Origin of the sequence: Mycoplasmopsis alligatoris A21JP2 (genome assembly GCF_000178375.1) — a bacterium.
Classification (GTDB): domain Bacteria; phylum Bacillota_I; class Bacilli_A; order Mycoplasmatales; family Metamycoplasmataceae; genus Mycoplasmopsis; species Mycoplasmopsis alligatoris.
The window spans coordinates 115,344-173,014 of the sequence record NZ_ADNC01000027.1; the positions used below are offsets into that span (position 1 = coordinate 115,344).

51 protein-coding genes and 2 rRNA genes (2 of these 53 cut by a window edge) are annotated in these 57,671 nt (G+C 27.1%); 41 read left to right on the top strand and 12 right to left on the bottom strand.

Annotation, left to right across the window (positions count from 1 at the left end; all coding sequences use genetic code 4):
- Together MALL_RS03085 and MALL_RS03090 are read left to right on the top strand one after the other, a co-directional pair.
- Positions 1–156 carry the 3' end of a coiled-coil domain-containing protein gene (locus tag MALL_RS03085; protein WP_005683829.1) on the top strand. 4,956 nt of this gene lie to the left of the window's left edge, so 156 of the gene's 5,112 nt are visible here — the last part of the coding sequence; the start codon falls outside the window, past its left edge; its stop codon occupies positions 154–156.
- An 82-nt stretch (positions 157–238) separates the two neighbouring features.
- Positions 239–1,057, top strand: coding sequence for an MAGa3780 family membrane protein (locus MALL_RS03090; protein WP_005683779.1), 819 nt, complete (start codon positions 239–241; stop codon positions 1,055–1,057).
- Positions 1,058–1,086: 29 nt separating this feature from the next.
- Here the strand turns inward: MALL_RS03090 and MALL_RS03095 are convergent, their stop codons facing one another.
- Both MALL_RS03095 and serS read right to left on the bottom strand, forming a co-directional pair.
- The gene (locus tag MALL_RS03095) at positions 1,087–1,407 is read right to left on the bottom strand and encodes a hypothetical protein (RefSeq protein WP_005683991.1); all 321 of its coding nucleotides are present in this window, start codon (positions 1,405–1,407) and stop codon (positions 1,087–1,089) included.
- On the bottom strand, positions 1,408–2,676 hold the full coding sequence (serS, locus tag MALL_RS03100; RefSeq protein ID WP_005683847.1) for a serine--tRNA ligase: 1,269 nt from the start codon (positions 2,674–2,676) through the stop codon (positions 1,408–1,410).
- A 160-nt stretch (positions 2,677–2,836) separates the two neighbouring features.
- Here serS and rpmH point away from each other — a divergent pair, with 160 nt between their 5' ends.
- The 8 genes from rpmH (at position 2,837) to rrf (MALL_RS03140) (ending at position 11,398) form a co-directional block, all read left to right on the top strand.
- A complete protein-coding gene (gene rpmH, locus MALL_RS03105; RefSeq protein ID WP_005683732.1) occupies positions 2,837–2,983 on the top strand; it encodes a 50S ribosomal protein L34 in 147 nt (48 codons plus the stop codon).
- Positions 2,983–3,321 carry a ribonuclease P protein component gene (gene rnpA, locus MALL_RS03110; protein ID WP_005683961.1) on the top strand — a complete coding sequence of 113 codons (339 nt, stop codon included), beginning with the start codon at positions 2,983–2,985 and terminating at the stop codon, positions 3,319–3,321. The genes rpmH and rnpA overlap by 1 nt, the downstream gene beginning before the upstream one ends.
- Positions 3,299–5,131: a membrane protein insertase YidC gene (gene yidC, locus MALL_RS03115; protein WP_005683859.1), complete on the top strand. Its 1,833-nt coding sequence runs from the start codon at positions 3,299–3,301 to the stop codon at positions 5,129–5,131. Before rnpA ends, yidC begins: the two co-directional genes overlap by 23 nt.
- A gap of 96 nt (positions 5,132–5,227) precedes the next feature.
- Positions 5,228–8,224, top strand: coding sequence for a transglutaminase-like domain-containing protein (locus MALL_RS03120; protein WP_005683789.1), 2,997 nt, complete (start codon positions 5,228–5,230; stop codon positions 8,222–8,224).
- 73 nt (positions 8,225–8,297) lie between these two features.
- On the top strand, positions 8,298–8,789 hold the full coding sequence (locus MALL_RS03125; RefSeq protein ID WP_040545604.1) for a hypothetical protein: 492 nt from the start codon (positions 8,298–8,300) through the stop codon (positions 8,787–8,789).
- Positions 8,790–9,039: 250 nt separating this feature from the next.
- Positions 9,040–9,145 (top strand): 5S ribosomal RNA (rrf, locus tag MALL_RS03130).
- Between the two features lie 198 nt (positions 9,146–9,343).
- Complete coding sequence (locus tag MALL_RS03135) at positions 9,344–11,161, top strand: hypothetical protein (protein ID WP_005683929.1); 1,818 nt, start codon at positions 9,344–9,346, stop codon at positions 11,159–11,161.
- Between the two features lie 131 nt (positions 11,162–11,292).
- Positions 11,293–11,398, top strand: a 5S ribosomal RNA gene (gene rrf, locus MALL_RS03140).
- Between the two features lie 110 nt (positions 11,399–11,508).
- On the opposite strand, the gene MALL_RS03145 is transcribed toward rrf (MALL_RS03140), so the two are convergent.
- Positions 11,509–12,027: a hypothetical protein gene (locus tag MALL_RS03145; protein WP_040545606.1), complete on the bottom strand. Its 519-nt coding sequence runs from the start codon at positions 12,025–12,027 to the stop codon at positions 11,509–11,511.
- 210 nt (positions 12,028–12,237) lie between these two features.
- On the opposite strand from MALL_RS03145, the gene MALL_RS03150 reads away from it, so the two are divergent.
- The 3 genes from MALL_RS03150 (at position 12,238) to MALL_RS03160 (ending at position 14,864) form a co-directional block, all read left to right on the top strand.
- Positions 12,238–13,107, top strand: coding sequence for a thymidylate synthase (locus MALL_RS03150; RefSeq protein WP_005683998.1), 870 nt, complete (start codon positions 12,238–12,240; stop codon positions 13,105–13,107).
- Positions 13,107–13,580, top strand: a complete 474-nt coding sequence (locus tag MALL_RS03155) for a dihydrofolate reductase (RefSeq protein WP_005683778.1) — start codon at positions 13,107–13,109, stop codon at positions 13,578–13,580. Before MALL_RS03150 ends, MALL_RS03155 begins: the two co-directional genes overlap by 1 nt.
- Before the next feature lie 111 nt (positions 13,581–13,691).
- On the top strand, positions 13,692–14,864 hold the full coding sequence (locus MALL_RS03160; RefSeq protein WP_005683807.1) for a cyclically-permuted mutarotase family protein: 1,173 nt from the start codon (positions 13,692–13,694) through the stop codon (positions 14,862–14,864).
- A 115-nt stretch (positions 14,865–14,979) separates the two neighbouring features.
- On the opposite strand, the gene nrdE is transcribed toward MALL_RS03160, so the two are convergent.
- The 4 genes from nrdE to MALL_RS03180 all read right to left on the bottom strand — a co-directional run bounded on the left by nrdE (position 14,980) and on the right by MALL_RS03180 (position 19,637).
- Positions 14,980–17,160: a class 1b ribonucleoside-diphosphate reductase subunit alpha gene (nrdE, locus tag MALL_RS03165; protein ID WP_005683984.1), complete on the bottom strand. Its 2,181-nt coding sequence runs from the start codon at positions 17,158–17,160 to the stop codon at positions 14,980–14,982.
- A 7-nt stretch (positions 17,161–17,167) separates the two neighbouring features.
- Positions 17,168–17,623, bottom strand: a complete 456-nt coding sequence (gene nrdI, locus MALL_RS03170; RefSeq protein ID WP_005683938.1) for a class Ib ribonucleoside-diphosphate reductase assembly flavoprotein NrdI — start codon at positions 17,621–17,623, stop codon at positions 17,168–17,170.
- 20 nt (positions 17,624–17,643) lie between these two features.
- On the bottom strand, positions 17,644–18,666 hold the full coding sequence (nrdF, locus tag MALL_RS03175) for a class 1b ribonucleoside-diphosphate reductase subunit beta (RefSeq protein ID WP_005683729.1): 1,023 nt from the start codon (positions 18,664–18,666) through the stop codon (positions 17,644–17,646).
- 392 nt (positions 18,667–19,058) lie between these two features.
- The gene (locus MALL_RS03180) at positions 19,059–19,637 is read right to left on the bottom strand and encodes a hypothetical protein (protein WP_005683988.1); all 579 of its coding nucleotides are present in this window, start codon (positions 19,635–19,637) and stop codon (positions 19,059–19,061) included.
- A gap of 92 nt (positions 19,638–19,729) precedes the next feature.
- Here MALL_RS03180 and MALL_RS03185 point away from each other — a divergent pair, with 92 nt between their 5' ends.
- From MALL_RS03185 to hinT, 3 genes are read left to right on the top strand one after another with little or no spacing between them, the layout of a single operon-like run.
- On the top strand, positions 19,730–21,889 hold the full coding sequence (locus MALL_RS03185) for a HinT-interacting membrane complex protein P80 (protein WP_005683933.1): 2,160 nt from the start codon (positions 19,730–19,732) through the stop codon (positions 21,887–21,889).
- A gap of 8 nt (positions 21,890–21,897) precedes the next feature.
- Positions 21,898–23,139 (top strand): HinT-interacting membrane complex lipoprotein P60, encoded by a 1,242-nt coding sequence (locus tag MALL_RS03190; RefSeq protein ID WP_005683971.1) that lies wholly within the window; start codon positions 21,898–21,900, stop codon positions 23,137–23,139.
- Positions 23,139–23,459, top strand: coding sequence for a histidine triad protein HinT (gene hinT, locus MALL_RS03195; protein WP_005683750.1), 321 nt, complete (start codon positions 23,139–23,141; stop codon positions 23,457–23,459). Before MALL_RS03190 ends, hinT begins: the two co-directional genes overlap by 1 nt.
- 67 nt (positions 23,460–23,526) lie before the next feature.
- Here hinT and MALL_RS03200 read toward each other — a convergent pair whose 3' ends face one another.
- The 3 genes from MALL_RS03200 to MALL_RS03210 all read right to left on the bottom strand — a co-directional run bounded on the left by MALL_RS03200 (position 23,527) and on the right by MALL_RS03210 (position 25,487).
- The gene (locus MALL_RS03200) at positions 23,527–23,823 is read right to left on the bottom strand and encodes a thioredoxin family protein (protein ID WP_005683798.1); all 297 of its coding nucleotides are present in this window, start codon (positions 23,821–23,823) and stop codon (positions 23,527–23,529) included.
- A gap of 181 nt (positions 23,824–24,004) precedes the next feature.
- Positions 24,005–24,418, bottom strand: a complete 414-nt coding sequence (locus tag MALL_RS03205; RefSeq protein WP_040545608.1) for a hypothetical protein — start codon at positions 24,416–24,418, stop codon at positions 24,005–24,007.
- A complete protein-coding gene (locus MALL_RS03210) occupies positions 24,405–25,487 on the bottom strand; it encodes a hypothetical protein (RefSeq protein WP_040545610.1) in 1,083 nt (360 codons plus the stop codon). Before MALL_RS03210 ends, MALL_RS03205 begins: the two co-directional genes overlap by 14 nt.
- Positions 25,488–25,754: 267 nt before the next feature.
- Here MALL_RS03210 and MALL_RS03215 point away from each other — a divergent pair, with 267 nt between their 5' ends.
- The 3 genes from MALL_RS03215 to MALL_RS03225 are packed head-to-tail and all read left to right on the top strand — an operon-like array spanning position 25,755 to position 27,128.
- Complete coding sequence (locus MALL_RS03215) at positions 25,755–26,225, top strand: hypothetical protein (RefSeq protein ID WP_005683785.1); 471 nt, start codon at positions 25,755–25,757, stop codon at positions 26,223–26,225.
- Positions 26,225–26,734: a DUF4231 domain-containing protein gene (locus tag MALL_RS03220; protein ID WP_005683826.1), complete on the top strand. Its 510-nt coding sequence runs from the start codon at positions 26,225–26,227 to the stop codon at positions 26,732–26,734. Before MALL_RS03215 ends, MALL_RS03220 begins: the two co-directional genes overlap by 1 nt.
- A gap of 13 nt (positions 26,735–26,747) precedes the next feature.
- Complete coding sequence (locus MALL_RS03225) at positions 26,748–27,128, top strand: hypothetical protein (protein WP_005683901.1); 381 nt, start codon at positions 26,748–26,750, stop codon at positions 27,126–27,128.
- Between the two features lie 48 nt (positions 27,129–27,176).
- Here MALL_RS03225 and ffh read toward each other — a convergent pair whose 3' ends face one another.
- The gene (gene ffh, locus MALL_RS03230; RefSeq protein WP_005683786.1) at positions 27,177–28,523 is read right to left on the bottom strand and encodes a signal recognition particle protein; all 1,347 of its coding nucleotides are present in this window, start codon (positions 28,521–28,523) and stop codon (positions 27,177–27,179) included.
- A 62-nt stretch (positions 28,524–28,585) separates the two neighbouring features.
- The gene (locus MALL_RS03235) at positions 28,586–28,816 is read right to left on the bottom strand and encodes a YdbC family protein (RefSeq protein WP_005684000.1); all 231 of its coding nucleotides are present in this window, start codon (positions 28,814–28,816) and stop codon (positions 28,586–28,588) included.
- Between the two features lie 291 nt (positions 28,817–29,107).
- On the opposite strand from MALL_RS03235, the gene MALL_RS03245 reads away from it, so the two are divergent.
- The 22 genes from MALL_RS03245 to MALL_RS03350 form a co-directional block, all read left to right on the top strand.
- Entirely contained in the window at positions 29,108–30,121 is a 1,014-nt protein-coding gene (locus MALL_RS03245; protein ID WP_005683822.1) for a YwaF family protein, read from the top strand.
- Positions 30,122–30,242: 121 nt separating this feature from the next.
- Positions 30,243–31,622, top strand: a complete 1,380-nt coding sequence (locus tag MALL_RS03250; RefSeq protein WP_005683720.1) for an APC family permease — start codon at positions 30,243–30,245, stop codon at positions 31,620–31,622.
- Between the two features lie 126 nt (positions 31,623–31,748).
- Positions 31,749–34,232, top strand: coding sequence for a DNA polymerase III subunit gamma/tau (gene dnaX, locus MALL_RS04295; RefSeq protein WP_005683964.1), 2,484 nt, complete (start codon positions 31,749–31,751; stop codon positions 34,230–34,232).
- Positions 34,233–34,244: 12 nt separating this feature from the next.
- On the top strand, positions 34,245–34,535 hold the full coding sequence (locus MALL_RS03260; protein WP_005683915.1) for a YbaB/EbfC family nucleoid-associated protein: 291 nt from the start codon (positions 34,245–34,247) through the stop codon (positions 34,533–34,535).
- 2 nt (positions 34,536–34,537) lie between these two features.
- Positions 34,538–35,122, top strand: coding sequence for a toprim domain-containing protein (locus tag MALL_RS03265; RefSeq protein ID WP_005683911.1), 585 nt, complete (start codon positions 34,538–34,540; stop codon positions 35,120–35,122).
- 2 nt (positions 35,123–35,124) lie between these two features.
- Entirely contained in the window at positions 35,125–35,775 is a 651-nt protein-coding gene (gene tmk / locus MALL_RS03270; RefSeq protein ID WP_005683968.1) for a dTMP kinase, read from the top strand.
- Positions 35,768–36,697, top strand: a complete 930-nt coding sequence (locus MALL_RS03275) for a DNA polymerase III subunit delta (RefSeq protein WP_005683736.1) — start codon at positions 35,768–35,770, stop codon at positions 36,695–36,697. The genes tmk and MALL_RS03275 overlap by 8 nt, the downstream gene beginning before the upstream one ends.
- A complete protein-coding gene (gene rsmI / locus MALL_RS03280; RefSeq protein WP_005683820.1) occupies positions 36,690–37,406 on the top strand; it encodes a 16S rRNA (cytidine(1402)-2'-O)-methyltransferase in 717 nt (238 codons plus the stop codon). Before MALL_RS03275 ends, rsmI begins: the two co-directional genes overlap by 8 nt.
- A gap of 81 nt (positions 37,407–37,487) precedes the next feature.
- A complete protein-coding gene (locus MALL_RS03285; RefSeq protein WP_040545615.1) occupies positions 37,488–38,138 on the top strand; it encodes a winged helix-turn-helix domain-containing protein in 651 nt (216 codons plus the stop codon).
- A gap of 68 nt (positions 38,139–38,206) precedes the next feature.
- Entirely contained in the window at positions 38,207–40,087 is a 1,881-nt protein-coding gene (locus MALL_RS03290; protein ID WP_005683918.1) for an alpha-amylase family glycosyl hydrolase, read from the top strand.
- Positions 40,088–40,329: 242 nt separating this feature from the next.
- Positions 40,330–40,758 (top strand): hypothetical protein, encoded by a 429-nt coding sequence (locus tag MALL_RS03295; RefSeq protein ID WP_040545617.1) that lies wholly within the window; start codon positions 40,330–40,332, stop codon positions 40,756–40,758.
- Positions 40,759–40,780: 22 nt separating this feature from the next.
- Positions 40,781–43,225 carry a hypothetical protein gene (locus MALL_RS03300; protein ID WP_005683936.1) on the top strand — a complete coding sequence of 815 codons (2,445 nt, stop codon included), beginning with the start codon at positions 40,781–40,783 and terminating at the stop codon, positions 43,223–43,225.
- Between the two features lie 123 nt (positions 43,226–43,348).
- Entirely contained in the window at positions 43,349–43,750 is a 402-nt protein-coding gene (locus MALL_RS03305) for a hypothetical protein (RefSeq protein ID WP_005683738.1), read from the top strand.
- Entirely contained in the window at positions 43,737–46,844 is a 3,108-nt protein-coding gene (locus tag MALL_RS03310) for an ABC transporter permease subunit (protein ID WP_005683731.1), read from the top strand. The genes MALL_RS03305 and MALL_RS03310 overlap by 14 nt, the downstream gene beginning before the upstream one ends.
- Entirely contained in the window at positions 46,844–47,821 is a 978-nt protein-coding gene (locus MALL_RS03315; protein WP_005683877.1) for an ABC transporter permease subunit, read from the top strand. The genes MALL_RS03310 and MALL_RS03315 overlap by 1 nt, the downstream gene beginning before the upstream one ends.
- A gap of 1 nt (position 47,822) precedes the next feature.
- Positions 47,823–49,022 (top strand): ABC transporter ATP-binding protein, encoded by a 1,200-nt coding sequence (locus MALL_RS03320; protein ID WP_005683867.1) that lies wholly within the window; start codon positions 47,823–47,825, stop codon positions 49,020–49,022.
- A gap of 1 nt (position 49,023) precedes the next feature.
- Positions 49,024–49,674, top strand: coding sequence for a hypothetical protein (locus MALL_RS03325; protein WP_156785638.1), 651 nt, complete (start codon positions 49,024–49,026; stop codon positions 49,672–49,674).
- A 141-nt stretch (positions 49,675–49,815) separates the two neighbouring features.
- Complete coding sequence (locus MALL_RS03330; protein ID WP_005683723.1) at positions 49,816–50,235, top strand: Dps family protein; 420 nt, start codon at positions 49,816–49,818, stop codon at positions 50,233–50,235.
- A gap of 74 nt (positions 50,236–50,309) precedes the next feature.
- Positions 50,310–51,794 carry a hypothetical protein gene (locus MALL_RS03335; protein ID WP_005683954.1) on the top strand — a complete coding sequence of 495 codons (1,485 nt, stop codon included), beginning with the start codon at positions 50,310–50,312 and terminating at the stop codon, positions 51,792–51,794.
- Positions 51,795–51,921: 127 nt separating this feature from the next.
- Positions 51,922–53,955 (top strand): alpha-amylase family glycosyl hydrolase, encoded by a 2,034-nt coding sequence (locus MALL_RS03340; RefSeq protein ID WP_005683921.1) that lies wholly within the window; start codon positions 51,922–51,924, stop codon positions 53,953–53,955.
- A complete protein-coding gene (locus MALL_RS03345; RefSeq protein WP_005683717.1) occupies positions 53,942–55,582 on the top strand; it encodes an alpha-amylase family glycosyl hydrolase in 1,641 nt (546 codons plus the stop codon). The genes MALL_RS03340 and MALL_RS03345 overlap by 14 nt, the downstream gene beginning before the upstream one ends.
- Before the next feature lies 1 nt (position 55,583).
- Positions 55,584–57,671, top strand: the 5' portion of a protein-coding gene (locus MALL_RS03350; RefSeq protein WP_005683922.1) for a glycosyl hydrolase family 65 protein. 288 nt of this gene lie beyond the right edge of the window; only the first 2,088 of its 2,376 coding nucleotides appear in the window; it begins with the start codon at positions 55,584–55,586; its stop codon lies beyond the right edge, outside the window.

A 57,671-nucleotide genomic window follows, 5' to 3' on the forward strand; every position in this document is an offset into this window, starting at 1 on the left:
TTTACATTTTACTTTAACTTAACAACTTATAACAACAGTGGTTCAGAGAAAACAAGTATTATATTAATTACAAAAGGGTTTGATTATGCATATAAAATTATGGAAGGATATACAATCAATTACTCAGACCATCCATTGTTTATAGAAGCTAATTAATCCAAAAAATTCAATCAATTACAATTGTAATTGGTTGTTTTTTTAAATAGTTAAATAATAAAATTAGTTATATAATAAGCACATGAAAAATTTAAAAGAAACATTATTTGATTTTATGTCTTCATGAGAAAAGAAACAAAAAGTCTTTTTACTTGTAGGAATTGTTATGCTAGTCTTAACACTAACAGTTACAATATTGGACTTTTACGCTTTTTCAGAAAGACTCTATGCTAAAGTAGACAATTCAGAAGTAATAAGCTTTTTAAGAGAAAAAAACATTATACCTTCTGCATTAGCTACAATATGAAGAAGTACATTAACATTTACAAGTATAAGTAATTATTTATTGGCAATAAACTTTATTATTTATCCTTTTTATTGAAAAAACAAAAAAACACAATCGTTTTTATTTGTGTCAATGACATGAATATCAATTACATTTATTGTGTTTTGAGCATTAATTTCATGAAATGGAAATTCATGAAAGAGAGTAGATTCAAGTATTAAAAGTATTATTGTTCATGTAGTTAATCCTATGATTGCATATATTATGTTTATATTTGTTAGAAAAGATTTTAGCTTGTCTAAAAAAGCAATAATACTAAGTAGTTTACTTGTATTAGGATACTTTATATTTGCACTTATTGCTTTTAGTGCAACACATAAATATGCAAATTTACCTGATCCTCAAACTACTAAAGATGTATATGACGCTGCAGATATAACAATATACAAATTCCTAAATCCTATAAATCCTTTATTTTATAAAGGGCAAAACATATTTGTACAAATTATTTTAAACATCCTATTATTAATAGGAGCCAGTGTATTACCACCAGTTTTAGGACTTGGACTTAAACTTATTTATAGACTACCATGAAGAAAAAACAAAGAAAATTAATTTCTTTGTTTTTTATTACTTTTAATTTATTAAGCTATGACCAAGTCAAAATTGGTAATTTTAGTTTTTAAAAATTCTTGGAATTCTTTTAGATTAGATTCTGATAAATTTAGATTCTCTCAATTACTTAAAACTATTTTTTCTAGATCAAATCTTAATTGATATTTGTTTTTTTCTAGAAAAAATAATAAATCTTCCATAAATCATTCGTTGTATTGCTGAGTATATTTTATATCTCTAAGCATCTTACCTAATGAAATATAAAAGACTCTGTTTTCAAAATTAGTGATCATAAAAGTAAAAGATAAGTCTAGATCTTGTGAACTTTTTGTTTGAAACTGATTAATCATTTATTTAATTACCTCTAAACCGTTCATATAAGGAATTAGTACTTTAGGCACTGTAATTGAACCATCTTCATTTTGATAATTTTCTAAAATAGATGCAATGATTCTATCTATAGCTAAACCAGATCCATTCATAGTATGTGCATATTGAGTAGCGTTGTTTTGATCTCTATATCTAATCATTCCTCTACGCGCTTGAAAGTCTCCCATGTAACTTATACTTGATACTTCACGGTATTTTATTTCACTTGGTAATCATAATTCTAAATCGATAGTTTTACGAGCGCTAAAACCTAAATCCCCAGTGCATAATAATAATTCACGAAACGGTATTTCAAGTTTAACCAAAACATCTTTAGCATCTTCAACCATTTTTTCATATTCACTAATAGCGTCTTGTTCACTTGTTATTTTTACTAGTTCTACTTTTTTAAACTGATGATTTCGAATTATTCCTCTTGTATCTTTACCTGAGCTACCTGCTTCAGATCTAAAACATTCAGTAAACGCTGTAAATGCTAAAGGTTTTGATAAATCAACAATTTCATCGTTATAAATATTTGTCAAAGGAACTTCAGCAGTAGGAATTAAATATAAATTAGATGATTCTAAGAAGAATAAATCTTCTTTAAATTTAGGTAATTGACCAGTTCCAAAAAGCATTTTATCTTTTACTAAAACTGGAGGTAAAATTTCTTCATATCCTTTAGTTTCATGCAGATCTAACATAAAATTCATTAGCGCTCTAACTAATTTAGCACCTTTATTTTTATATAAAACAAATCTAGATCCTGACATTTTAACAGCACGTTCTAAATCAAACAAATCAAGCTCTTTAGCTATTTCATAATGAGGTTTTTTACCTGAAACTAAACCTCTTCCTAAATGATCATAAGTCTTAATTACTTTGTTCATTAATTCATCTTTACCAACAGGAATTTCATCTAATGGTAAGTTAGGTATATAACTTAATAATTCTGTAATTTGTGAATTTAATTCATTAGCTTCTGCATTTGCTTGATTTTGAATTTCTTTTACTTGCGCTATTTCCTTTTTTAACTTGTCTATAGCGCTTTTGTCATTTTTATAAATACCAAATTCTTTTGATAATTTTGCTAATTGTGCACTAAGTGATTGCGCATGTGACATGATTGCGCCACGCTTTTTTCCTAGCTCTAAAATCTTTTCAAACTTATCTAAATCATTGTTACGATTAATTAATGATTGTCTTATTTTTACTTCATTTTCTAATATAAATTTTATGTTAAGCATTTTGCCTCCAATAGTAATTAAAATTATATTACAAAAGGTATTTTTATACTAAATAATTAATTACAAAAAACCAAGAAATAATGTATTTTAAAATAAAAGCACTAAAAATTATTTTTTTTGTATAATTTAAAAGCACTTATTAATAAACAAGGAGGCAATAATGAGTAAAAGAACATTCCAACCAAACAAGCGTAAACATGCTAAAGTTCATGGATTTAGAGCAAGAATGAAAACCGCTAATGGAAGAAAAGTTTTAGCCGCTAGAAGAGCTAAAGGTAGAAAACAATTAACAGTATCTGATAAATAATGAAAAAACAATATCGTCTACAAAAAAATTGAGAATTTAATGACTTGATTAGAAGGAATAAACAATTTTCAAACAATTTTTTGGTTGCATATTATCAAAAAGCAGACTCTTTAAAAGTAGGAATTACTGTTCCTAAAAAGTTTGCTAATGCAGTATGGCGAAATTATTACAAAAGACAATTAAGAGCAATTATTCATCAAGCGAATATTTATGAACTTAATTATCATTTTGTTTTTATTGTTCGAAAAGAATTTTTAAATGCAGACTTTGCACTTAAAAAAGAATCTATACAAAAAATGTTAGAGAAGTTTAAGAATGAATCAAAAAAGATCAAATAAATTTGATTACTTCACAAACGACAAAGACCCAGTTGAAAAGAAAAAAAACACATTAAAAAGAATTTGATATTGACTCAAAATAACTTTATATGTTTTAGTTTTTGGACTTACAATGACAGGTTGTGTTCAGTCGTTTGCAATTAAGACAGCTGGTGAAACTGGTGCTGGACTAGAACTTTATGTTCGTGAAAGCGACATAGCTCCTAGAGTAAAAGGACTAGAAGTAACAGACTCACTATCTGTTAAAAAATCAAGCGCAAAAGACGCTGAAGTAATCAAACTACCTACCGTAACAAACATAAGCGATGAAAACATCTTGGTTTCAAACAAAGATGTTTTAGAAAAATTAAGAAAACAAACAGCTGATGACCAAGGTCAATATGGAGCATATAACTCTTTAAATTCAGCGATTAAATTAGAAGTAAACAAACAAGGATTAACAAATAGTGATATTCATTTAGTTAATGATCGTTATTTATTTAAAGTTGACAATGCAAAACTTTATAAACCGGTAACTACTTTTAAAGATATTTATACTTTTGCAATTGCAGAAGATGCAAATAAAAAAGTTTTGCCTAGCCCATTAAAAACTCCAAATGAAAATTCTGGAACAATTTCATGAGCTTCTGGTCTTGCAAAAATTGATATGACTTTTGATAAATTAACTGATGAAAATAAAGCTAATGCCTTATTTTCAAGAGATGTTATACAACTAGTTTATGATAATACCTTTGCAAATAAAAAATGAACAGATATTTTTGAAGGTAAAGACCCAAGTACATTTATTAAAGAAAATATTATTGATAAATTAAAGGCAAAACAAGAAGTTAATTTATCATTTTTACAAAAAGAAGCAATATTAACTTATCATCAAACTTTAGCAGCACAATTAAACGAATTTGGCTATAAACCAAGCGCTTTAGTTAGTGAAGGAGCTGAAAATAGATATGATACTATTACAACTTTCGAATGACAAGTAGGCTCAAAATTAGCTTATTCATCAGTGGAACAAAAACCTATTACTAGTTGAGGTGAATCATGAGGTTTAGGACCATTCTATGGATTAATAGTTTATCCTATTTCTTATGTATCTCAACACTTAAGACAAGCATTTCCTGCTATGGCTGGTTGAGAAACTATATTTGTTATTATTATAGTTGTTATAGTAATAAAAACATTTTCTTTAATAGTAACATTTAAAAGCATTGTTGGACAATCAATACAAGAAGACTTGCGTGGTAAAAAAGCGCAGATTGAAGCTAAGTATAAAGATTTTGCCAACAATAAAATGATGAAAGCTAGAAAGCAGCAAGAGTTGCAAAAGCTTTATAAAAAACATAATATTAACCCTCTAGATCAATTTTTAAGTATTATTATTTCCATGCCGGTATTCTTTGCCATGTGACGGGTAATACAATGTATGCCTGAAATTAAATCAACGGTGTGATTGGGATTAAACTTCTCATCTACTTCATATCAAAGTTTATTTGCTGGTCAATGACAATATTTAGGAATAATCATAGTTGCCCTTGGTGTGCAACTAGCATCACAATTGCTACCTCGTTTATTAAATAAGAAACGTTTAAAAGAACGTATCTCAATAGCAGAAAACGATGCACTGAAAAAATCAGAAAAAACTCAGAAAATAATTATGCTTGTTTTCTTAGTTATAACAGTTATATTTACAGCCGGTGTTCAAGTGTACTGAATAATTACAGGACTATGAACAGTTGGACAAACAATTGGGATTTATTACTTGAAAAAAAGCAAGTGATGACGTACTAAATATTCTCAAAAATTTAAAGCATAATTTAAAAAAACAACAAGCTTTTTAGCTTGTTTTTTTGGCCTTTTTATGAACAAAAAAAAGCACAAAATAACTAATTATTTTTGATAAAATAAGGGCATGAAAAAGAAATTATTAAACTTATTAGCAATTAGCAGTACATTAGTTCTGCCTGCTTTTACTTTAGCATGTAACGCTAGCATCAATACCGATTCAAATCAAACAAGCGCAACAGCAGAAGTTGAAAAAAAACTTGAAATAGAAGCAGAAAAATTAGTTTTTGATTATAAGAACAAACAAAATGTTTCACCACTAAGCACTCAAGATAGTGAGATTATTATTCCTGATTATGACAAATCTAACTTAACTTTATCTGAACTTAAAATCATTTCAGCATCGGCTGATCAGATAACTATTCAAGGTAAACTTTCATTCAAAAATGATGAATCAAAAACAAGCAAATATTTCACTAAAACAATTAGCAATTTTAAGAAAGCAACAAGCGCCGAAGTTGATGTAAATAAAGAACTTCAAGATAAACTTAATTCAGCAGTTGAAAAACTATTAATTGATTATCCAAACAAGACTTTAACACTAACCACTGAATCATTAGCAAGCGGCGTAGAAATATCAAACTACGATGGTAGCTTATTTGAAGTAAGCGGTTTACAAATAACTGAAAGAACAAGTGATTCAATTAAAGTTATTGGGCGTTTAAGTAAAAACAGTTTATCAGTTGAATTCTCTAAAGAAATCAGTGGATTTAAAACTAAAAACTCAAGTTCAACAACAACTCCAAGCATCCCTTCTAGCCCAAGTCAACCTATAAAGCCATCAGGCACACTTAATGATTTTGAAAACTCTTTAATTACTAATTTAGCACATGAAAAAAATTTCGTATTTACCTATAAACAACCTAAAGAAGAAAAAAGTGATTATGTAGTTAATAACAAAAAAGAATTTCTTGAATTAATATTAGAACTTATCAAAAGAGGTAATCAAAAAGAAGTTATTTTAGATTTAAAACTCAGTGACAAAGATATAGCTGAAGCCATAACTGAATTCTATAAAGATTACTATATAGAAAATACTTATTTATTAAACTCTTCATCAGATAATGTTTTATGTCCTAATATCTTTTTAGATCCTTCAAGTGGCAAATATGTATTTAAACTTTATTCAAATGCTGAAATTTTAAGTTCATACTCAAGACATTCAATTTATGATTTTGTAACAAAAGGTCTTGAAAGATTACGTCCAAGTATGTCAGACACAGAAAAAGCATTTGAACTTATTAGATATGTTGTTGATACAACCGAATATGTACCAGCAAACCGTGGAGTTTATGAAAATAGATTATTAAATGACATGGGTATCTGTGGAGATTGAGCTGAAAGATATCAACTTGTTTTATCTGCTGCAAATATTGCTTCTATACCAGTAGTTTCTGACATACATGCTTGAACAAAAGTTAAATTAGATGGTAAATGATATAACGCCGATCCAACCTTTATGAAACCAGAAAAAAATAGAATGAATAAGTCATATATTGCTTCTATTACAACATATAGTTATGTAGGTTCATTCTTAAATACTGACAAAGAATTTGCTTCAACAGAAAGTGATGGAACAATAAGATACGGAACAGATGCAAAACGTAATTGATTAACAAAATTATGAGATCATAAAGGTGCTGGTGAACAAGTAAAAGCAACAGAAAAAAACAAATCATATTTTGCTAGAGTTTATTCTACAAGTAGTGCACCATTTTATGATGAGGTTACTAAGTCATGATACTTTTATGGTTACGATATTAAAAAAGATAAAGGTACTAATGATGGTAAACAAAGAAGTAAACTTTACCAACTAACTGATATTAATGGAGAACCGAAAGAAGTTGAAGATTTTCAAAAACTTGTTGAAGAATCTAAATTTAAATTCAATGAAATAAGTATGTTAAAATACAAAAACTTTTTGATTTTTGCTAAACGTTTATCTGATAATAGAGGTAGAACAATTCCTATAGCTTATGATTTAAGAACTAAAAAATTTGTTGACTTTTACAATATTAGTGCTCCATTCCAATATAGTCACCAATCAATGTATTTAACACCAGATGGTGTATTGCTAAGTGGACAAAGAAATGATGGAATGCCAGTGGATAGCACTATAAAAAGAATTGATTTAAAAAATACTATTTTAGCTCAAAGCGTGCCTGAAACATATAAACAAAGTGCTAGTTCATTTAATGATACATTATCAAGAGCTAGACTTTTGAATTCCTTAATGAAAGTAGGAACTGGTAGATTTGAAATTACTCAAGAACAAAAAACAGCATTTGAAAACAAAATAAAAGAATATAAAACGTATTACACATCCAACAAAGATAAAAAAGATCATCAATGAGATGATGAATACAATAAATTAATGGAAACTATTAAATTAAATGAAACATTATTTAAAAAACCATTTACTACAGGTTCGAATAAGCCTTACATTCATAAGGATTTAGACTCTATAAAATATGTTGATGCTAACGCAAGAAATTATGATCAAGTATTTAACGTTAGAGCTGTTTCTCATTTTGGTGATAGTTTAGAAGATAGCAAAAATATTACATACACTTGATACTTAGATAACATCCCGGTCGAAACTCATAAAGTTAAAGATATAAACTTTATTATTGCAAAAAATAAATTAAAAGATGGTATGAAAGTTTATGTAGTAATAAAAGATGCTTTTGATGAAAAAAGAACAACAAAAAGCAATACGTTAACTATTAAATTCACAGAAAATTTATCCAATGTTTTATCACCAATTTCTGGTTCTAATTTTAAACATATTTCAAATAAACTAACAACTTCAGAAAATGAAATTGATATGAAGGTTGAATTAGGTGAATATAATGTAAATAAATTCGATTTAGGATGAAAATTAGTTCATAATAATGTAGTAATTAAAACAGGTAATTCAAGAAATATAGAATACACCAAAAAAACTGCTCAAGAATCCGATTATGGCTATTACCAAGTCATTTATGAATTAACTAATCAAGAAACAAAAGAAAAAATCTATTGAAAATCAGATACCTATTTTGCTTACAAATTAGAAAAATAATTACAAAGACTTAGTTATATTATGACTAGGTTTTTTGTATAATTATAAGCATTAAATACTTAAAGTAATTTATATGCAAAAACAAATCAAGCCATCTGATTCTCTAACTATTGCTACTATTTTAAAATTTATAACAACACTATTTGTCATCACTTACATGATATGATTTTTAGTCAAATTTTATCCATCTGATGAAGCAAGTAAACTCTTTTATACATATGCTGGAATAATAGTAACGGATTTTGTAACAGTAATAAAAGAAATGTTTAATTCAAAAGAATTTATGCCGTTAGTAATTTGTCATTTTTTAATTAATTTATTGTGTAACATTGCATTATTTTTCAGCTATAAAAATGAAAATGTTAACTACTCAAGAAACAATTGTGTATTAATAGTAATAGCAATGTTTGCACCATTTGTTGGATTAATAGCTTTAATCTTTTTATTTAACTTAATAAAAAGAGATCATACTGAACCTAATCCTTTTATATATGTACAAAGAGATATTACAGAAGAAGAAAATCATCGAATTAAAAAAATGAAGAAGAAAGAGTTGAAAAAATAAAAAAAATTGAAGAAGAGCAAAATAGTGAAGAAAGCGTTTCTGATTATAGCAATACAAAAGAAAAACAAGTAAAAACAGAAATTGAAAGCAAACAAGAAACTAAACCAGAGCCAGAACCTTACTATGACAATAGTCACTATCGAGATTAAAATATTTTTAAAGTAGCTAATCACTACTTTTTTTATAATATTTTTAAGAAATAAAAAAATAATTTTTTTCTTGACATAAAAATTTTTTTGTATATAATACTCATAGTGGTTATAGCAAAAGGGATCACCTGAATCCATTCCGAACTCAGTAGTTAAGCCTTTTAGTGTCGACGATAGCGGAAACGTGAAAATAGAGAGCTGCTATTTTTTTATTCTTTTTTTAATAATAATTAAATTTCAATTACAAAATATCAGAGATGATGTTTTATTTTTTTTCATATTAAAAATAATAATAATTCATTTTGAAAAAAGCAAAAATTAAGCATAAATAAGCATAAATCAATGTTTTTGCTTTAATTATTGATTTTTTATTGGTATAATATGAAAAATTACTAAGGAGAAAATATGAAAAAGAAATATTTACTTATGTTTGGTGGATTAACTGCATTAGCATTACCAATTATTGCTGCTAGTTGTGCACCTGCAAAAACACAAGGATCAGGAGATAGTATGGCAACAACTTCTAAACCATTATCATCTAACAAGGAATTAGTTTCTAAGTTAGGAACTTTTCCTAATAAAGATTTTTTAGTAACTAGTAAAAATAATGTTGTTGGTACAGCCAACCAAGTAAGAAATTTAATTGATTTAGCAAATGGAAATAGACCTGGAGACGAAGGAAAAGAAGGTTTTAAAAAATATGATGGAACTAATCCACAAGGATTTAGAGGAGCTTGATACAGAGCAGCAACTGCTACTGGTTCTAAAGTAAGTCCAGAAGATGCTATTTATAAGCAATTCTCAGCTATGGTTTCAGCTTATGCAGATATGTTTGATTCAAGTAAGTCAAGTACAATTTCAACTATGCTAAAGGCGTTTTCAACAAAAGATGCAACAGCATTAGCTACACCAGAAGCTAAAAAAGATTTACTAGCATTAAGAAAAAATATTGTTGATGAAGCAAATAAATTAATGAGTAAAGGTGTTGAATTAGCAGCACAATGAAACGGTAATAAAGACTTAGATGAAAAAATTAATTTATTTTTACCTGAAGGAAAAACAAAAGATAATGTAACATTTAGTGATTTATTAACAGAATCATCGATGAAAAGATTACAAGCTTACTTTGGAAACGAAAAAAACGTATTCTTTAACTTTTTAAAACTAGAAAACGCTACATCGCTAGATTTAGCTAGATTCTTTGAAGCTTTACAAGGTATGTACTGAAATGTTGTAAAAGATTTATCTTATCCTAAAAATACTGAATACTTAATGTTTTTAACAGCATTAATGACAGCCAGAGAATTGCAAACTATTGATATGTTACATGTATCAATGGAATTAGCAGACTTAGAAAATTCATCATTTGACTTTAAACCAGTTATTGAAGGATTTGACGCTACAATGCAAGCACAATTAGTTGCAAGAGAATGAAAGAAAATTTCAGAAGAAATTACTGCTTTAAAAAACAATTTAGCACCAGTTAGTGCATCTTGAACAAAATTAGTTGCTGCTTGAAAAGTGTTTAACGAGGATATAACTATCAAAGCAAATGAAGAAGTGTTTAAATTTGTTAAAAATCCTATTGAAGGAGCAGGAGACAAATTACTTACTAAAGAACAATTCCAAAAAATATGAGCAATTTACTTAAGTGATTGAAATGGTGCTGGTGAATCAAAAGCTCCAGCAGATATCCAAAAAACAGGATTTATGACACACATAAAAAATCTTGAAGATCAAGTTGCAGCTTTACCAAAAGCATTACCAACAAATATGGCTGAATTTATGGAATTTCATAATAAAATTGCACCTACATGAGTTCCAGCAGTAGGAACATTAGTTAAATTAATTACTTTAAGAAACAAAGCAAAAAATTGATCACCTGATCAAACTTCAAATAAAGAATCTGTCAAAAAATTAGCAGCAGCATTCAAAGCTTTTGATGATGAATTAGCTAAATTTGACGTACCTTCAGGTGATGGAAGAACAAGTGTTAGACCATTTAATCAATACATTAGACAATTTTCATCAGCAGCACAAAACTCATTAGTTAGATGAGCTGTGCAAGCTAAATTAACTAATCCAGCAGAATTAGGTTGAAGTTACAAAAAAGCAGATGAAGCTGACTTAGCAAACTTTAAACCAAAAACACCAGAAAAAAATACTGTTGCTAATCCAGCGGGAGCAGCACCAAAAGCAAGTAGTGGTGGATATAGTTACTAATAACTAAATATAAAAGTTGAGCCAATATAAGGTTCAATTTTCTTTTTTTATAAATATGCCAGATACAAATAATTTTGTATTAAAAAAAATAAATAATTATTTTGAAAATAAAAATTTATGTATATAATAGTCATAGTGGTTATAGCAAAAGGGATCACCTGAATCCATTCCGAACTCAGTAGTTAAGCCTTTTAGTGTCGACGATAGCGGAAACGTGAAAATAGAGAGCTGCTATTTTTTTTATTCTTTTTTTGAAATAATAAGTTTGTTTTCTAATAAAAATTTTAAAAAACAAACCAAAAAAAACACTAAAGCCTTGCGCCATAGTGTTTTTTGTTAATTTTATTTTATTTGTTCATAGCTTCTAGTTTGAATTCATCAACTATTTTTTTGTATGCAGGTTTTTGGTCTTTATCTCTTTCTTTAACACTTGAAACTAAGTTCATAGAACTTTCATGACTTGATGCTAAAAGTTTAGAAAATTTTTCTTTTTTATTGTTAAGAATAGTTGACATTCTTAAAACATAAATTTCTACGTCTTCTAAATATTCTTTAGTTTCAATAGGTAATTCTTTATATTTTTCTTTAAATCATTCTGTTAAAACAATACCTTTGTAGTTTTTTAACATAGTATTGTATTCATTAATTAATTCTTCTAATTTTTTAATACTTTCGAATTCTTTTTTAATATCGAATTCTTCTTTTAAAGGGTCTTTCTTTTCGAACTTAGGTTTAAAGTCATCTTTATTTTTGTCATCGTCTTTTTTTCAAGAACGAATGTTCGTTGGTTTTGATCTGTTAAAATCTCTAGGTGCTCTAGATTCTCTAGAACCTCTGAAATCTTTTTTGAATTTTTCTTCTCTCATATTTACTTTCTAGCGCTATTTAATAGCAATATAAAAATTATTATATATAGTTTATGAAAAAAAGAGAGATAAAGGCTTAAATTAATGAAAAATAATTAAAAAAATATTAAGTTAAAAAAATGCATATTTATAAGTGGAAATTTATAGTAAAATGTAAATTCTAAATCTATTTTTATATAATTATTAGAAGTAAAAAAATAAGGAGTATATATGAAACAATATTTAAAATTAATAAAAACTGTTTTAAATGAAGGAATGGTAAGAAGAGACCGTACTGGAGTAGGAACAATTGGAATTTTTGGAACACAAACAAGATATGATTTAAGAAAAGGATTTCCTCTTTTAACAACCAAAAAAATGGCTTGAAAAGCAATTGTTATTGAATTGTTATGATTTTTAAAAGGCGATACAAATATTAAATACTTAGTTGATAATAACGTAAACATATGAAATGAATGACCATATGAAAAATTTAAAAAATCAAGTGACTTTAAAAACGAAACATTAGAACAATTTATTCAAAAAATTAAAACAGATGATGATTTTGCACAAAAACATGGTGATTTAGGACCGGTTTATGGTAAACAATGAAGAGATTTTAATGGTGTTGATCAAATTACAAAAATTATTCAAGAATTAAAAGAAAAACCTTTTTCAAGAAGAATGATTGTTAATGCTTGAAACCCTGCACTAGTTGATCAAATGGCTCTTCCACCATGTCATGCTTTATTTCAATTTTATGTTTCATCAAATGATGAATTATCGCTACAACTTTATCAAAGAAGTGGTGACTTATTTTTAGGTGTTCCTTTTAATATTGCTTCATACTCATTACTTTTACATATGGTAGCTCAAGTTACAGGTTTAAGAGTAGGAGAATTTGTGCACACAATAGGTGATGCTCATATTTACTCAAATCACTATGAACAAGTTAATGAACAATTAGCTAGAAGACCTTTTAAATTACCTACTTTATCATTAAATAAAGAAATTAAAAATATTTTTGACTTTAAATATGAAGATATCAAAATAGAAGATTATAAATCTCATGCAAAGATTAAAGCAGAGGTGGCAGTTTAATGATCAAATTAATTGTAGCTATAGACAAAAATAATTTAATTGGCAATGGTGACAAAATGCCATGACATATTAAAGATGAATTTATTCATTTTAAAAAGACAACATTGAATCATGCATTATTATTTGGTAGAACAACGTTTTTGGGCTTACCAGGTAAATTAGAACAAAGAGATAATTATGTTTTATCACACGAAGAAATTGATCAAGATTGTACTGTGATTCACAATGAAATAGAACTTTTTGAATTATTTGAAAAATTTAAAAACTCAGAAAAATTTTTATTTATATCTGGTGGAAAATCTATTTATGAAAAATATTATCAATTTGCTAATGAATTAATTATTTCAAGAATTAAAGGCGAATTCAATGGAGATGTTTACTTAAAAATGGATTTAAGTGACTATACATTAGTAAAAGTAGATGAATTTGAAAAGTTCAACGTTGAATATTACAACAAAAACAATTCAAAATAAGAAGCACTATAAAGTGCTCTTTTTTTATCGTTTTGTTCCACATTTTTTCCACATTTAAGCATTTAGAATATTAAACTTATAATTTTATTGGTATGTGCATACGGAGAAAAAATGAATAAAAAAATTCTAACTCTTGCTGCATTATCAATAGTGCCAATTGCAACTATTGTATCATGCGCAAATACCAAACAAAGTGTTAAAAAACTTGCTGATGTACAAAATCAAAAACTTTTATGACAACATGCAGGTGACTTACCAGCACAAAAAGGATATGAAAAAAATGTTGGAGTAGCAGGTCTACTTCAAGGAACAATTGGCAATTTAATTGTAGTTGGTGGAGGTACCAATTTTCCTGAAGCTCTTGAAAATGGCGGTAAGAAGGTAACACACAAAGATCTTTATTTACTTAAAGATGTAAATAACAAACTTGAAGTTCAAGATCAATTGCAACTTGATCATGAAATAGGTTATGGAGCATCAGTAAATGTTCCAGAACAAAATGCAATTTATTATTTAGGTGGAAGTCCTAATCAAGAACATTGAAGAGATGTTAAAAAAGTAACAATTGTTAATAACAAATTAAAGGTTGAAGTTGTTGGACAACTACCGCTTGCTTTTGAAAGTGGTGTAGCTAATTATAAAGACGGAAAAATTTATTTTGGAGTAGGTAAGTTTGAAAATGCTGAAAAGAAACTAGCAAATAGTAATAAGTTTTTTGTTTATGATTTACAAATGAATAAAACCGAAGAGTTAAGCGCTTTTCCTGGAGAAGCTAGACAACAAACAGTAGGACAAATACTTGACAATAAGTTTTATGTGTTTAGTGGTGGATCAAATGTCTCGTATACTGACGGTTATGCCTATGATCTTGACAAAAAAGTCTGAAATAAGGTAGGCGACGTAGATGTAGAAGGTCAAAAGCTATTGCTTTTAGGAGCTAATTCTATTAAGATAAGTGATACTAAAATGATGATTATTGGTGGATTTAATTATGATTTGTGAAATGATGCCAATAAACAATTATCAACATTAAAAGATCAAGCTTTAGCTGATTATAAAAAAATTTATTTTGGTGCTGAAGTTAGTTGATACGGATGAAATAAAAAGATTTTAATTTACGATTCATTAACTGATAAATGAAGCTCTATTGGTGAAATTCCATTTGATGCACCTTGTGGACATGCACTTGTGGCATTAAATGAAAATGTATATTCAATTAATGGAGAAATTAAACCCGGTGTTAGAACAAATCGAATGTATAAAGCTTCAGTAGAATTAAAATAGTAAAAAGCTCGGTGTATCCGAGTTTTTTGTATAAAAAAACAGCTAGTGGTGTAGCTGTTAAAAATTTTTAATTATTATTAAATTTTACTTTTTTGACTTGTTCATGGGTAAATAATTAAATTACACATGTTGTACATTCTGAGTAACTTGAAGTGTCTTCATCTAAGTTTTCACTTCCTTCTAGAACGTCTTGTCTGATTCGTACATAATAAATTGAAGCACATTTTTTGCTGAATGCATAAATGTAAGCTTTATTTAAGTCACGAGTAGTTACAGTATCTTTAACAAATAATGTTAATGAGATTGCTTGGTCAATGTGTTTTTGAGCAGCAGCTACAATGTCAATAATTGGCATTGGTCCTACTTCATAAGCGCCTAATTTATAGAATTCTTTGTTTTCATCACTTATTTTGTAAGCTGGAACATATACACGACCTAATTTTCCTTCTTTTCTAACTTCAACATCAGAAACAACTGGTTGTAAACTTGGTGTACATCCTGATAAGTAACTGATTGAACCAGTAGGAGCTATAGCCATTAAGTGTGAGTTAGCAAGTCCTGTTTTTTGAATTTCTTTAGATAATTCTTTTCATTCTTGTTTTGTAGGAATATGAACATTGTGTTTTCTAAATAATTCTGCTACTGAAGCATGTTTTGGTTTATATTCTTCATCGCTAACTTTTGTATATTTATCAAAATATTCTCCAGTTGCAAATTTTGTATTTTCGAATCCTTCAAATTTACCAAATCCATCTTTTACTAATCTATTTGATGCTTTAAAAGCGTGGTATGCAAATGTATAGAAGAATAAGTCTGTAAATTCTACAGCTTCTTGTGAATTATAGAAAATATGGTTAACAGCTAAAAAACCGTGTAGGTTCATAGCACCAAGTCCTATAGCTCTATTTTTTTTGTTACCTTTTTCAATTGTTGGAGCTGAGCTTAAATCTGAATTTGTTGAAATATGATTTAAAGCATAAATTGAACGGTAAATTGATTCTGAGAATTTTTCTCCAGCATGCATTAATTTGTCAATGTTCATTGAACCTAAGTTACATGCAATATCTTCACCCATTGTTTTGTATGATAAATCAGCATTATATGTACTTGGTGAGCTTGGTTGAGCTATTTCAGAACACAAGTTTGACATAATTATTCTTCCAGGAAGTGCACTTCTGTCGTTTACTGTGTCATCAAATAATAAATATGGATAACCAGATTCAAAGTGTAATTCAGCAATAGAAGTAAAGAATTTTCTAGCACTAACATATGTTTTTTTAATAGCTTTATTATTTAACATGTTGTAGTATTCTTTTGTTATTGAAATATCACTAAATGGTTTTTTATAAACTTTTTCAACGTCATATGGTGAGAATAAAGACATGTCTTCATTTTTCTTAGCTAATTCAAATGTAATATCTGGAACTACTAATCCTAATGAAAGTGATTTAATACGAATTTTTTCGTCAGCATTTTCTCTTTTTGAATCTAAGAAAGTCATAACATCAGGGTGGTGTGCACTAAGATAAACTACACCTGCACCTTGACGTTGACCTAATTGATTAGCATATGAGAATGAATCTTCTAAAATCTTCATAACAGGAATAACACCTGTTGCTTGATTTTCGATATTTTTAATTGGAGCACCTAATTCACGTAAGTTTGTTAAACATAAAGCAACACCACCTCCACGTTTTGAAAGTTGTAAAGAAGTAGAAATTGCTCTAGCAATAGATTCCATATTATCTTCAACTCTTAATAAATAACACGAAATATATTCACCACGTTGTTTTTTACCAGCATTTAAAAATGTAGGTGTAGCAGGTTGATATCTACCTGTCATAATTTCTTCAAGAGTATTTTTAGCAACTTCTACATTACCATTTCCGATAAATAAAGCATTCATTAAAGCTCTATCTTCATAACGTTCTAAATATTCTGTATCATCAAATGATTTTAAACAGTATGCATTATAGAATTTTAAAGCTCCCATAAATGAAGTGAATTTAAAGTGGAAACTTAAAGCATATTCTCTAAGTGCTTCGATGTCTTCAAAACTATATTTATTTACTAATTCGGCTTCGTAATAGTTGTGTTTGATTAAATATTGAAATCTTTCTTTTACACTTTCAAATTCTCTAGTGTTTGGTAAAGCGTTGTGCTTCATGTACAACCTTGCAGCTTCTATGTCTTGAAAAAAGTCATTTTTACCAAATGTAAAAAGTTTACTTTTGGCATTAAGTGCTATATACTCATCAAAGTCATTAAAGTCTGCAAGTTTAGTTTTCTTTTTCATAAATCTCCTATTTTCCTCAGAATTCGTCTAACATTTTTGCAATGTTTTTAACGTCTGAATCTGTTCCTAATAACTCGAATTGATATAGTAATGGAACATTTAATTTTTTAGATAAAATTGGTCCTGCTAGTGCAAATGTATCACCAAAATTTGTGTTTCCACTTGCAATAACTCCACGACAATGTTTTCTATTTGATTCTTTATTTAAGAATTTAATAACTTGTTTTGGAACAGCACCTTCTTTAAATTCTCCTCCACCACTGTATGTTGGTGTAATAAGAATATAATCTTTATTTACTTCAATTTCATCATCAATTTCGTAAGGAATTCTTACTGCTGGTCTATTTAATTTGATAATGAAACGGTGTGTGTTGTTTGATATAGATGAATAGTAAACTACTAAAACATCTCCTGTTGGTTTTACTATGTCTTTCCCTGACACTTTGATAACATCTTCATGCATTTTTCTATACCTACCTTAAATTAAAATTCTCAATCTTCATCTTCTGTTTCTTCAGTGACACCCATAACATAAGATGAACCGTTTCCTGAGAAGAAGTCATGATTTTCATCAGCTCTAGCAGAAAGTTGAGCAAAAATTTCTGGTTCAATTCTTGTTTCTTCTTCTGTAAATGGTGAATCATATCCTAAGTTTTGTAAGAATTTTCCAGCATTATAAACACTAAATCTAATAGCATCATCTGCTAAGTCAAATCCTTCATATAATTTTGTTAAAAATTTCTTTTCTGCAACTATTAATTTGTCTAATAATTCAAATACGAATGTTTTCATTTCAGCTTTTCTAGCTTCTGATAATCTAGCTACTTTCTTTTGATATTTGTAACCACTATAGTAGTTATGAATAACTTTATCTCTTAATATTAATCTAATAATATCTGATGTATTAGGTAATTTTGATCTAGCTGATAATCAGAATGGCAAGTAAAATCCACCATATAATAAGAATCCAGGCATAAGTGCTGCTGCAACTTTTGATTTTAATGGATCTTCGTTGTGGTAGTATGGTAATAATAATCTTGCTCTTTCTTGTAAGTCTTCATTATCAATTACTCATTCATGCGCTTCTTCAATTTGTTCACTTGAACATAAAGTTGAAAAAATTGTTCCATATGATCTAGCATGCACCGCAACCATAAATGCAAAGTTAGCATATATAACTTGTTCATGGTCAGTTAGTGAGTTAGGAATTTGTGCAATATCACAAACTGTTGCTTGAATTGTATCTAGCATTGTTAAACCTGTAAAGGTTCTTGTTATTAATGTTTGTCATTCATCACTTAAAGTTCTTCATGATGGAATATCGTTTGATACAGGAATTTTTTCTGGTAATCAGAAGTTTTGTGTAATTCTGTTTCACACTTCTAAGTCTTTATCATCATCAATGATGTTTCAGTTAACAGCTCTCATTTTTCCTTTGAATCCATTAAATTCATATTCCAATGGAGAGACTGATTGTTTATAGTATTTATTGTTATTTTTAGCCATAATTTATGCTCCTTTTATGTTTTTGTAATAACTATATTAGCAAAAGTTTTTTGACTTTGATAAAAGAGATATTTTTTGCTGGATGTGGAAATTCCACAATCAAAAAAAGAGGTTAAAATATGGAAATTTTATTAAATTGTAAAAAACACCAAAAAGTTTATTTTTATTACTTATTCGATAAAAATATTATGTTTTTACTTTAAAAGTTTCATAAAAAAATGAATATGGAAATTTTTTGTTTTTTAAGTAAAAAAACATAAATTTTGTACAAAAAGATTGATTTCTTATAATTTAACTAGTGAATTTAAGCTTTTTACTTAATTCACATAAAAATTATGGAAACGCTATTTCATTTCCATAATTTTTTATTATTTATTTTTTTTGAAAAATTTCTATGTTTTTTTGTTATAGGCCTTAATTATTTCATCTAAATAAGGATATTTATGCCCTTCAATTTCGATTGTTTCATATCTATCAAAATTTATATAATCAATTTCTTTTAAATAATTATTTACTACATCATCAAGCAAAATTCAAAACTCAGGTTTTTTGTTATAGATTGAATCTACAACATAACCTATTGAAATTGATTTATCTTTAATAAAATAATCAAATCTAACAGGTTCATTGGTTAACATAGTATATAATTTTTTCTTATTTACTTTTTTGTATGTTTCATCGTTTGTTGGTACCAAAATTTGAATTATCACTTTTTCATTATTGTACTTAAAATAAGGTAAATAAGTACCATCATTAAGGTAATTAGAGTAGAAAAAATTATTTGGATATTCAGCTTTAAAGCGAATGAAATCATTAAATTTTAATGCTATTTTTAAACTTTCATTTGTTGAAATATTTTTATTTGTAACTGTATCACTTAGTCCTTGCCCGCTAAGTGAATAGATTGTGTAATTTTCTTTTGCAAGCTTGTCAAAAGCTAAAATGGCTTGGTTATTTATCTTGTTTAACATGAAATAATTATAATTTAAACTTATTAAGATATAAAAAATAATGCTTTATAATACATATTAATTAAAATACTAATTTAAAATAAAGGAACAAGATGGCAAAAGAACGTAAATCATTTTTTGAAAAATTGACTGAAATGAATGCCTCGCATGAGGAAAGTAAAAAGCCGATTAGTCATAAAAAGAAAAGAAATATCAAGGTTTGAGTAACTTTAGGAGCACTTGCATTAGTAGTTACTTCAGCTATAACAATACCTCTTGTAATTAACACAGTAAAAGTAAATTACAAAGACCCAAGAGATGCTAGCGACCAAATAATCGAATTTGTTGATGATAAGGGTGAAAAAGTTTCAATCAGTGTTGAAGAATTAACTAATTCATTAAAAACTGAAGACTTAAAGATTAAAGAAAAGAATGAAGAGCTTTACAAAAAAGTTATTTTTTATCTTTATGAAGCTGAACAAAAAGCATCTGCAAAATTCCAAACATTTTGAAACTTTTCTAGACAAATTGGAGAAGCAGAAAATAATAATATTGCTTTAAAAACAATTGACGAAGTAAGAAAACTACAAAAAGACAAAGTAAACGATTTAAAAAGAACTACACAAAATAACTATGGTTTTGAAAATTGAGAAAAACAATTTAAAACACTTTTAGCAGGTGAAGAGTATGGTAAAAGTTCAACTGAAGAACAAGCAATTGAATTTTTAGTGTTTAAAGACATTCAAAGTGATGCTTTAAGATCATTCCAATTAGAAAACTCAAAAGACTCATTGTTTAAAACTAAAAAAGATATAAACAGAGTCGCTTCATCAGATATTTTTGAATTAGACAAAGACGGAAATAAAGTTTTAGATGCAAATGAACAACCAATCATTTTAGTTAAAAAAGGTGAAAAAGTATTTAAAGAATTTATAAAAGATAAAAACTATTTTGAAGTTGCTAATTCTGAATCAATTATTACTTTAAAAACTAAAAGTTTTAATCCTCAAAAATGAAGTGTTGACACTTTTATTGATGAATTCTTAAAAACAAACACACCATATGTAACAAGTATGTTTACAATTCCAGGTACTCCTCCTACTTTACTTAGTTCACCTTGAACTGTAGATAAAGATAAATTTACTAATTTTGCTTTATACTCAATTATTGACAATAAAGTCGTTTTAAATGGTTCACTTGTTTCTAAATTCAAAAACATTGAAGATTATGTTTTAGACGCAAATGATCAGAAAAATAAGGATAAAGCTATTTTTGAAAACTACTTACAAACATTATCTACTGATCCAGATGAATTAAAGAAAAACTTAGGATCGACTGGAGTAACAAGTTTAACCGGATTATTTAAAAATGATAATGTTTCACTTTCAATGTCGATTGTTTCTGATTTGTTTGAAGCAAATTCACATAAATTGCCTGAAGTTAATTTAGAGGACTTATTTAAAATTAGTTTTGTTGGAGAAACTAAAACAGCTGTAGATAAATTAGATAAAGAAATAAAATCTTTAGAAGAAAAGTTAAAAACTACACCAACTGACTCTAAATCACTAAATGAATTAGCTGATAAAACAACTGAATTAAACAGAATTATTAAAACTCATTTATCACAAATGAAACCTGACGAATTTAACTTAACCATAGGCGAAAACTACAGAAAATTATTTGTAAAAAATGTTAATAACCAAAACTTATTATCTTTTGCTTATAATGTTACAGGTGCTAATGGAATAAAAGCAGTTATTTCACAAGCTGGAATTACTTTATTAAGCAATAGAAAAGTTGATTCAAAAGAAAAATTCTTAAAATTATTAAAAGCTGATTTAATCAACTTGTCACAAGGAAAACCTGATTACTTTAAAACTTTAAATATTTTAAATGCATCACTATCAAATAGAAACTCAATAATAGAATTAACTTTAAAAGATAAATCATTCCAAGAATATTTAAAATCACAAGTTAATATTTACGCTGAAGAAAAAGGAGCAAACTACACAGACGCTGACATTGTTGAATTAACAAATTCAGCAGTGTCAATTCAAGCTGGTGAGCTAAAAATGGCTTCATACAACGCTTTAGAAAAAGCACAAAATTGAATTAAAGGTTTAATTAATACAAAAACTTCATATAATTTTGCATTTAAAGATGGTCAATTCTATATTGACTATAATAAATCAAAAGGAACAACAGCCCTTTCTGCAAGGCCAGCAAAAGATGAAATTTTAGATAGAATTCTAAAAGAGTTCAAATTAAAATAGGAGACAAAATGAAAAGAAAAAAATTATTTTTATCAGCTATTAGTGCTGCATTTATTGCTCCTTCAGTTTTAGCTGTTTCTTGTGGAAGAAATGAAGATTCTGCAGAATTAATTAAACAAAATGACTTGTTCAAAAGTGGAAAAGCAAAAACAGTTGCTAATAAAATTTGAGTTGAACAAGTACTTAAAAAACTTTATAATGTAACAGATAAAAGTTTACAAGAAGAGTTTGCAAATAAGAATTCACAATATTATAAAGATGCATTATCAGCTTTTAATACTTTTTCCGAATTTAGTTTGGCTACAGATGAATTGTTTTATTTAAAACAATTATCTGACTGATCAAGTAAAGGTATTTTTACAAAATCAGAAGTTGCTAATTTAGCATCAATTACTAAACAAGCACCAAATGAAAGTCAATTTAATATTATTTTTAAAAATCAATCAACAGATTTATCGTTTGATATAAATAAATTATTATTAGTTAATAAGTATTTTGAAGTTAAAGATGAATCATTACTATTAAAAATGCATGATGATTTTGCTAAAAATAAACCTAATTATGATGTAAATCAGTACAATTTGTTAGCTTATGCTTTATCAAAAAATTATGTACAAAAATGAGAATATGTTTCTAAAGACATAACTGATTTATTTTCAGAAAAAAATAAAACAATTTCAAGCATTGAAGATTATTCAAAATTATTATCTTCAACATATGATCAAGCAGTTGTAGCGCACAAAAATTTACTTTTTAGTGATAATTCAGCAATTGAAGCTAAATTAGGTGGATACAAAGGACTTACACCTGATTCAATTAGTAAATATGGTTTAGAAATGGATACTGATAAATTAAAACTTGCTACTAAGGAAGCTTTATACGGGTTCTTTTCAAATAGTGAAGATAAAAGCTTAATTCATTTAAAAAATGGAACTAACGAATTATCAAGACCAATTCCTCTATATAATGCTAAAACAAATGAACTTTCAGTTACTTATTTAAACTTAATTTTACCAATAGGAAAAAAAGTTGAAACTAAAGATAAAGATGGCAAAGCAATTACAAGTACAGTATTATCTTTTGACAATACTATCTATGCAAAAAATTTAAGTAGACTAGCGTATTTATTTATGTTAAGTGACAAAACTCTCTATGATACAGCTAAATCAGGATTTTTAAAACTTGGTTATAAATTAAAAGTAACTGATCCAGTAATTTTAGAAGAACTTAAAGGATCAGAACTATTATAATGTCAGATAACGTTTTTGCTAAAATCATAAAAAGAGAATTACCTGCTAAAATAATTTATGAAGATGATAAAGTTATTGCGTTTATGGATGCTTTTCCAGAACAAGAAGGTCATTTTCTTGTAGTTCCTAAGCAAGAAGCAGAAAATATGATGAAAAATTCTGACGATGTTATTATTTACGCTTTCCAAAAAGCCCGTGAACTAGCCAAAAGAGAAGTTTTAGATAAAGGAATTCCTGCTTTTAAACTTGTAATAAATAATGGTTATGAAGCCGGACAAAGAGTTTTTCAAACTCATATTCACATTATTCCTTATAAATAATTTAAAGACCTAAATGGTCTTTTTTTATATAAAAAATGCCCTTATAGGGCATTAATAAAGTCTAAAATTATTTTAATTCGCTTAATAATTGTTCGTATGGACGGTATCCAGCAAAATGTTTTACTACTTGACCATCTTTGTAGATAAATGTAGCAGGGATTGAAGAAACTCCCATTTCTGTAGCAAAAGCTTTGTCTTCGTCAATGTTTACTCTGTATACATCAACACCATCTTTTGAACTCACATCTTCTAATGAAGATTTATACATACGGCAAGGTCCACATCATGAAGCATAAAATACTAATAATTTTGTTCCTGATTCTAACCCTTTTCCTAGACTTTCTTTTTTAACTTCGTGTAACATATTTTCTCCTTTGTTATGTAATAAGTATACCAAAAAATGTAAAAAAAGAACTTTTTTTATTAAAAAATTAACTTTTTACTTTTTTAGTGCATTTTTAGAGTTTTTTTATAAAACTATAATAATTATATAAATTTCTTTAAAAAATTAAAGACATAATCAAAATTAATTATGCTTTTAATTTTTATTTAAATGTATATTTGTTTGCAGTACGTAAATAAATTAAAGATTGGATTGCAACTAATGAGCCAGTTACTATAGTAAAAATAATTCAAAAACTAAATATTATGTCAAACATTATATATGGATTAACGCTTAAACTAAAAGCCATTATTGTTAAGATTACTATCAATGATAAGAATATCGACAAAATAATTATTACAAACTGAGACAATTTAATTCATCTCGATGAATAACTTCTGTTTGATAAAAAATAATAATGAATATAAAAAGCAAATATCAATATTCATAAAATTGCATTTAATTGAATCATAAAAATATTGAAATTAATTTTTGCAAAAATGGAAAGAGTAACTGATACAACAAGAAATAAGTAAATAAAAATAGTTGGTATTAAGAATTTTTTATTTGTTTGCATAAGACCTCTTTGCTAGCTCCAAAAGAATTAACGATTTGTGATCTACATATCCATTTTCTTGTGTCATTTGTTTGTCAAAATTATTTATACAGTTTAATATTCATTTATTTTTACAATTACTTAAAATTTTATTTTTGTAATCGTTTAAAAGATCTTTATCAATTTTAATTCTTAATCTTTCATCGGTGTACTCAAGAAATATTATTTTTTTTGTTTCCATTTCAAAAAGTCATGAAATATTTCCAGAAACACTATTTATATCATTTAAAAATTTATTAAATTCGGCATTGTTTCTTAAGTGAGATAGAGTTTTATAAACTCATAAATTAGCTTCGTTATCTGGCTTATGTGTTTCTAAATAAGTACTTAAAACTAACAATTGTTCTTGATTTGTAATTGAAAATTCTTGAGCATCCTTTTGGAAAATCTTTTTAAAAGAACGGCTAATCAATAAGTATTTAATTGCGTTTTCACACTTCTTATTTGTTAAAAAATGATTTTTACTCAATCAAAATTCAATATCATCAAAATCATTTTGTACTGATAAATTATTTTTATTGAACTTGTTTAATGTTGTTATTAAATGATTATTCAGTTTAGAAATTTCACTTTTTTGATCGAAATGTTTTATTACTTTTAACTCGTTACTTGCTATATTTTTTAATTCAAGCAATCTTGTTATTTGATTTACTTCATATTTTTTAAACGTTAAGTAATAATGAATTTTTAAATTTTTTAAGGCTCGATATTTGTTGAATTGTAAATTGTTTAATATCATTAATCTATTTATTGAATAAACAAAAGGATAAATAAGTAACACTCCCAACGAACACGAAACAATAAAAACAGTAATCTTAGTCTTAACTGTAAAAAGCTCTTCTGAGTTGCTAAAATTTTGTGCAGCAGCCACAATTAACAAGAAAATTATAAAGCCCAATGGTATTAAAACTATGAACCATATAAAAATTATTCCGTAAAATAGTATTCTATTTTTTTGTGATAATTTTTCTAAAACTTCAAAGTAATCATGTAAGCTTCTGCTGTTATTTAAAGCTTTTTTTGTTTTCATTTTAACCTTACTTTCTTAGGAAAAAACAAAAATGGTTAATTCCTTATTTTTATTATATTAAGAATGAATATATTTTTATAAATTAATAATTTATGTTGAAAATACTTATTTTAATTAGTAATTTTTTTAGTTTTTATGTTAATTTCTAAATTCCTATTTGTTTTTGACTATTTTTTAACTTAAAACAAGGTAAAATGAATTTATTTTTAAAAAATAAACCTTAAATAATTGGTAAATAATAAATGCTTTTTATAATAAAATTATCTTATGGAAAAAATAATTAATATACTTGAAAAAAGAATAAGTAAAGACAAAATTTTACTTAGAATTTATTCTTTTCTAGATAAATTTATGGGCGCAGCAATTACCATATTGAACTTAGTTATAATAGGAATCGCTTGCTATGCTCTACATATTTTAACTGGAATTATTAAGGAATTAAATGATACAAGTTGATATAAAAACGTATCACTTTTATTAATCTTAGTTTTAACAATCTTAATAATTTTTCAGTTTTTCTTGACTATATTTCTTGAAATATACAAAAGAAATATGAAAGATACTAGATATTTAAGAATTAAAAACTCTATTGAAAACTTATACATTAAATATTCATATGGATACATGAGTGAAAAAGAAATGAAAAAATGTGTAAACAATTTATACAAAAAATTAAACAAGAAGGAAAAATACGAAATAATGGCAGTTATTAAATCACACTTAAGGAATGAAAAATAATGAATTTAAAATCAGGTTTCTCACTTTTTCAAGACTACTATAAAAGCGTTAAAAGAGCTTTAATATTTTATGGTGTGTTTTACTACATTTTAAATTTAATAACAATTGTATCCACCTTGTTTACAGGGATAATCGCTTCTGTATTTTTAGCTGGGGCATCAAAATTTTACCCTGAGGGAGTTGAAAATCCATACGTTACTTATTTAAACGATAACAGTAATTATGTAATTTTGACTTATTTAATAAATGCTGCTTTAGCACTTTTATCAGGAATTATTTCATTCTTTGCCATAAACAAACGTTTTGGTGAAGTAAAAGTTACTTTTGGAAAATTAAAAATTGAACACATGTTATACACTTCTGGTGATTTGCACTATAAAGAATTGAATCAAAGAGAAAAAGAATATCGACTATATCGTAGATGTATACAAATAGTAAATATTGATAGATATAGAAGTGAAAACATTTTAAACAACAAATTATCATTGGTTGACCAGGATAATGATTAAAAAGGAACATACAATGCATAAAAACTTAAATGACCTTGAAAAAGCAGCAAACGAAATTTATTTAAATGCTAATAAAAAATATAAAAGAGTTAGATATACTTTTGTTTCACTATCACTTTTATCGTTAATTATTTCAGCACTAAGTATAATTTTGAACTTGTTTGCAATTAGATTCAATATTTATCCAGTTCAATTAATGGCTTTATTTGTTGCCATAGCTGTTATAACTGTAGTAGTTACTTTTATAGTTTCTATTCAATCATTTTTTAATATTTCAAATGAAAAAAGTAAACTAGAATTAGAAATTTCAAAAAATGAAGAAACAATCCACATTATTAAATCCGAACATGAATTATCAAAAGAAGAATTTGATGAAAGAGTAGATAGAATATAAAAAAATACTTATTAGCCTTGTTTATAGACTAGTAAGTATTTTTTTATATTAGAATAATCCGCCAAATCCTGAACCAAATCCACCGTTTTTCATTTTACTTGACATTTCATTCATTCTTTTTGACATCATTTCAAACTCTGTGATTAATTTGTTGTACTCTTGAGCACTTCTTCCGCTACCTTTGATAATTCTATTTTTTCTAGATGCATGTTTAAGAAGTTTTGGATTTTTTCTTTCTTCTTTTGTCATTGAAGAAATTAAAATTTCAAACAATCTCATTTTTTCTTCAGCTTTATCAATTTGATCATCATTAATTTTGTTTGCCAAACCGCCAGGCATCATTTTTAAAATTTTTGAGAATTTACCTAACTTTTTAATTTGCTTTAATTGCTCCATTAAATCGTCAATTGTAAAGTTACCTGAAAACATTTTGTTAATCATTTTTCCGGCTTGTTTTTCATCGATTACATCACCAGCTTTTTCAATAAGTGATAAAACATCACCCATTCCTAAAATTCTATCAGCCATACGATCTGGATAAAATAAATCAAGATTTGAAACTTTTTCTCCTGTACCAATAAATCTGATTGGTAAGTTTAAAACTTGTCTAATAGATAAAGCAGCTCCACCTCTAGCATCCGAATCTAATTTGGTTATAATGCTTCCGGTTAATTTTAATCTATCATGGAATGTTTGAGCAACGTTAATAATATCTTGTCCACTTAATGCATCAGCAACAAATAAAATTTCATCTGGTTTTGCTATTTTTTTAATGTTTTCTAATTCAACAACTAAATTTTCATCAATTGCTAAACGACCAGCTGTATCGATAATAACTAAATCATTTTTGTTTTCATGAGCCTTTTTAAGCCCATTTGTTACTATGTTTTCGGCACTATTTTTAACACCTTCTTCATAATAGTCTACTTGAATTGATTTAGCAAGTGTTACTAATTGATCTACAGCAGCTGGACGATAAATGTCTGCAGCAACCACTAAAGGTTTTTCAATAGCATGTTTCTTTCTAAAGTAGTATGAAAGTTTTGTTGTTGCTGTTGTTTTTCCTGAACCTTGCAACCCTATCATCATTATTACATACGGTTTTTTTTCAATTTTAAGCTCAACTACTTTGTTTCCTAAAACTCTAATAAGTTCTTCATGAACTATTTTAATAAATTGTTGTGATGGATTTAATTTTCCGATTAATTCTGCCTCAAGAGCTTTAGTTTTAACGTTACTAATAAAGTCTTTAACTACTTTTAAATTAACGTCAGCTTCTAAAAGTGACATTTTAATTTCACGAATAACTTCAACTAAATCTTCCTCTTTAAGGACTGTTTTTTTTGACATTTTTGATAATGCCTTACTCATTCTTTTTTCTAACAAATTTAACATGTTTATATTATACAAATATCGGTTATAAAACCTTGAAAAAAAGCTCCGTAGAGCTTCAAATATTATTTTTTGACAAGATCAATAAGATTTTTCATTTCAGTTTTTGATAAGGTTATACCTTTTCCCATTTTTGAGTGATCTTCGTTTCAATCACGAATATCATATTTAGGTTCTAATCCATTTCAACTTACTAAGTTAATTTCTTTTGTTCAACCTTTAATAGGTTCTGAAATTTTTCCTAAGGTTTCTACAATTTCATATTTGATTTCTGGAATATTGTTCTTTTTTGGCATCATTCTCCTTTAGTTAAGCATTTAAAGTAAATCAAAAACACTTATAATTATTATAATTAATTTATTTTAAATATTTAAAAATAAAATATAATAAAACAAGTTCGATTTAAAACGAATATAAAAAAACCATAAAGGAAAATATGAGAAGAATTGTTAGACAAAAAAACAAAGAAAAAGCTCTAAAAAGAGCGCATAAATTATCTTTAGAATTAGCTAGAGAAAGAAGAAGAGCTGAAAAACAAAGCAAATAATTTTGTTTAAAAAGCTCTTTTTTTTATTATACTTATCATTATGAACAATACAAATTATAAATTTTTAGAAAAAGGATTCTTTTCTTGGACCGGTAATACGGCTTATTGACAAGATGGTGTTACACCAGCAGTATTTTACTTATTATCGGGTTTATTTATTTTAGCTTTTTTACTTATTTGACTATTCAAAAGGCAAATAAAGACATCATATGACAATAGTCAATCATGATTTAAGAAAAATGAAACTTTAACTTTACAAATAGTTGGAGCTGGAATTTTACTATTTGCAATTTTAAGAATAGTAATGCTTATTTCAAGAAACTATCCAAACATGTGAGAAATAATTCCTCTTCATTTATGTAGATTAACTTTATTTTTAACAGCATTTGTTTTAATATTCAAAAAATCAGAATACTTAAAATATATTTCAATCGTACAAATTGGTGGTGGATTAGTTGCACTTCTATATCCAGACTTTAAGTTTAATTATACTTTTATTGAAAACGCAATCTTTAACGGGGTGGATAAAGGTCCTGGAGATGTTGTTAGTTTTTATTTAGGATGAGACAACTTCTTCTTTATCGATTATTTATTAGCACATGGTTTTGCAATTTTAGCGCCATTAGTTATATTGATTATTAAACCTATGAAATTCAGTGTTAAAGATATGTTAATTTCTTATGGTTTATTTACTGGAATTTTAATAAGTGTATTCTTTATAAACTGAATTAGTTATACTTATTCAACTTCTCCATATTGAAAATCAAATTATTTCTACACAGGAAAAGATGATGTAAATAACTTATCAAATATGTTTGGTGTGCTAAGCCACTGACCATTCAACGTCTTTACATTTATTATTTTTGGTTCTTTATATTTACTTATTGGAACAGCTTTTTTACTACTTCAAGATTACATTTACTTCAACAAAGAAGAAAATGGAAAATGAGTATTTAGATTTCAAAAATCTCAACATGCAGAATATTTTAGAAAATCTTGGTGAGAGTTAATTAAAAAACCTGAACCAGTTAGAAAAACAATTAAATCAGAATAAGATCATAATGATCTTTTTTTGTATCTTTTAAAGAAATTAAATTAACTATTTTTTTGCAAAAAGTTCATTTTAGTGTATTATTATACTTAAATAATGATTTTTTGCTTTTTGGGGAGATGAAATGACTAAGAAATTTAATGAACGACAATTTATATTATATGGACTTAACTATATAGTTGGGTTTGGTTTTATTGCAACTATTTCTAACGTTATAAAAAACGGGTGAGCTGGTTCAATTGTTTTTATTTTAATAACTTTAATTTCTGTTATGGTTGCTTTAACATTTTCTCGTGCAGCAAAATATTATCCTGATGAAATTGGTTCAACTTATTCTTATTCTAGAAAAGTTTTTTCAAAAAGAACAAGTTTTTATTTTGGTTGAAACGCCTATATTCAAGGTCCTATTTTATCAGCAGCATCACCATTATTTTTTACACAAATAATTTTTGTAGCTAAACCTGAATGGCAAAATTATGAACTTTTAGTTTCACTAATATCCGTTTTTATTTTTATAGGACTTTATGTAATTTCCGCTCTTGGACTACATATTTCTAAACCGTTAGCCTTTATAACAGGAGCACTAAAATTTGTAGTTATCTTTATAGCTTTAATTTTAGTAGTTGAACTGATTTTTAAAGAAGGTCAACATGCATATTTTATTGATAATATTACTACCGTTCCAAAAGACATATCTGCCTATTCTATAGCGGGTGTTGCAATTAGTTTCTTATATGCATTCGGTGGTTTAGAAGGTTTAGTTTCAATTGGAAAAGATTCAGACAAAATTAATTTAAGAAAAGTTTTAATGATTATTTTCTTTATTGTATTTGCCTCTTATTTTACCGTTTATGTAATTTTCTTAAATTTACCAACAAACCTATTAACAAGTAATAATCTATTTTTAAACATCTATGCAAAAGGTCTTCCAGCAATTGGAATTGCTTTATTTGCAATTGGTCTATTTTTTAATAGAGCTAGCGGAATCATTATGGGCGGAGTTATAAATGCAAGAATTTTAGTAGTTTTAGCGCAAGACGGATACTTTCCAAAATTACTTGCTAAAGAAAACAAAAATGGCGAATTTTCCTATGCTATAGTAGCAAACTTAATTATTACTTTTGCTTCTATGATAATTTTTAACTTAATTCCTCGTTTAATTAATCAACAAGATGCCTTTCAAACAGTTTTAGAATTAGGTACAGCAGCTTTCTTGATTCAGTATATTTCAACAACAATTATTGTTTTATTTATGAATAATAAAAAATTAATTGGAAATATTAAAATTTGAGAACTAGTTATTTACTGACTTGGAATTATCATTGGACTAACATTAATACTTTTATGAGCAATTCCTAATATATCTGGAGTTGCTTGAACAAGTCAAAACACTATTCAAATAGTTTCCTATATTGCCTTTATCCTAGTTGGATACGTAATTTATTATGGAACATTTATGTTTAAAAAACACAAAGATAACAAATCAAATACAATACTAAAATAGTTGAATTTTAATAAAAAATAAAAAAGACAAAAGTTGGAATGACTCTTGTCTTTTTAAATGTTTTTTAACTTTATTTTTTAAATATTTACTTAATAATTTAAAATATATACATAAATAAGGAGTAAGATGAGTTACCAAGCATTATACAGAAAATATAGACCATCTAGCTTTGATGAGGTTAGAGGTCAAGAACACATAATTGTTACTTTAAAAAACATTATTTCTAGCAGAAAAATTGGGCATGCATACGTTTTTAGTGGCCCTCGGGGAGTTGGAAAAACATCAGTTGCAAGAATATTTGCTAATGTCTTAAATTGCATGCATGATGAAAACATTACAAGAGCTTGTGATGATTGTTTTAGACAAATTAAAACAAGTATTGACGTTGTTGAAATGGATGCAGCATCAAATAATGGTGTTGATGAAATTCGTGATTTAAAAGAAAAAGTTGAACATTTACCAACAATGGGTAGATATAAAATTTACATAATAGATGAGGTTCACATGCTTTCAAAGGGAGCTTTTAATGCTCTATTAAAAACACTTGAAGAACCACCTGCACATGCAATTTTTATTTTAGCAACTACAGATCCACAAAAAATTCCATTGACTATTCTTTCTAGAGCACAAAGATTTAATTTTAGAAGAATACCAACAAACATTTTAGCTAAAACTCTTGAAGATGTTTTAGAAGCTGAAGCAATTAATTACGAAAAAAATGCAATTAGTTATATTGCAAGATTAGCTGCAGGAGGACTTAGAGATGCTCTTTCTATAGCTGATCAAGCTGCTGCATATGGATTAGGGAAAATTAGACTAGTTGATATTATGTACTCATTTGGAATTACTTCAAATGAGAATTTAATCGAAATAATTAATCATTCTTACAAAAATAATGCTAAAGAAATTATTCAATTATTTGCTCAAATAAGAGATGGTGGCATTGACCCAATTCAATTTGTTCAAGGGCTAATAAATGTTTTAAAGGACTGAATAATTTTATACAAAACTAAAGATGCATCTCTTTTAGAAGTAGTACAATTAGACCTTTTAAAAACTTTAAATATTACACTTGATTATGCTCTTGAATACACACAAAATTTATACAATTTATTAAAAGATCTAACAAAAGCTGTATCGCCTTATCAACTAATTGAATTTGGTTTAATAAAATTTTTAAATGCTTCAAAAGAACAAAGCACAAAATCTGCGCCATTTGCAAATATTTTAAATACAATGCAAAGTCAACCTGCTTCTAAGCCAGTTGAATCTGTTTATGTTCATCAAGAAAAACCTGTTGTTTCAAGTTCTTTTATGAATTCAGAACCTTTAGAAAAAACTCAAGAAGTTAAAAAACCCGAATTTAATCAAAATGTTACTTTAGACTCTACTCCTGCTCCACTTAAATCAACACTTACAAAAGAAAACTTATTTGATGAGGAATTCAAAATAGTTAGAACTCAAGAAATTCAAGTAAAAGAGCAATTAAACAAAGAAGAAATTAAAGAAAAAACTCAAGAACTTTTTGTTCAGTCGACAATTCAAGAAAAAGCTCCTGAAAAACAATTTTTTTCACAGACACCTATGGATCACGTTTCAGAAACTAGTCAAGTTAATTTATTCCAAGTGAATTTTGCCGAAAACGAAATAGAAGAGCAAAAAAGAAAAGATAAAATGCATCAGGTTCAAACAAAACCTGAAGAAGATGTGGATCATAACGATATAGTTGCTAATGGAACTACACTTATAAAAGAATTTTTTAGTAATGATATAACTCAAAATGAAACTGAAAAGTTTTTAAGTAAAAAAGAAGAAAAATCTCAATTTAGTACCGCAGAAGTTCGAATTAAAAATAGTGATCAAATAATGTCACAAGTAGAAAATGCGATACATAATACAACCGAATTAACTATTGATAATAATGAAATAAATGCTGATGAAGATGATTTAACAAAAGATGTTACAACAACGCAAGAAGTTGATATCTCTGCTTATTCAGATTCTAATCCAGTTTACAATACTCAAGAAATAGACTTAAGTAAAGTAACTAAAAATGAATATGACGAAGGTCCTAAAAATTCCTTATTTGGCTATGGAACAGAGGAAGTTGACATAAAACCAGCTGAAGTAGTTTTAGAATATAGCGACATTCACACCGTTGATGAAATATTAAATGCACTATGTTTATCAAAACAAGAAGTAATTAGACTATATCAAGGATATAACGATACTGCTTCATACACATCAATGGATAATGAGGCATTAATAAAACAAATTTCATTACTTGGAGACGTAAAAATACTTTGTGCAAATAAAAACTTTTTAGTAATTTACAAACAAAGTTTACCTCAACTTAAAGAAATTCAAGACAAAAGAAATACTCAGTGATTACAAGAATATTTCAAAGAATTTTACGGTGGTCCAAGAACCATAATAACTGTTTCAAAAGAATTGTACAAAGAAGCAGTTGCTAAATATAAAGAGTTAAGAGCAAGCGGCCACGTTTTTGAGTCTAAAGATATTGGTCTACCAGTTTTAGAAAAAGAGTCTTCAGAACAAGAAGATTTACAAAAAATATTTGGCTCAAATATATCATTTATTAAAAAATAAAAGGAGATAACCATGGGAATGGAAATGATTAAAAAAATGCGTAAGATGCAAGAAGAACTTACAAAAAAACAAAATGAATTTGCTAAAAAAGAATTTAAATTTGAAAAACAAGGAATTAAAATCACTATGTTAGGAAGCAAAGAAATTAAATCAATAAAAGTTGATGCAGCTTTAGTTGATCCTGAAGATGTAGAACTTTTAGAAGATTTATTAGTAGTTGCTTTAAATGAAGCTATTACAACTGTTAGCGAAGAAGAAGATAGTGTATTATCTCCTCAAATGCCCGGGGGACTTCCTTTCTAATAATGAACGAATATGATTCAATTGAAAAGATAATTGAATTATTAAAAAGAGTTGATGGTATAAGCAAAAAACAAGCTGAAAGAATTCTTAGTTGAGTAATACAGTCTGACATTAAAGATGTTGAGACTCTTTTAAATTCAATTAAAACTTTAAAAAATGAAGTTAAGGAGTGCAAGAGATGCGGAAATTTAACTGCATCTGGAGTTTGTAATATTTGTTTAGATGAAGATAGAGACAATGTTTTACTAGTAGTAGAACATTTTAACATTATAAAAAAAATGGAAAAAGAAGAAATTTATAATGGTAAATACTTTGTTTTTAAAGAGCTTCTAAACATAAAAAACTTTAACGAGAAAATAGAAAAATATGCCTATGAATTAGCTGAATATGGAAAAAATTTTGAAGAAGTGATACTTGCAATTAGTCCTACTCTAGAAGGTGCTATCACTAATGAATACTTAAAAAAATATTTAACTAGTAAAAAAATAAATGCTACAAGTATTTCAATTGGTGTACCAGTTGGTGCTAGTTTGGATTACATAGATAAAATAACAATAAAACAATCGATAGAAAATAGAAGGAAGTAAAAATGTTTATAACTTTTGAAGGTTTAGATGGTAGTGGTAAAACTACAATAATTGAGAAATTTTTAGAAAATATTCTCGAAAAATTTCCAAATTTAAAATACGTATTAACTCGTGAACCGGGAGGAAAAGATATTGTAGAAGCTGAAAAAATCAGAGAAATAATACTTGATAAAAAATCCCAACTTTCTTCAGTTACAGAAGCGCTTTTATATTCTGCAAGTCGTAGAATTCACCTAGAATCTGTTATTTGACCAGCTCTTGAAAATAATCATTTGGTTTTGTGTGATCGTTATGTTGATAGTTTTTATGCTTACCAAGGTTATGCTCGTTCATTAGGTGTTGAATATGTAGAAGAGTTGACAAAATTAGTTATTGATAAAACTATGCCAGATATAACAATATTTTTTGATATCAATCCAGCTGATTCTAAAAAAAGAAGATTAGCAAACCGTTTAGTGCATGACAGAATGGATGATGAAACTGAAGCTTTTCATAATAAAGTTTATGGTGGATATTTAAAAATAATAGAAAAAGAAAAATCAGATCGTTTCATTATTGTTGATGCTTCTAAATCTATTGATGAAGTTTTAGAGCAAGTAAATCAAAAGTTGTTAGCTCATAAAAAATTTAAGGAATTTATTCAAAATGCTTAATAATCAACTAACTAAAGTAATAGACAAAATTTTTGAAAATAACAAGGTGGCTCATTGTTATTTATTTAATAGCATCAATAATTCTAATGTTGATGATGCTTTATTATATTTTGTTAATGCAGCAAATAAAACTAATTTAGAAACTTTAAGTTTTGAAGAGCAAAGTAATATTTTTTATGTTGAAATTAACAAAGGTAAAATGATTAAAAAGGAAGAGATTTTAGACGCTTTTGAAAATATAGATTCAACTATACAGCAGTTAAATAAATACAAAATTGTAATTATAAAAAATGTAGAATTATGTTCAATAAATGCTATAAATTCAGTTCTTAAAATTATCGAAGAGCCTATAAAAAATACTTTAATTTTACTTTCTACAAATAATGTTTCGCGAGTTTTACCCACAGTAAAGTCTCGTTCAATGTTAATTAACGTTTTTTCTGATTCATTTGATGTAAAGTACACAAAGTTTTTATCATTAACTAGATCAAGACAATTTTCTCTAGCACTTTCAAATGCTTTTTCTGATGAAATGCAAGCTCATGATTGTATAAGTGATAATATGAAAAAGATAGTTTATGATTTAATCGATACCGTTGATAAATCATGAGTTAATAGATATAAACTTTATATATTTTTAACGTTGCATCTTAATTTAGACACAAAAGAACAAAATATTTTTATATTAAAAACTCTTTGTTATTTATTTAAACTTTTAATCACAAGTAGTCAAAATCAAGAAGAATTAAGAGTTATTAAAAAACTAAATAAAAAAGAATTTAATTTACCTAAAAACACTGTACTCAAGTTAAATTCATTCATTTATGATGTTAATAATTTTATAACCAACATTGATTCAAATGCATCTTTTATGTTGCAAAAAGAAGTGCTTTTAGAAAAACTAATGGGATATTATGACTAAATTATTTATAGTTGGAACTCCGATTGGAAATCTAGAAGACATAACATTAAGAGCGTTAAGAATTTTAAAAGAAGTAGATGTAATTGCCTGTGAAGATACTAGAGTTACTTTAAAGCTACTGAATCATTTTGAAATTTCTGGTAAAAAACTAATTACTTATAATAATTTTAACGAAGGAAATGGTGCTAAAGGAATTTTAAAACTTATTGAAGAGAATAATTTAAAAGTTGCTCTTGTCTCTGATGCTGGAATGCCTGTTGTTTCTGATCCTGGTTTTGAACTGATAAGACAAGCTATAAAATCTAATGTAAAATTTGAATTAATTCCAGGAGTTAGCGCAAGTATTTGTGCCTTTACTCTTTCCTCTTTTAGCAATACTTTTACATTTCACGGTTTCATAAAAGATAAAACTCAACAAAGAATTAATCAGTTAAATTCTCTTGATGAACAAGCGCATATTTTCTTTGTTTCACCACACAAACTTTTAGGAACGCTTGAAGATATTGATAGTGTATTTGCACAAAATGCTGATGTTTTTTTAGGTAAAGAATTAACTAAATTACATGAAGAACATTATCGCGGAAGTGCGCAAGAATTATTGAATATTTTTAAGGAAAAAGATTCTATAAAAGGTGAATTTACAATGGTTTTAAAAACCATAAAAATTAAAAAAAATAAATACTCAAAATACAGTAAAAACAATGATTAAAAACTGAAAATTTTGATTATTTATTTTTTATTTTATTTAAAAATCTTGACCATACAAATTTAAATAAAGTATAATAGAAAAATGAGTAAAACTATTAATAATAAAACCCAACAAATAATCATTTATTTGATGGATTTAATAAGAACAAAAAAGGTTCCAACTAATAAAATAATGCCTTCCGAACACGCGCTGATGTTGCGTTTTGATTGTTCAAGAAGCATAGTGGTTTCAGCTTATCATCGTCTTGAAGCGCTTGGTGCTGTTTATTCAATTACTAAAAGAGGGCACTTTGTTGCAGAGAATTTTCATAATTTAATCAAACCAATTTCTTACATAATTGGTGCACAAAAACATAATGGTGTTTTAAAAGAAACAGAAAATCGCCAATGATTGTATGATAGAAACATAGTTTTTGAAGAGGATGTTTATTACGAAAAGACCTATGATAAAGATGAAAAAGAAATTGGCTTTGCCCAATGTTTCATTTTAAAAAAATATTTTGACTTAGGTTTTGACATTAATAAATCTTTAATAGATCAACTTATTTCTAAAAACGGTGTTAATAACACGGTTTATGAATTAAAGTACGAAACTGTAAATATGTATGGTTGTGAAAAGTTAGTTGTTATTTACTTATTTGGTTACGACTTAGAAAGTATTTCATTTGCTGCTCGTTATGTAATTCACCCAGACCACTTTAATATTAAACACCAAGAGTTTTCATTAGTATAATTTAAGAGCCTATTTTAGGCTTTTTTTAACAAATTAAAAAATAACAAATACATGTTTATAATTTTATTATGAAAAAAAATACTTCAAAAAAATTACTTAAATTTTCATTAGGATTTTTAGGAGCAATTATTAGCCCTATAATTTTTTTAATGTCTTGTTCATCTGTAAAAAAAGATGTAAATAATGACTCGAAAAAAACTGAGGAGGAAACAATTAAAAACAAAGAAAAAGTAAACAAAGAATTTAACAGCTGAGGAAGTGAAAAATATTGAGCTGATTCTAAAGTTTTAAGCTATGAAAAATTGGCAAATGAAGCTAAATTTATTGCTCCATTTAATAAAGAAATTCAACCATCGAACGTAAATTATCAACTTTTAGTTTATGCTTTTGCAGATGGAAATGGCGATGGAATAGGAGACTTTATTGGTTTAAAAAATAATATTGATTACTTTACTAATTTAGGAATTGATCAACTTTATTTATCGCCTATTCACCCTTCAAGTTCTTATCACGGTTACGACATTATAGATTATACGGATGTAGCCAAAGAACTAGGTGGGATGGAAGCTTTTAAAGAATTTTTAAAAGTTGCTCACCAAAAAGGAATAAGAGTTTACTTGGATATGGTTTTTAATCACACTTCTTTTGAACACCCTTGATTTCAAGAAGCGCTAAAAGGAAATAAAGACTATGAAGGATTTTATCGTTTTATGCCAAGCGATCATGGTTTAAAAAGCGCTTATGGAGTTGATGATGGAAACATTCGCAAGTACACTCAAAATGATGATCCTAATATTCAACCAACAAATCGTCATTATGTAGCTGCTTTTAGTACATGAATGCCTGATTTAAATTTAGATAATCCAAAACTTAGAGAAGAATTAAAAAACGTTCAAAAGTTTTGAGCTAAATTAGGAGTTGATGGATTTAGATATGATGCATTTTATCATTATTGAGATGGTGGAATGTTTGGCCAAAATCATTTTGAACCTATGGATAATGACGGAACTAAAACAGCTAAAATTTTAGCTGAATTGCGTGAAGCAACCGAATCAGTAATGACTGAAAAAGAAAGATTTTCTAACAAAATAAATATGTTTGGTGAATGATGAAAAAGTCCACAAGAGAGCTTAAAGTACTTAAAATCTAATGACAAAATAGCTCTTAACTCTGTTATAGATGGCGCTCATTGAAAAGACGGATCCTCACTAGCAATTTCACCAGACCAAGAAAAAGGAATACTAAACTTTATAAAAGAAAGTAATAATAATCAAAAATGAATGCCATTTTTAGACAATCATGATGTTAATCGCTGAATTAACAATTATCGTTCAACACTAAATATTCCTTTTAAAACTGAACAAAAACTAAATGATATTTTTAAAAGTACTTTACAAGCCGCTCTTTTCCAATTAGTTCTAAGACCGGGTGATCCAACAATTTTTCATGGTGATGAATTAGACTTGCATGCGTCTAAAAAAACTGATCCTAATCTAAGAGAACCGTTTAATTGAGAAGATGCTTCAAAAGTTATTGCTTTTGATGAAGCAAAATCAAAAAATGATTTAATAAAATTAAATGATTCAAAAGTCGAAACCACTGTTGAACAAGCTCTTAAAAATCCTTTATCTACCTATAATATAGTTAAAAAAGCCATAGAAATTAAAAAACAATTCCCATGAATTTCAGAGCAAAATCCAGAATTTGTTAAAAATCCATTAGACTATTTAGAAGGAGAAGACGCAACTAGATCAACTATTATTGCAAGAGAAAATAAGGAAGGACAAGTATTGGTAATAGTCTATACTTATGGGCTTTCTGCAACAAGTTTTAGCTTAAAAAACAACCTAAAAAACGTTAAAATTGTTTACAATTCAGGGTACAAAATTGAAAATAATAGTTTTGAATCTGATAAAGGCGAAATAGTTGTGATTAGTGCAACTAAGTAAAAATAAAAAAATAATGTGTGGAAATGTTTTCCACATTTTTATTTTGCTTTTTTAATTTTATGAAAAATGACTAACTTTATTTGCCTATAACATAGTTAAAAAAGAAAAAAGTAAAATAAAATCACTATCTTGTATGGTCAAGAATTGTTATCAAGATGAAAAACATGTATAATTCAAAAACTTTTTAAACTAATAAATAAAAAAATAAAATATAAAAGATTATTAAATCAAGAAAGACCAACATGAAGAAATTTAACAAATTAGATTTCAAAACAAGATTAAGATACGTTATTTTAGGTAAGCGACCACTAGAAAGAAAATCACTACCTAAAGTTGTTGAGTATTTATATTTAAACTTTTCTAACTTTATTATTTGCTTAATAATGTTAGCGTTTGCATTACACTTATTTTTAAATAAAGAAAAAGTAAATGGTGAATTTGTTTTAGATTTTCTAAATAAGCCTTTTTCAAGACTCCTAATTAGTGTAGTTGTTATCTCGTGATTAATACAAATTATGGTTTTTGTTCATATTTTGTACATTCTAGATAAAACTGAAACATTGAAGTGAGTTGGGATAAGTGCTTGTTTATTAGGCATAGTTGGTTTATGAGTTATTTCAATTCCTTTTGCAATTGTTGCATATATGAAAAATGAAATAGCTTTTGAATAAAAATAATCTTATGGAGGTTCTTATGAACAAAACAAAAAAATTAGTTATAACAGGATTAGCTTCAGCTTCATTATTATCAGCTTTAGCAGTAATTTCTTGTGGTTCAAGTACAAATGGTGGAAGCGATAATGGTTCAAACACTGGAACAGGCTCACAATCTGGACAAATAGATAAAAATAAAGAAATTTTATTAGCAGTTGATGGTCCACAACAAGGTATGTACGATCATGTAGTTGCAGAATTTGCAAAAAGCGAATCATACAAACTAGGATACAGAATTAGATTGATTAAAAAAGATGTATTTGGTGCATTAGACACATTTGTTGGTCATACAGACAGAAACGTTGTACCTGATTTATTTTATGCACCACAAGATAGAATTACAGATTTAGCACAAAGAAATGTAGTTTCAGATTTAGATACATTTGATAAATCTTTATTTGATGATGTTTTAGCAGTAACAGGTGCTAGCTCTGACGAAAAAACTCAAGCTAGAACCTTTGGAACTGTTGTGGGAGCAAATGAAGGTGACAAAACATTTAGTCCAGTAAGAAAACTATTTGGAATTAGACACAATCAAGAAGCTATTGTTTTAGCATCAACCAAAGAATTAGCTGGTGTTAAAGCAGATATGGCAAACGATAAAACTAATACACTTGAGGATTTAGTAAAAAGTGGTGAAGCATTTATTAGATTACAAGACTTTTGATATGGAAATGGTGTTTTAAACGCTGGAATTATGGGATCAAATCCTTCAAAAATGAGCAATGAATTAATTACAAAAATTTTATACTCAGAAAAAGGAAAAATTACATCTGGTTTTTTAAAAACTAATGCAAACCATGAAGCATTCAAAAAAGGAATTGCTGAAGCTGCTAAAATTTACTTCCCAATTTGACAAGCTGCATATAATACAAGTGATGAAGCATATAAAACAACTGTATGAGGAAAAAAAGGTATTGAAAAAGGTAGCCTACAAAAAATGTTAAGTAATGATATGGGAGCAGTTCAAGCTGAAATTTGAGCATTAATGAAACAAAGAAAATTCAATTATGCTATTGTTGGAACTTGAGATATTCAAAATGCTTTAAAATCTGCTGATGCCAAATCATTTGTTAATATTGGTGAAACCTCAAAAGGTAATCAATATGTTCAAGCTGCTGGATCATGATCATATTTAATAAATGCACGTAATAATGGTGCACATCCTACTAGAGTAAAGGCATTAAAGGAAATTTTAAAATTAATTTTTTCTAAAGAATCATACTACCAATACTTTAAAACTGACTCAAAAGTACCATTCTACTTAAACAGTCAATCTGAAGTTAAAAAATTACAAGGTGCAGAAGCTACATTACCAAAACAAAAATTAGATGCAATAATGAAAGAAGCTGGAATTTCAAGTTTAGAAGACTTATATAAAGAATATGAAAAACAAGCAAAATCATTTGATGAATTAAAAGCTTATAGTGCAAATGGTTGATCAGTTGAAAAAGATCCTAAAAATCCTTTAGATTCTAAGAATGAAGAAGCAGCTGTTAATTTAGATGCTACAAAATTTAAAGAAATAGAAGCTTCTAAAGTAACTGAATATAATAAAAACTTTGGAAAAACAACAGGTTTAAGAAATGCTGTAGCTGGTATTTTAGGAGTTGATTTAGATAAATTAAAAGGTAACAATGAACCTTGACAAGTTGGATTCGATATTCTAAAAGAAGGATTAAAATTCGATGCAGAAGCTAAAGATGATAAAAATAAATTCTTGAACAGCGCTAAACAAACTGAAAATTCACTACATGTTAGAAAAATTGAAAAATTCATTTTTGGAGTTGATGGTGATTCACAATCAGATAAAGATGAATTTGATAATAAAGTTGTTGCAGCTTTAAAAGAAAACAAACTTGCAGAATTAAAAGCTGAAGCTTTAACAAAAGCTAAACAAGTAAGTGGTTGATTAGCAAAAACTTCAGTAACTGAAGAAGTTATTAAAAAAGCTGTTGATTTATACTTCAATTTCAATGCTAACAGAGGATTATTAATTGGATTTGTAAATGATTATGTTAAAAATGCTAAATTTGTAAAAGCAGATAAAACAAAAACAAACTTATCACTACAACAAGTTTCAGAAGCTATTGCTGAATACGAAAAATCGTTAGCTGTTGACAAAGTTCTTAATGTTGTTACTTCAACTAAAACAATCGCTGAAGGTGGACTAGGAATCCTTAAAACTGGAACTCGTGTTGATGGATCTAATCCTCAATTTGGTTCAGTTGCATGAGGTGTTTGAAATGATCAAACATTTGGTTCAAAACCATTCTTAATTGAAACACCTGCATTAAAAGCAGATAATGTTACACTTCAACAATTTACAGACGCAGTTGAAGAACAATTACATAATTTATACAAACAAAAAATAGAAGCAATTAACAGTACTTCATCAGGAAATATAGTTTTATTTACCAAATAATTGTTTAATAAAATAAAAATTAATATCAACAAACAAACATACTATTTTATGCTTGTTTGTTGTTGTTTAATTAGCCTACTATTATTATTTTGATTATTTTCTTCGATTTATTTTCATCCTAATTTGCCTACATACGAGGGTAATAAGGATGAAATAGAAGCCTTAGAAAAATCATTTATTAACAATTACTATGTTTCAAAAGTACTTTCATATATATCAAATTCACTTGTAATAATAGCGTTTGTTGTCTATCTTACTTTTGCAAGACATAGAATTAAAGTAGGATATGCTTTCTTAATTATTTGAACAATAGTTTTTATATTATTAGCTTTTGTTCCTCACGCCACCGAGTTTTCACACTCATCAACATTACTAATTATTTTAGGAACTTTTATAAGTATCTTTTCTGCATTAGTAGCTATTCACCTTGTTTATAGTACAATTCGTCTTCACATAAAAAGAAAAATTCAATATTATGAACAAATAAAAATACATAAGCAAAAACAAAAAAATGGAAAATCTTAAATTATATAACTGGTATGATACAGAATTTGAAACAATTCTGCCTGAACAGTCAAAGTCAATAAAATCATTCAAAAGGCAAGCCCAGAATACTTTTGATAGACGAATTGACGCAATTAAAACACGTAAAAATGTTGAAAAAGATTTATTTTTAAGAGCAAGAACAAAATTAGAGGACACTAAAAAACGTGAACTTTCTAGTAACAAAGTAGCTTACAAAAATCGAATCAAAGTTTTAGAAGAATCTATAAAACAACTTAATTTTTCTAACTCTATCAATTCTTTAATTAGTTTTGAAATCAACAAAATTAAAACTCAAAGAAAGGAATTATATGCTTATATAAAGGATTTTGAAAAGTCCTTAAAAAACACTGGAGATTCTTTAGAGTTTAAAACAAACTCTCTAAAAAATGCTTTAGAAAAATCTAAAAAAGAAGAAGTTCTTATTTTAGAAAAATTTGCTATTTATAATATCGTTAAAAATTATATAAATTCATATAGTGATCTAGACTTTGACTTAGCAAAGTTAAGCTCAAAATTAAGTTCTTTTGAAAATGAGTTTATAAAAAGTCAACCCAATTTATCAAATAAACTTAAGGAATTTTATTCTTCACTAGAAAGTAAAAGACAATTATTTGTTGAAAAGAAAAAAGATTTAGAGAAAAAATATTCTTTAACAATCAAAAAACAAAAAGAATTATTTGCAAGACAGCAAAGTAATATTAAACTAGAATTTGACAAAAAAATTCTTGAATTAGAATTTGAGTACAATCAAAAATATCAGCAAAATTTAGAACAAGCTAAAGAAACAAAAAAACTTATGCTTGAAAAAATAGATTCTCAAAAAGAAATTATTTTAAATAAAGAAAAATTGAACAATCAAAAAATAGAGCAAATAATATCTAGTGCTAAATCTAAAGAAGCAGCTATTAATAAATATTATAAAAAAGTTAATTCGCACTTATTTAAATTTGCCAAATTAGATTTAACTCTTGATTATTTCTTGTTTTTAAATTCTATAAGTAATTATAAAAATGACACATTTACCTTAGATATAGCCAAAAAAAGAAATAATTTAATTAATTCAAAAAACTTTTTAATTGATTTAAATAACTTATTTGAAGAAATACATCAAAATTGCAAAGAAATTGAAAAAACCTTACTAACAAAAAACATTTTTGACCAAAAAGCGTTAAATAAAGTTAAAAAAGTTTTTTATAGTTTTGAAAATAAGATTTCTTATATAAAAATTGCTAAATCTTTATTTACAGCAAAAAAATCTTTTGATTTATCAGGTGTACAAAAAAAATATACATATGAAGCTAAATTTAATAATGATAAATATGAAGCTCTTCTTGAAAAGTCATTTGAGCTAAAAAATACTGTCAATTTGTTCAATAAAGAAAAAGCCGAAGCAATTTTAGAATTAATAAACTTAGAAAAAAACAATCGTTATGCTGAAGAAAAATTGCTTTTTGAAAATAAGAAAAAAGAGGTTAACACAGTATTTTTTAGTGGAAAAAAAGAACTAAAAGATAAATTAAGAAACTCTGAAATAACTAAACAAGCTTATCAAAATAAACTTAATGAGCTTAAGATAGAAAAAAAAGAAGCTATTTATTCTGAAAAACTAAATAGTGAAATTAAAAAGAATAAAGAAATTTTAAAAACTGTCTTTTTTAGAAAAAGTAGTGCTAAAAAAGTTGTTAATAAAATAGCTGAATCTAAAATATCAGAATCTCTAAAAACTCATCCAATTGAAATGAACAAAAATGTTAGATGACTAGCGGTTGTTTTAGGTTTCTTATTACCAGGATTAAGCGAAATTTTATTCTTCAAACAATATACAAAAGGCTTTTTAATGTTAGCCTTTACAATCTTTGCCTATGCAGCAATTATTCCGTTTGCATTTGGTGCATATTGAGAAAAAATGGGTGGTATCCCAGGATTTAGTGATTTAGGGAAAGGTAAATTTAATAGTTCACTAGGAATATTTACTGATGCTAGATACTATTTATTTGGAGGAGTTATTTCCGTAATCCTCTTTGTGCTAGTCATAATCTACTTTACAACCTCAGCGATTAGTGCTAATCGTGTAGCTAGAAATTTAGAAAGAGGATGTAGACCAAGTAAATGAAGTCATACAAAAAGATGATTAAATACTTCAGGATTTCCTTGATTAATTTCTATTCCTGGCTGAATGTTAATGATTTTTATTGTTATTGCACCTGTTGTAACATCTGTCTTAATTTCATTTACTAACTATGGATTCATGCACGAAGCACCAGGAAGAACCGTTGACTGAGTTGGACTTGAACAATGAGGAAAATGATGAATTTTTAGAGAATTAAACCTTGCTCTATCAATTCAAAGAGTTCTTGTTTGAACAATAATTTGAACATTTGCTAGTGCTACTTTACCAATTATAGTTGGATTTGCTGTAGCTATTTTAGTAAATAATCATCGTATAAAAGGTAAAAAAATATTTAGATTAATTTATATTGTGCCTTGAGCTATTCCGGCCTTTGTTACAATACTTTTTTTAAAAAGTGGATTCCAATCTGATGAAGGTTCACTATTTAATTTAATCTTATTAAAACTAGGATTTATATCCAAACCTATAGATTGATGAGCAAGTGTAAATATAATTAAAACTTTATTAATTATTATCCAAACTTGAATCGGGCATGCTTGAATATTCATGCTTGTTACAGGTAACTTACAATCTATACCAAAAGATATATATGAAGCCGGTTCTATTGATGGAGCACGAGGTTGAAAACTGTTTAAGTATTTAACTATACCATCACTTTTAGCCGCTATAGCACCAATGTTAATTGGTCAATTTGTCGGGGCATTTAATAACTTTACAATTATTGCCCTATTTTCAGGAGGTGGTCCTTCATACCAAACACCAACAGTTTTTGGTGAAGGAACTACTGATATTGTAATTTCGTGAGTTTATAAATTAGCTTCTGGAGCTATAAAAGTTGAAGGTGATCAAGCCTTTGCTGCTGCATTAACCACAATTGCTGCTGGTTTAAGTATAGCCGTTGCTTCAAGAGGATTTATAAGAGCTATGTCAAGGAGGGATTAATGAGTTTTTATAATTCAAAACTTCAAAGTCGTGTAGTTGACCAAAATCACTATAAACAAAGAAGAATCAAATTAAATCAATCTGATACAAAACCTCCCACTCCTTTTGAAATAGTTTGATTATTCTTTAATTATGTATTTTTAATTGCATGAGCTTTAATTATTTTATTTCCAATAGTTTCGCTTATAGTTTCGTCATTTAACGTATATAACTATCGTTATGTTTCACTTACTCCATTTACTTTTGGATTTGATAACTTTAGATATTTATTTATTCCATTTGGTGAGCCAGTTGAATTTATGGGTACTGGAATCACAAGTAAAAGTTATTTTTTAAGGTGATATGGTAACACACTATTTATTGCTGCACTAACAACAATAGTTTCTACAGCATTTGTTGCACTTAATGGATATGCTTATTCTAGATTTAGATTCGCAGGTTCAAAACACTCGCTAACTATCATCATGATGATTCAAATGATTCCAGCGACTTCTTCACTTATTTGTTTATACATGGTTGTACAAATGGGTGGTTCGCTAGGAGTTTCACCAATCTTTATGCTTGTTATAATTTACTCTGGTCAAGCTATAACTGGAAATACCTTTATGCTAAAAAGTTATTTAGACACTGTATCAACAGAGTTAGATGATTCAGCTAAAGTTGATGGATGTAGCAACTGAGGATTATTTTTCAAAATTTTAATTCCAGTTATAAAACCTACATTGGTTATGACTGCACTATGATCATTTTTAATTCCATTTACAGATGTTATACTTCCTAAATTTGTAATTTTTGAATTAAAAGACACAACGCTTGCTGTTGGTTTAGATACATTTTTATCAACTGAAGCAAAACAAATTAATGCTGGAGCATATGCTGCTGGAGCCTTACTGGCTGCTCTTCCTGCTTTTGCATTATTCATGTACTTACAAAGATATATAGTAGGTGGCTTATCTGAAGGGGCCGTGAAAGGTTAATATGCTTAAGAAAAAAATTATTAATAATAATGTAGATGATGCAAACTACGAATTTGAAAAAATTGACTTAGATGCAATGATAGAAGAGATAGGAAATATTAACTCTAATAACACCGGTGCGGAAATAAATCTTGTTAATTTATCAAAAAAATATGAAGGTAATGATAAGTACACATTAAAAGATATTAATTTAAAAATTGAACCCGGGAAATTTTGTATTTTTTTAGGACCATCAGGTTGTGGAAAAACTACACTTTTAAGAATGATTGCAGGGTTAAATTCAATAACTTCTGGTGATTTACTTTTTAATGGTAAAAGATATAATAACCTATTACCAAGCGAAAGAAATATAGCAATGGTTTTTCAATCATATGCGCTTTATCCACATATGAATGTTTATAATAATATTTCATTTGGTTTAAAAATAGCTAAAGAGAGACGCGATGTTATTGATCGTCGTGTAAAAGACGTAGCAAAAATTTTAAAAATAGAAGATTACTTATATAGAAAACCACGTGATTTGTCTGGTGGACAAAGACAACGTGTTGCAATAGGACGTGCTATTGCAAGAAAACCACTAGTTTTCTTAATGGATGAACCATTATCAAACTTGGATGCAAAACTACGTGAAAGCATGAGACGTGAAATTGTAAATATTCATAGAATGCTAAACACAACAAGTATTTATGTCACACACGATCAACTTGAAGCTATGACTATGGGTGATCAAATCGTTGTATTTAACGATGGAATGATTCAACAAAATGCAACGGGTAAAGAATTATATTTTAGACCTGCAAATATTTTTGTTGCAAGATTTATAGGTTCTCCAACAATGAATATTTTTGATGCTAAATACACAAATAAAGAAATTATTTCATTAGATAAATCGATAAAACTTGATCCTAATTTACCTAAATCACAGTTAATAATGGAAAATCAAGACTTAGTAATTGGCTTTAGATCTGAAGACATTACCATTAATAGTATTACTTCTAAAAAAGGTTTTGAAGGTACAATAATGAATATTGAATTAATTGGTAAAGAACAATTAATTACAGTTGCTATTAGCGAAAAAATAGAAGTTACTGCAACAGTTTCAAATAGTTTAGAATTTAACTTATCACAGAAAGTAAAAGTTGATTTTGACTTATCAAGAATTCATATTTTTGATAAAAAAACAACAAATAGAATTAACTAATATGAACTTAAAAGCAAATTTTTTAAACTATAGAACAAGAAAAATTTTAGTTTTAATTGTAACTATTTTACTTGTTGTAATTATTACTCTATTTTCTATGCAAGCTATTTTATACAAGCAAAGAATTATTTTTGAAAGAGAGTGAATCTCACAAGGATATTTTGCTGAAGAATTAAGTCCTCATGAAATTGAAGCAGCTATTGCTACAAATTTACACTCTTACAATTTAATTCCTTTATTTAGCGCTTTTATTTCAATTGTATTTGCTCTTTTAGGAATAAGTCTGATTTTATTAATTTCTGGTCAAATAAAGATTTATAAAAACTTAAATAATGCAAATAAAGAAATAAAAGCTGCCATTTATTTAATAGGATTTTCATTATTATTTGGTTTTATTTTCCTTTCTGTTCAACCTGTTGATATTAAAAGATCATTTTATTCTGAAGATTTTGGACAAGAAATTTTACAAACTCATGACAGAATTTCCTATGCATATTCATTTATTGCATTCGGCTTAATGTTTTTATGTTTTATCCTAATAATAAGCTCAATAAGAAAATATGGTTACTTAACAAAAGATAAGATATTAAGCAAACAATTTTTAGAAACAACTAAATTAAATAATGAAATAAAAGAACTCTTAAATTCTTAATGAGAAAATGCTCGTTGATAAAAACGAGTGTTTTTTCATATTTTTTGTAATTTATAATTATTTTCAATGAAAAATTTCAAAAAAGCATTTTTTTAAAAATTTTATATTCTTTATATATAATATGAGCATAAAGGAGATTAAATGAACAAATTAAATTATTTGTATACACTACAAGCGTCTTTAAGCGTTTTAAGTCTAAAAATTAAAAATGCTCACTGACACCTTCAAGGCGAAACCTTTTTTGAAGTGCATGAAGAATTAGATAAATTACATGAAGAAGTAAGCTCATTTACAGACGAAGTTGCTGAAAAACTTGTAATGTTTGACATGCTAGCATTAGGGTCATACCAAGAAGTATTAAAACAATCTTTAGTTTCAGAAGTTGAAGCTAAACATTGAAGTGTTAAAGAAGTTTCAACTACTTTTGCTCATGACTTAAAAGTAGTTCTAGACTTTATTGGTACTCTAGAAAACATAGATTTTAGAGTTCAACCAGTTCTAGATGAAATTGTTTTAATGCTTCATAAAAAAGTTTGAATGTTTTCAAAACTTTCAAAATAATTGTTTTAATAAAAACTACATTAGTCATGTAGTTTTTTATATAAGGCAAAGAATTAAATACCATAAAGGAAAATATGAAAAAAAATAAATTGAAATTGATTTTTGCATTAGGACTTCTTCCTCTTGCACCTATAGCATTTGTAGCTTGTGCTACTGCAAAAACAGGAACTTCAGCCGATTCAACAACTAATGCTGGTTCAACAAGCAATGCTGGTTCTACGGGTACTACAAGCGCAACAAGCCAGAGTGAGTTAGACAAATATGTTGAAACATTAACATCCAGGCTTAATGATGCAAGTAACGTTGTTGTTTTAGGTGGTAAGCCAGATAAACCTGCTGCACCAGAGGGTGATACTCCATTAAAAGAAAATGAAATTGGAAACTTTAATGCATCAGTTGTCGGTTCAAACCCACAAGCATTAAATAACTATATAAACACAGCTGCTAAAATTTTTGATCTTGAAGCATTAAGAAAAAATGGAATTGAAGTTTCAGTAGCTACAAAAGTAAATGCGAAAAATACAAAAAGTGTTGATGTTACACTAAGTTTTAGAGCAGCAGAAGCCAAAAATGTTGCGCCAAAAGATGTAACATTTACAATTGAAAACGTTCTTGTTAATGCATCGACAGTTTCATTAGAACAAATGAAACAAGATGAAGAATTATTAAATGCAGAAATTGCTAAACTTGTAAGATTAATTGGTGATGATACCGATTCTGTCAGAACTCTAGCTACTTTTGAAGAACTTCAAAAAGAATTAACTTCTCTAGAAGTATTAAATACATTTTTAGAATCTGGTGCTAAAAGTAAACAAATTTCATTACCACAAGGTGTTAGAACAAGAGTTTCTTTAAGTCAAAACACTAGAGATGCAAAAGATGTTTTTGTAAACTTAACACTATCAAAAGGCTCAGTAACTAAAGTATTTACTTTTGAATTAGAAGAAGTTTTACCTAAAGTTGAAAAATATGAAGCTGTTCCAGTTAGATCAAATATCTTATCATTTTTAGATAAAGTAATCGGAAAAGACGAAGATGCAGAAATGACAGTTAAAGATTTAGCCACTTTACAAACAGAATTAAAAGACCTTGCTGGGTTAAATAAATTTTTAGAAAAAGATAGTCAAATTCATTTACCATCATACTTAAAATTGACAAAAATAACTGCAAGCAATGCAACTAAGGAAACTGATGCAAAAGTTAAAATAGATCTTGAAGCAGTTGGTGAAGTAGGTTTAAGAGCAACAAATAACCAAAAAACAGTAAGTTTTGAGTTTGTATTAGAAGAAGTTTTTGCTGAAGCACAAGCCAAAGGTATTGAAGTTACTAAGAAATTTAATGATGATGATCAACTTGAAGATTCTGTAAAAACAGTTGAGCAATTAAACGCAATCATAAAAAATGAAACTGATAAAGTAAAAGTTGTAGCAGGAGCTAAATACTACTTAGACTTTGATGATTTTGACAATAATTCAAAAGATATGAAAGTTAAAATCGTTGTTGTTAAAGATAATGTTTCAAGCAAAATGACTTTAGTGTTAAAAAATGTTTTAAATTAACAATTTTTTCAAGAAGCAACATAGGTTGCTTTTTGTTTTCTTGCATGGTCAAGATTGATAGTGTAGTAGTCTATCAAGAATCTATCTAATTTTTAATTAAATAAATATAACAATTTAAAATATTTATATGAACTTTAAAAATAAAAAAAACATTTTTTTTGTCGATTTTGATAAAAAATATGCCAAAACTAATGCTCAATTAGGATATTTTTTTGAAAATGGACAAATTACGTTTAATTTTTGACAACCTATTGCAAAAGAAGTAAAACTTAAAATTTACAATGAGAACCAACAAGAAATTTTACGCCAGAAAATGGCTTTTCTTAACGGCTTGTGGACTACACAAATAGAAGAAAAATATGAAAAATTTTTATATAAATTTCAAATAAAGCATGATGATAATTCAAAAACTTTAGCACTAGATCCTTATGCAAAAGCTTTAGCCAATTTTGAATGAAATGGAAATATAAGAAAACTTGGATTTGGTCAAATTATTAACTTAAACTCTAGTAAGTTAAATTATCAAATTCAAAAACTAGAAACTAATTTTAACAACATAACTGATCCATTAATTTATGAATTACATGTAAAAGATTTTACTTCACTTTTAAATCAAAATAATTTTAAGAGTAAGTTAGGTACATTTAACTGTGCCTTAGAAAAAGGGATATTTAACCATTTAAATGATTTAAGCATTTCTCATTTACAGTTATTACCCTTACACTCTGTTTACACTGTTAACTGTAATGAAGTAAAAATTATAAAAAAAGGTCAGGCTAGTGGTTGAAAAACAAATTATAACTGAGGGTATGATCCGCACAATTATTTTGCTATAAACCAGTCATATTCGTCAAATTCTAATGATCCTTACACATCAATTTTAGAGTTTAAAAAATTTGTTGATCAGGCCCATAAGCATAAAATCGGAGTAATTGTAGATGTTGTTTACAACCATACAATGACTAATAAAATTTATGACAAAATTTTGAATGGTTATTATTATAGATATAATACAACAAAAAAATCAGTACCAGTAAATTTAGCGCCTTTAGCATCTGAAAGAACAATGGTACGTAAAATGATTATTGATTCTCTAATTTACTGAGTTAAAACTTACGATATTGATGGCTTTAGATTTGATTTGTCAACCTTTATAGATAAAGAAACTTTAATTTTGTTAACTAATGAACTTAGAAAAATAAAACCAAACATTGTTTTACATGGAGAAGCTTGAAAATTTACAAATTTAAACTACCAGGATTCATTCACTAAGGGTGAAACAACAAATAATTTAAATTTTGCTTATTTTAACGACACACACCGCGATGCTTTAAAAGGTTCTGAAATGCTTTTTAAAGATGACGGATTAATGTTAAAAACAAAAAGTAAAAGGTTTAGCCAATTTATATCTAGTGTTGTAGGTAACTTAACAAATTATAATTTTGCTGATAATGTCAAATTTGCAAAAAACAAATATGACTTGTTTGCAGATAATTTAGGAATGGTTCTAAATTATGTAGCATGCCATGATGGTTACACATTATGGGATAAAATAAATTTAAAAAGCGATTTAAGTATAGATAAAAAATTAGCTACCTATAAACAATTGCTTTTAGCATCAATAGCTTGTCAAGGAAGACAATTGATTTTAGCAGGAACAGAATTATTACAATCTAAACCATGTGATAAAACTGGTGAAGAATGAAAAAAAAGCCATAAAGCTTTAGGGGAACAATTATTTGATGATCAAGCTGATGATAATTTATTTTGTCATAATACCTATAAAACAAGTGATTTTGTAAATGGAATAAAATGAGATCATTTAAATAAAAGTAAAACTAAAGATATTTATGAATTTTGTAAAAAGTTGTTTGCTTTTAGACAAAATTCAGACTTTTTTAGAATCTCAAATGTTGAAGAATTAAACAAAAGATTAAAGTTTATAACAGTAAAAAACGGATGTGTACTTTATACAATTTCAGGAAAAAACGATTTTGTTGTTGTAATGCATAATTTTACAAAATCACCTATGCAATTGAACAATAAGTTACTAAATAATAGTTTAAATATCATATCAAGTGATACTATAAATAATAAAAATGAATTACCAGCTCACGCATCAATAATAATTCATAAAGAAGGAAAATATGAAAACAATTAAATTACAAGATAAAGTTTTATATCAAATATTTCCAAGATCTTTTAAAGATTCAACTGGAAATGGAAATGGTGATATCAAAGGAATAACATCAAAATTAGATTATTTAAAGGATTTAGGAATTAATGGAATTTGACTTTGTCCAATTTATGAAACAAATTTTGTTGATGCAGGTTATGATGTTTTAGACTATAAACAAGTATGAAAACAATTTGGAACTCTTGAAGATTTTAAAGAATTAACAACTGAAGCAAGAAAAAGAGGAATAGACATTATTATGGATATTGTTTTAAATCACGTTTCAAATGAACATAATTGATTTAAAAAAGCATGTGAATCTGTAGATAATGTAGAACATAATTATTTTATTTGAAGAAAAACTCTAAGTGAAAATGAGAAAAAAGCACAAAGTATTTTTGGTGGTTCAGCCTGAGAATATGTAAAAAGCATTGATAAATACTATTTTCACTTATTTGCTAAAGAACAAGTTGATTTAAATTGACAAGATCCTAGCACTATAAAAGCCATGGTTGAAGTTATCAATTTTTGATATGACTTAGGAGTTAGAGGATTTAGACTTGATGCAATTAAACATGTTGCCAAGGATTTTGATGATATTGAAAATATCTATTTTTCATGATGTAAAGGAAGTGTAGATTTTCTTAAAGATTTTACAAAACAAGCTTTTAGTGGAAAAGATGATGCTTATACATTAGGAGAAGCAAGTGGAATTAATTTAGAAGAACTACTTAAATATGGATCTGGAAAAGACAAAGTTTCAGATAACTATTTTAATTTTAGTTGATGATGAATAGGTTGAAGCAAAGAAACAGGTAGAAAAGGATACGATGCAAATTGAGATTTTAAAGAATTTGCTCTGCAACAAAAACCTTTTCAAGAAACTAAAGAAGTTAAACCTGAAATGATTACAAACTTTTTATCAAACCATGATACTGCAAGAAGTATTTCAAGATGAGGGGATGTAAATTATTTTTGAGAAGAATCTGCAAAAACTCATGCCTTAATGTTATTTGCTTTAAAAGGAATTCCTTGTATTTATTATGGTGAAGAAATTGGTTTATTAAACAATAGATTTAAAGAACGTAATGATTTTAGAGATTGTGATGTTTTTAGTGGTTATATTGATTTAGTTGATACTGAAAAAAAATACACTGAAGAGGAGTTTACTAAATACAATAATATTAACTCCAGAGATGCAGGAAGAGCTATAATGCAATGAAATAAGTCAAATAATAAAGGCTTTAATACCACTGGAAAAACTTGAATTAAGTACAACGATTCAACGTTTTTAAATGATAATGTTCAAGACCAATTAAATGATAAAAATAGTATTTTTAATTTTTACAAAAACATAATAAACCTACGTAAAAATGATTATGCAAAAGTTCTAATAGAAGGTAACTCAAAAATTGAATTACAAAACGACATTATAGTTATTACAAGAACCAACGAAAAATCAAAATTGGTAGCATTAATAAATATGCAAAATAAAGAAATTAATTTTAATTTACCAGAAGGAAAAATTTTAATTTCGTCATATAATCAAAAACCATTAAATTACAAATTAAGAGCATTTGAATCTGTTCTTATTGAAATTAAAGAGGTATAAAATGGAAAAATATTTAGAATATTTACCAAATAAAAAAGAAATTTCACAAGTTATTTGAAACCCAAAATACACAGCAAAAACAGAAAGTATTTTTGCGCTAGGAAATGGATATTTAGGATTAAGAAGTGCTGATGAAGAGTTGGATTATTACAACAAACCAAACCTTTTTGTTAATGGAATTTTCAATAAGGATTCAGAAGATGAAGTTTCTGAATTAGCAAATTTAGCTGACACTACACAAATAATGATTGACATTAATGGTCAAGCATTTGTGTTAAATAAAAAAGACAAATACAAAAAAACATTAAATGTTAAAAAAGGAACTTTAGCTCGTTCAATAATTTTTAAAAGAGAAGAAGGTAATTTTAAATTAACTTTTGAACGTTTTGTTTCTCAAAAAAATAAGCATATTTATTGTCAAAAAATAACTTTAAAATGTTTAAAAAATAATACCGATAAACCAATAAATATTAAATTATTTCCTAAAATAAACGGTCAAGTAACTAATACAGGAACTCAACATTTTACTGAAGGGCAAAAACTACGTACTACTTTAGAATCAGTAAATATGGAACAATTAACTACTTTTTCTAAAAGATTAGTAATTCATAATATGGTCACTTCATTAACTCATAATGGCAATAAAGTTCGAGGTGGTAATGACAATTACTTAGTTTCTATATCTCGAAGAGCAATTGGATTTAATATTAATTTAGATGTAAATATCAACGATACTATTGTTTTAGAGAAACTTATGTCAGTTAATACTTCAATAGATAGAGATAAAATTGTATTAAGCAACACAGAAGTACAAAATAAATCTAAAGAATTATTAAATATTCTTCTTAAGTCTACCTATGATGAACTTGAAAAAGAGTCGTATAGATCTATGAAATACAAGGTTTGAAGACAATTTGACATAAAAATAGAAGGAAATGAACAAGCCAAATATGACTTGTTTGCAGTGGAATTTGGAATTTTTCATATGAATTCTTTCATGCCTAAAGATTCAGTTTACGTTAATGTTGGCGCAAAAGGATTGAGTGGTGAAGGTTATCAAGGTCATACTTATTGAGACACAGAGTTTTTTATAAATCCAAATTACTTATTTACAAATCCTAAAATAGTACGTAATCTCCTTACCTATAGGTACTTAGGTATAAATGGAGCTCGTGAAAAAGCAAAATCTATCAAACTTAGGGAACAAGAAAGCAATTTAAATGGTGCACAATTTCCATGAGAAATGGCTTGACCAACTGAAGGAGAGGTTTGTCCTTATTGAGGCCAAGCAGATGTAGTAACAGGAAAACAAGAACCAATTGCTTCTAGACGACAAGAAATACACGTTTCAGCAGATATTGCTTATGCAATTAATCAATACTTTGTTGCTACAAATGATCAAAAATTCATGGATAAAATGGGTTATGAAATGATTATAGATACTGCTATTTTTTATGCAAATCGTGCAGAATTTAATCGAAGAACTGGTCAATATGAAATAAATGACGTAATGGGTCCAAATGAATATAAAGGTAATATTGATAATAATGCTTATATAAATTATTTAGCTAAATACAATATTGATCTAGCACTAAAATTACTAAAAGAGCTACCAGAAAACAAGATAAGAAAAATTTCTAAAAAAATACCTTACAAAATACCTGTTGATTTAATGGAAAACGTTTCTAAAAAATTAAAACTTCAAAAACCAAATCAAGACAATATAATAGCTGAAAATGATCAATTTTTAGCACTAAAAAGAATGGATGTAACACCATTTCAAATGCTTGGAGATGCTGGTAAAAAATTATTTAATACTTCAGAAGGACATAGAAGACTTTCTAGTCAGTTAGTTAAACAAGCAGATGTTGTTTTATTAACTCATATTATGCCACACTTATTTAGTAAAAAAATAATAGAAGATAATTTCGATTTTTATGAACCAGTAACAACTCATGATTCTTCTTTATCATCTTCTACATATGCTTTACAAGCTATAAAACTTAGAAAAATGGAAAAGGCGCATAAGTTATTTAAATATTCATTAAATATTGATATGGGAGAAAATATGAAATCCTCAGATGCAGGA